The organism is Microbulbifer mixtoriginis (SeqCode), from assembly GCF_052466715.1.
In genome coordinates, this window is record NZ_CP174288.1 from 3,766,885 (window position 1) to 3,823,316 (window position 56,432).

General features: G+C 51.7%; 61 protein-coding genes (1 of these 61 running past the window's edge). 21 read left to right on the forward strand and 40 right to left on the reverse strand.

The features are described 5' to 3' along the window. The 4 genes from ACJJH9_RS16695 to ACJJH9_RS16710 all read left to right on the forward strand — a co-directional run. Positions 1–199, forward strand: partial view of a M13 family metallopeptidase gene (locus ACJJH9_RS16695; protein ID WP_444923420.1) — the end only. 1,871 nt of this gene lie to the left of the window's left edge; only the last 199 of its 2,070 coding nucleotides appear in the window; its start codon lies off the left edge, out of view; the stop codon is at positions 197–199. A 210-nt stretch (positions 200–409) separates the two neighbouring features. Then, entirely contained in the window at positions 410–2,296 is a 1,887-nt protein-coding gene (locus tag ACJJH9_RS16700; protein ID WP_444923421.1) for an MFS transporter, read from the forward strand. A gap of 270 nt (positions 2,297–2,566) precedes the next feature. Then, positions 2,567–4,357: an MFS transporter gene (locus tag ACJJH9_RS16705; RefSeq protein WP_444923422.1), complete on the forward strand. Its 1,791-nt coding sequence runs from the start codon at positions 2,567–2,569 to the stop codon at positions 4,355–4,357. Positions 4,358–4,608: 251 nt separating this feature from the next. After that, positions 4,609–6,441, forward strand: coding sequence for an MFS transporter (locus tag ACJJH9_RS16710; RefSeq protein ID WP_444923423.1), 1,833 nt, complete (start codon positions 4,609–4,611; stop codon positions 6,439–6,441). Positions 6,442–6,679: 238 nt separating this feature from the next. Here the strand turns inward: ACJJH9_RS16710 and ACJJH9_RS16715 are convergent, their stop codons facing one another. Beyond that, positions 6,680–8,611, reverse strand: coding sequence for a cytochrome c/FTR1 family iron permease (locus tag ACJJH9_RS16715; RefSeq protein ID WP_444923424.1), 1,932 nt, complete (start codon positions 8,609–8,611; stop codon positions 6,680–6,682). Positions 8,612–8,789: 178 nt separating this feature from the next. Here ACJJH9_RS16715 and ACJJH9_RS16720 point away from each other — a divergent pair, with 178 nt between their 5' ends. The 11 genes from ACJJH9_RS16720 (at position 8,790) to ACJJH9_RS16770 (ending at position 20,777) form a co-directional block, all read left to right on the forward strand. Beyond that, a complete protein-coding gene (locus ACJJH9_RS16720) occupies positions 8,790–9,269 on the forward strand; it encodes a glutathione peroxidase (RefSeq protein WP_252084543.1) in 480 nt (159 codons plus the stop codon). 2 nt (positions 9,270–9,271) lie between these two features. Beyond that, entirely contained in the window at positions 9,272–9,781 is a 510-nt protein-coding gene (locus ACJJH9_RS16725) for a MarR family winged helix-turn-helix transcriptional regulator (RefSeq protein ID WP_444923425.1), read from the forward strand. Positions 9,782–10,178: 397 nt separating this feature from the next. Next, positions 10,179–11,714, forward strand: coding sequence for a 2-isopropylmalate synthase (locus ACJJH9_RS16730; protein WP_444903851.1), 1,536 nt, complete (start codon positions 10,179–10,181; stop codon positions 11,712–11,714). Next, positions 11,715–12,488, forward strand: coding sequence for a uracil-DNA glycosylase family protein (locus ACJJH9_RS16735; RefSeq protein WP_444923426.1), 774 nt, complete (start codon positions 11,715–11,717; stop codon positions 12,486–12,488). It abuts the gene before it with no gap. Further along, complete coding sequence (rimI, locus tag ACJJH9_RS16740; RefSeq protein ID WP_444888004.1) at positions 12,485–12,958, forward strand: ribosomal protein S18-alanine N-acetyltransferase; 474 nt, start codon at positions 12,485–12,487, stop codon at positions 12,956–12,958. The genes ACJJH9_RS16735 and rimI overlap by 4 nt, the downstream gene beginning before the upstream one ends. Positions 12,959–13,111: 153 nt before the next feature. Continuing rightward, positions 13,112–14,494: an MATE family efflux transporter gene (locus ACJJH9_RS16745; protein ID WP_252084538.1), complete on the forward strand. Its 1,383-nt coding sequence runs from the start codon at positions 13,112–13,114 to the stop codon at positions 14,492–14,494. Between the two features lie 230 nt (positions 14,495–14,724). Further along, on the forward strand, positions 14,725–16,062 hold the full coding sequence (locus tag ACJJH9_RS16750) for a YHYH protein (RefSeq protein ID WP_444923427.1): 1,338 nt from the start codon (positions 14,725–14,727) through the stop codon (positions 16,060–16,062). Positions 16,063–16,482: 420 nt separating this feature from the next. Further along, complete coding sequence (locus ACJJH9_RS16755; protein ID WP_444923428.1) at positions 16,483–17,844, forward strand: YHYH protein; 1,362 nt, start codon at positions 16,483–16,485, stop codon at positions 17,842–17,844. 29 nt (positions 17,845–17,873) lie between these two features. Further along, positions 17,874–18,434, forward strand: a complete 561-nt coding sequence (locus ACJJH9_RS16760; RefSeq protein ID WP_444923429.1) for a hypothetical protein — start codon at positions 17,874–17,876, stop codon at positions 18,432–18,434. Positions 18,435–18,657: 223 nt separating this feature from the next. Further along, complete coding sequence (locus tag ACJJH9_RS16765) at positions 18,658–20,100, forward strand: ATP-binding protein (RefSeq protein ID WP_444923430.1); 1,443 nt, start codon at positions 18,658–18,660, stop codon at positions 20,098–20,100. A 5-nt stretch (positions 20,101–20,105) separates the two neighbouring features. Next, complete coding sequence (locus ACJJH9_RS16770) at positions 20,106–20,777, forward strand: response regulator (protein WP_444887998.1); 672 nt, start codon at positions 20,106–20,108, stop codon at positions 20,775–20,777. An 83-nt stretch (positions 20,778–20,860) separates the two neighbouring features. Here ACJJH9_RS16770 and ACJJH9_RS16775 read toward each other — a convergent pair whose 3' ends face one another. Next, positions 20,861–22,624, reverse strand: coding sequence for an aminopeptidase P family protein (locus ACJJH9_RS16775; RefSeq protein WP_444923431.1), 1,764 nt, complete (start codon positions 22,622–22,624; stop codon positions 20,861–20,863). Between the two features lie 550 nt (positions 22,625–23,174). On the opposite strand from ACJJH9_RS16775, the gene ACJJH9_RS16780 reads away from it, so the two are divergent. The 3 genes from ACJJH9_RS16780 (at position 23,175) to ACJJH9_RS16790 (ending at position 25,785) form a co-directional block, all read left to right on the forward strand. Continuing rightward, on the forward strand, positions 23,175–24,389 hold the full coding sequence (locus tag ACJJH9_RS16780) for a tyrosine-type recombinase/integrase (RefSeq protein WP_444923432.1): 1,215 nt from the start codon (positions 23,175–23,177) through the stop codon (positions 24,387–24,389). Positions 24,390–24,442: 53 nt separating this feature from the next. Beyond that, entirely contained in the window at positions 24,443–24,799 is a 357-nt protein-coding gene (locus ACJJH9_RS16785) for a hypothetical protein (protein WP_444923433.1), read from the forward strand. A gap of 68 nt (positions 24,800–24,867) precedes the next feature. Further along, the gene (locus ACJJH9_RS16790) at positions 24,868–25,785 is read left to right on the forward strand and encodes an endonuclease/exonuclease/phosphatase family protein (RefSeq protein ID WP_444923434.1); all 918 of its coding nucleotides are present in this window, start codon (positions 24,868–24,870) and stop codon (positions 25,783–25,785) included. 39 nt (positions 25,786–25,824) lie between these two features. Here the strand turns inward: ACJJH9_RS16790 and ACJJH9_RS16795 are convergent, their stop codons facing one another. The 3 genes from ACJJH9_RS16795 to ACJJH9_RS16805 all read right to left on the reverse strand — a co-directional run bounded on the left by ACJJH9_RS16795 (position 25,825) and on the right by ACJJH9_RS16805 (position 27,914). Then, on the reverse strand, positions 25,825–27,078 hold the full coding sequence (locus ACJJH9_RS16795) for a Y-family DNA polymerase (protein ID WP_444923435.1): 1,254 nt from the start codon (positions 27,076–27,078) through the stop codon (positions 25,825–25,827). Beyond that, positions 27,079–27,468: a LexA family protein gene (locus ACJJH9_RS16800; protein ID WP_444923436.1), complete on the reverse strand. Its 390-nt coding sequence runs from the start codon at positions 27,466–27,468 to the stop codon at positions 27,079–27,081. A 227-nt stretch (positions 27,469–27,695) separates the two neighbouring features. Beyond that, positions 27,696–27,914, reverse strand: coding sequence for a DUF433 domain-containing protein (locus ACJJH9_RS16805; protein WP_444923437.1), 219 nt, complete (start codon positions 27,912–27,914; stop codon positions 27,696–27,698). A gap of 168 nt (positions 27,915–28,082) precedes the next feature. Here ACJJH9_RS16805 and ACJJH9_RS16810 point away from each other — a divergent pair, with 168 nt between their 5' ends. After that, positions 28,083–28,679 (forward strand): AHH domain-containing protein, encoded by a 597-nt coding sequence (locus ACJJH9_RS16810; protein ID WP_444923438.1) that lies wholly within the window; start codon positions 28,083–28,085, stop codon positions 28,677–28,679. An 11-nt stretch (positions 28,680–28,690) separates the two neighbouring features. Then, entirely contained in the window at positions 28,691–29,233 is a 543-nt protein-coding gene (locus ACJJH9_RS16815) for a hypothetical protein (RefSeq protein WP_444923439.1), read from the forward strand. Positions 29,234–29,325: 92 nt separating this feature from the next. Here ACJJH9_RS16815 and ACJJH9_RS16820 read toward each other — a convergent pair whose 3' ends face one another. Together ACJJH9_RS16820 and ACJJH9_RS16825 are read right to left on the reverse strand one after the other, a co-directional pair. Continuing rightward, positions 29,326–29,775 (reverse strand): hypothetical protein, encoded by a 450-nt coding sequence (locus tag ACJJH9_RS16820; RefSeq protein ID WP_444923440.1) that lies wholly within the window; start codon positions 29,773–29,775, stop codon positions 29,326–29,328. A 111-nt stretch (positions 29,776–29,886) separates the two neighbouring features. Beyond that, positions 29,887–30,354 carry a GmrSD restriction endonuclease domain-containing protein gene (locus tag ACJJH9_RS16825; RefSeq protein WP_444923441.1) on the reverse strand — a complete coding sequence of 156 codons (468 nt, stop codon included), beginning with the start codon at positions 30,352–30,354 and terminating at the stop codon, positions 29,887–29,889. A 215-nt stretch (positions 30,355–30,569) separates the two neighbouring features. On the opposite strand from ACJJH9_RS16825, the gene ACJJH9_RS16830 reads away from it, so the two are divergent. Beyond that, on the forward strand, positions 30,570–31,010 hold the full coding sequence (locus tag ACJJH9_RS16830; protein ID WP_444923442.1) for a hypothetical protein: 441 nt from the start codon (positions 30,570–30,572) through the stop codon (positions 31,008–31,010). Positions 31,011–31,383: 373 nt separating this feature from the next. On the opposite strand, the gene ACJJH9_RS16835 is transcribed toward ACJJH9_RS16830, so the two are convergent. From ACJJH9_RS16835 to ACJJH9_RS16995, 33 genes are all read right to left on the reverse strand, one after another. Further along, entirely contained in the window at positions 31,384–31,824 is a 441-nt protein-coding gene (locus tag ACJJH9_RS16835; RefSeq protein WP_444923443.1) for a DUF2793 domain-containing protein, read from the reverse strand. A 16-nt stretch (positions 31,825–31,840) separates the two neighbouring features. Next, positions 31,841–33,394, reverse strand: coding sequence for a phage tail protein (locus ACJJH9_RS16840; RefSeq protein WP_444923444.1), 1,554 nt, complete (start codon positions 33,392–33,394; stop codon positions 31,841–31,843). Between the two features lie 18 nt (positions 33,395–33,412). Continuing rightward, positions 33,413–33,997, reverse strand: coding sequence for a hypothetical protein (locus ACJJH9_RS16845; protein WP_444923445.1), 585 nt, complete (start codon positions 33,995–33,997; stop codon positions 33,413–33,415). Next, positions 33,997–34,962 carry a hypothetical protein gene (locus ACJJH9_RS16850; RefSeq protein ID WP_444923446.1) on the reverse strand — a complete coding sequence of 322 codons (966 nt, stop codon included), beginning with the start codon at positions 34,960–34,962 and terminating at the stop codon, positions 33,997–33,999. The genes ACJJH9_RS16845 and ACJJH9_RS16850 overlap by 1 nt, the downstream gene beginning before the upstream one ends. Next, positions 34,955–35,878 carry a hypothetical protein gene (locus ACJJH9_RS16855; RefSeq protein ID WP_444923447.1) on the reverse strand — a complete coding sequence of 308 codons (924 nt, stop codon included), beginning with the start codon at positions 35,876–35,878 and terminating at the stop codon, positions 34,955–34,957. Before ACJJH9_RS16855 ends, ACJJH9_RS16850 begins: the two co-directional genes overlap by 8 nt. Further along, on the reverse strand, positions 35,866–36,309 hold the full coding sequence (locus ACJJH9_RS16860) for an NlpC/P60 family protein (RefSeq protein WP_444923448.1): 444 nt from the start codon (positions 36,307–36,309) through the stop codon (positions 35,866–35,868). Before ACJJH9_RS16860 ends, ACJJH9_RS16855 begins: the two co-directional genes overlap by 13 nt. Continuing rightward, positions 36,309–37,244 (reverse strand): phage/gene transfer agent baseplate hub protein, encoded by a 936-nt coding sequence (locus tag ACJJH9_RS16865; protein ID WP_444923449.1) that lies wholly within the window; start codon positions 37,242–37,244, stop codon positions 36,309–36,311. The genes ACJJH9_RS16860 and ACJJH9_RS16865 overlap by 1 nt, the downstream gene beginning before the upstream one ends. Beyond that, positions 37,241–37,834: a DUF2460 domain-containing protein gene (locus ACJJH9_RS16870; protein ID WP_444923450.1), complete on the reverse strand. Its 594-nt coding sequence runs from the start codon at positions 37,832–37,834 to the stop codon at positions 37,241–37,243. The genes ACJJH9_RS16865 and ACJJH9_RS16870 overlap by 4 nt, the downstream gene beginning before the upstream one ends. Further along, entirely contained in the window at positions 37,834–40,080 is a 2,247-nt protein-coding gene (locus ACJJH9_RS16875; RefSeq protein ID WP_444923451.1) for a phage tail length tape measure family protein, read from the reverse strand. Before ACJJH9_RS16875 ends, ACJJH9_RS16870 begins: the two co-directional genes overlap by 1 nt. A gap of 16 nt (positions 40,081–40,096) precedes the next feature. Continuing rightward, positions 40,097–40,360 (reverse strand): phage tail assembly protein T, encoded by a 264-nt coding sequence (locus tag ACJJH9_RS16880; protein WP_444923452.1) that lies wholly within the window; start codon positions 40,358–40,360, stop codon positions 40,097–40,099. 20 nt (positions 40,361–40,380) lie between these two features. Next, positions 40,381–40,740 carry a phage tail assembly chaperone family protein, TAC gene (locus tag ACJJH9_RS16885; protein ID WP_444923453.1) on the reverse strand — a complete coding sequence of 120 codons (360 nt, stop codon included), beginning with the start codon at positions 40,738–40,740 and terminating at the stop codon, positions 40,381–40,383. Positions 40,741–40,750: 10 nt separating this feature from the next. After that, the gene (locus ACJJH9_RS16890) at positions 40,751–41,224 is read right to left on the reverse strand and encodes a phage tail tube protein (RefSeq protein ID WP_152453178.1); all 474 of its coding nucleotides are present in this window, start codon (positions 41,222–41,224) and stop codon (positions 40,751–40,753) included. A 50-nt stretch (positions 41,225–41,274) separates the two neighbouring features. Continuing rightward, entirely contained in the window at positions 41,275–41,667 is a 393-nt protein-coding gene (gene gpU / locus ACJJH9_RS16895) for a phage tail terminator protein (RefSeq protein ID WP_444923454.1), read from the reverse strand. A gap of 143 nt (positions 41,668–41,810) precedes the next feature. Further along, complete coding sequence (locus ACJJH9_RS16900) at positions 41,811–42,356, reverse strand: hypothetical protein (protein ID WP_444923455.1); 546 nt, start codon at positions 42,354–42,356, stop codon at positions 41,811–41,813. A gap of 103 nt (positions 42,357–42,459) precedes the next feature. Beyond that, positions 42,460–42,885: a hypothetical protein gene (locus tag ACJJH9_RS16905; RefSeq protein ID WP_444923456.1), complete on the reverse strand. Its 426-nt coding sequence runs from the start codon at positions 42,883–42,885 to the stop codon at positions 42,460–42,462. 517 nt (positions 42,886–43,402) lie between these two features. Continuing rightward, positions 43,403–43,732 (reverse strand): hypothetical protein, encoded by a 330-nt coding sequence (locus ACJJH9_RS16910; RefSeq protein ID WP_444923457.1) that lies wholly within the window; start codon positions 43,730–43,732, stop codon positions 43,403–43,405. 120 nt (positions 43,733–43,852) lie between these two features. Continuing rightward, positions 43,853–44,239, reverse strand: a complete 387-nt coding sequence (locus ACJJH9_RS16915) for a hypothetical protein (RefSeq protein ID WP_444900507.1) — start codon at positions 44,237–44,239, stop codon at positions 43,853–43,855. 344 nt (positions 44,240–44,583) lie between these two features. Then, positions 44,584–44,880 (reverse strand): head-tail joining protein, encoded by a 297-nt coding sequence (locus tag ACJJH9_RS16920; RefSeq protein WP_444923458.1) that lies wholly within the window; start codon positions 44,878–44,880, stop codon positions 44,584–44,586. Positions 44,881–44,887: 7 nt separating this feature from the next. Then, positions 44,888–45,259: a capsid cement protein gene (locus tag ACJJH9_RS16925; RefSeq protein WP_444923459.1), complete on the reverse strand. Its 372-nt coding sequence runs from the start codon at positions 45,257–45,259 to the stop codon at positions 44,888–44,890. A gap of 87 nt (positions 45,260–45,346) precedes the next feature. Continuing rightward, positions 45,347–47,401 carry a ClpP-like prohead protease/major capsid protein fusion protein gene (locus ACJJH9_RS16930; RefSeq protein ID WP_444923460.1) on the reverse strand — a complete coding sequence of 685 codons (2,055 nt, stop codon included), beginning with the start codon at positions 47,399–47,401 and terminating at the stop codon, positions 45,347–45,349. 9 nt (positions 47,402–47,410) lie between these two features. Then, positions 47,411–48,892 carry a phage portal protein gene (locus ACJJH9_RS16935; RefSeq protein ID WP_444923461.1) on the reverse strand — a complete coding sequence of 494 codons (1,482 nt, stop codon included), beginning with the start codon at positions 48,890–48,892 and terminating at the stop codon, positions 47,411–47,413. Then, positions 48,892–49,107, reverse strand: coding sequence for a DUF6148 family protein (locus ACJJH9_RS16940; RefSeq protein WP_444923462.1), 216 nt, complete (start codon positions 49,105–49,107; stop codon positions 48,892–48,894). Before ACJJH9_RS16940 ends, ACJJH9_RS16935 begins: the two co-directional genes overlap by 1 nt. After that, the gene (locus ACJJH9_RS16945) at positions 49,108–51,132 is read right to left on the reverse strand and encodes a terminase gpA endonuclease subunit (RefSeq protein WP_444923463.1); all 2,025 of its coding nucleotides are present in this window, start codon (positions 51,130–51,132) and stop codon (positions 49,108–49,110) included. Next, positions 51,077–51,598, reverse strand: a complete 522-nt coding sequence (locus tag ACJJH9_RS16950; RefSeq protein WP_444923464.1) for a hypothetical protein — start codon at positions 51,596–51,598, stop codon at positions 51,077–51,079. The genes ACJJH9_RS16945 and ACJJH9_RS16950 overlap by 56 nt, the downstream gene beginning before the upstream one ends. An 86-nt stretch (positions 51,599–51,684) precedes the next feature. Continuing rightward, positions 51,685–52,422, reverse strand: a complete 738-nt coding sequence (locus ACJJH9_RS16955) for a hypothetical protein (RefSeq protein WP_444923465.1) — start codon at positions 52,420–52,422, stop codon at positions 51,685–51,687. Continuing rightward, positions 52,412–52,642 carry a holin gene (locus ACJJH9_RS16960; RefSeq protein ID WP_252084501.1) on the reverse strand — a complete coding sequence of 77 codons (231 nt, stop codon included), beginning with the start codon at positions 52,640–52,642 and terminating at the stop codon, positions 52,412–52,414. The genes ACJJH9_RS16955 and ACJJH9_RS16960 overlap by 11 nt, the downstream gene beginning before the upstream one ends. Then, positions 52,639–52,995, reverse strand: a complete 357-nt coding sequence (locus tag ACJJH9_RS16965) for a hypothetical protein (protein ID WP_252084500.1) — start codon at positions 52,993–52,995, stop codon at positions 52,639–52,641. Before ACJJH9_RS16965 ends, ACJJH9_RS16960 begins: the two co-directional genes overlap by 4 nt. Then, the gene (locus ACJJH9_RS16970) at positions 52,995–53,387 is read right to left on the reverse strand and encodes a DUF5675 family protein (protein ID WP_444923466.1); all 393 of its coding nucleotides are present in this window, start codon (positions 53,385–53,387) and stop codon (positions 52,995–52,997) included. The genes ACJJH9_RS16965 and ACJJH9_RS16970 overlap by 1 nt, the downstream gene beginning before the upstream one ends. A 158-nt stretch (positions 53,388–53,545) precedes the next feature. Next, positions 53,546–53,932: a hypothetical protein gene (locus ACJJH9_RS16975; RefSeq protein WP_444923467.1), complete on the reverse strand. Its 387-nt coding sequence runs from the start codon at positions 53,930–53,932 to the stop codon at positions 53,546–53,548. A 46-nt stretch (positions 53,933–53,978) separates the two neighbouring features. After that, on the reverse strand, positions 53,979–54,224 hold the full coding sequence (locus tag ACJJH9_RS16980) for a hypothetical protein (RefSeq protein WP_444923468.1): 246 nt from the start codon (positions 54,222–54,224) through the stop codon (positions 53,979–53,981). A 136-nt stretch (positions 54,225–54,360) separates the two neighbouring features. After that, positions 54,361–54,726: a hypothetical protein gene (locus ACJJH9_RS16985; RefSeq protein WP_444923469.1), complete on the reverse strand. Its 366-nt coding sequence runs from the start codon at positions 54,724–54,726 to the stop codon at positions 54,361–54,363. After that, entirely contained in the window at positions 54,677–55,585 is a 909-nt protein-coding gene (locus ACJJH9_RS16990) for an LvrA C-terminal domain-related protein (RefSeq protein ID WP_444923470.1), read from the reverse strand. The genes ACJJH9_RS16985 and ACJJH9_RS16990 overlap by 50 nt, the downstream gene beginning before the upstream one ends. Before the next feature lie 217 nt (positions 55,586–55,802). Next, entirely contained in the window at positions 55,803–56,093 is a 291-nt protein-coding gene (locus ACJJH9_RS16995) for a hypothetical protein (protein ID WP_444923471.1), read from the reverse strand. Between the last annotated feature and the right edge of the window lie 339 nt (positions 56,094–56,432).

The window sequence follows — 56,432 nt, forward strand, 5'->3', positions numbered from 1 at the left end:
TATGGGCTGGGCACAGGTTTGGCGTAGCAAGATCCGCGATGAAGCTCTGAGCGGCCGTATGAAGGTGGATACCCATTCTCCTGCGGAGTACCGAGTGAAAGGGGTCCTCCCCAATATCGAAGCTTTCTACGAAGCTTTTGATATTAAAGAAGGTGACGGTATGTACCTGCCGAAAGAGGAGCGCGTGAAGATCTGGTAATCGCTGGCAATAATCCTGCCATCTGTTACCGGCTTTCCGCTCTACCGGCCGCCCCGGCGGCCGGTTTCTCTCAATATTTTCCTCGAAGCTTCCCTCTCTCCTAAAATTTCCTCATTCTTGTACCATCCATTTCATCAACACTACAGGATGGACAAATCTTTGCCGCAATAGCTTAAGATGGATGGCGTGCTTTCATAAGAGATACCACCAATGGCCCATCGCACCCAGTTCCAACTGCTTGCCAGCCGCCGCTTTCTGCCCTTCTTTATCACCCAGTTTTTAGGTGCCTTTAACGATAACGTATATAAAAATGCGTTGATCGTGATGATCGCCTTTCGCTTGGTGGAAAGCGAAGCCAATGCTCTAATTAATATCGCCGCCGGCCTGTTTATACTGCCGTTTTTCCTATTTTCCGCCTCTGCAGGTCAGTTGGCGGACAAATTTGATAAGAGCCGCTTAATTAGACTGATCAAGCTGGGAGAGATCGTTATTGGCTCCCTCGGTATAGGTGCGCTTTATAGTGGCAGTAATCTGCTCTGCCTTGCCGTTTTGTTCCTGCTCGGAGTGCAGTCCGCCTTCTTTGGCCCGGTGAAGTACGCCATCCTGCCACAATCCTTGAAACGCTCTGAACTGGTCGGTGGTAACGCACTGGTAGAGATGGGTACTTTTGTTGGTATCCTCGCCGGCACCATTGTGGGCGGCCTACTCGCCGGGCTGACCGGGCAAGGGGAACACGGTCTCTTCTACCTCAGCCTGATTATTATGGGGGCCGCGATATTCGGCTACTTGGCAAGCCGCTGGATTCCTCAAAGTCCAGCGCCCTCGCCAAATTTGCATATCAACCCAAACCCCATCACCCAAACCAACAAAATCCTGCGCACTACTGCCAAAACCCCATCAATTTTCTATGCCATTATCGGCATCTCCTGGTTTTGGCTATTGGGCGCGGCTTATCTGACGCAGATACCCAGTTTTACGAATAATGTACTGGGGGGAGATGAATCCCTTGTCACCCTATTGTTGTGTGCCTTTACCGTCGGTATTGCCCTGGGCTCCATGCTGTGCGAGCGCTTATCCAACGGCCATATCGAATTGGGCCTAGTACCACTGGGTGCCGCCGGCCTCACCATTGCCGGAATCGCCCTTTCCAGTGCCGGGGGGGGCTTTCAGGAACTGCAAGAGCCCACCTTAAGCGCTTTCTTCAACAGCGATGGCGCCCTCACTATTCTTACCTGCATCGTATTGTTAGGTATTTTTGGTGGCCTCTACATTGTGCCTCTCTACGCTATGATGCAAGACCGATCGCCTCGAGAAATTCGCGCACAGATTATCTCGGTCAACAATATTCTTAACGCGCTGTTTATGGTTGTTTCAGCGCTGCTGGGTATTTTGTTCCTGAATATCCTAGGAGCCACGATTCCACAGTTTTTCCTGGTCATCGCCCTGATGAACGCCGCCGTGGCTATCTTTGTATTCACCAAGGTTCCCGAATTCGCGATGCGTCTACTTATCTGGATGCTCTCCCACACAATGTATCGGGTAAAGCATCAAGGGTTAGAGCAGATTCCCGCAGAGGGACCAGCCCTGATCGTGTGTAACCATGTGAGTTATGTGGATGCCCTACTGTTAGCCGGCGCCGTACGCCGCCCAATACGCTTTATCATGTATAAGCCGATTTACGAAATCCCGGTGCTGCACTTTATCTTCCGCACTGGGCGCGCCATTCCCATCTGCTCCAAGTCACGGGATCCTGCAGGCTATGATCAGGCATTCAAGGATATTGAGCAGGGTTTGCAAGATGGTGACCTGCTATGTATTTTCCCAGAGGGACAACTCACTAAAGACGGAGAGATGCAACCGTTTAAAGCCGGCATTGAAAAAATCCTTGCGCGCACCCCTGTGCCAGTAATCCCCATGGCCCTACGCGGACTTTGGGGCAGCTTCTTCAGTCATAAAGGTGGACACGCCTTCACCACCCTGCCAAAGCGCTTCTGGTCCAAAGTCAGTGTCGTGGCAGGCGCTCCGATTAAAGCGCCTGAAGCCAAGGTAGAGGCATTACACAATGAGGTACTGGAGTTGCGCGGGGAATTAAAATAGATCAACACATATTTTGGGGCTGGGATAACACCAGCCCTGTCATCAAGACCCTTACGCGCCAGGATATTTGACCAGACCAAGGCTACTGTAGTCTTACTGCTGTCCTATGCTTAACCAAACTTCCTTCAATGTAACCCCATCTTCAGAACCTTATAAAGCACGATGACCGAATACGGGTCTAACAAGGAATATTCGCAGCATCACTCAACAAATATGAATCCCTGACTGATAACCAATCAGATATAGGCTGTCTCATGTAAGGAAGTGGCAATGGCTCGACAGAATCAGTTTCAGCTATTGGGAAAACGCCGCTTCCTCCCCCTATTCCTTACCCTGATCACTGTCTATTTCAACAACAATATCTTCAGAAATGCTCTCTTAGTTATTCTCGCTTTCCAGCTGGCAAAAAACGAAGCCAATACTCTGATCAATCTGGCAACCGCACTTTATCTTTTACCTTTTTTCCTGTTTTCTATCACAGCGGGGCAATTGGCAGATAGGTTCGATAAAAGCAAATTTATTAGGCTGATTAAGCTGCTAGAAATCCCCATTGTACTTCTGGGGGCTGTTGCGCTGTATGCCAACAGTAAGATGCTAAGCTTCTTAGTTTTATTCCTATTAGCAACCCACGAGACTTTCTACGGCCCTGCCCGCTATGCAGTTATGCCCCAACACCTGAAACGAAAAGAACTGATGGGTGCTAATGGGTTGGCACAAATGGCAATTTTTGCTGGCAGCCTTAGCGGTGCAATCGTAGGCGCTCTACTCGCAGATTTTATCAAGCCGGGACAACATGGGGTTTTATATCTTAGCCTTGTCATGTCTGGTATCGCAGTTTTCGGTTATTTAAGCAGCCGCGCAATACCTCCAGCACCACCATTGTCACCCCGCTTAAAAGTGAATTGGAATCCAGTAAAGCAAACTCTGAAAATTTTACAGCAAACAATGAAGAACCCTTCGGTTTTTTATTCCATCATCGCCTGTTCTTGGTTTTGGCTAATCAGCACAACTTTTATTGCACAAATTCCCAGTTTCACCAAAAACACACTGGGCGCCAGCGAACCCGTGGTTACCCTGATGATTTGCTGCTTAACAATTGGTATTTCGCTTGGATCCCTTATGTGCAATACCTTATCTCGAGGCCGCATTACACTTGGCATAGTACCCATCGGTGGGCTTGGAATAACTCTGGGCGGGCTTGGTCTGGGTTTTAGCGCACTAGGTTTTCATACTATATCTGGAGCTTCCATATCTGAATTTATGATGAGCGACAACGCAGTTTCAATTTTGCTGTATACAGTATTGGTGGGTTTCTCCGGGGGGATCTTTATCGTGCCACTCTACACCATCATTCAAGACCGGGCAGAAAAGCAAATACGCGGACAAATTCTTGCACTGAACAATATGTCTTACGCCCTATTCGTTGTCATAATCTCAATAGTCAATATTATATTGCTAGATGCAGCAAAGATATCTATCACCCAACTTATAATATTCCTTGCAATTTTAAATCTCCTTGCATTAATTTTTATCTGTTTCAAATTACCCGAGCTGTTAGTGCACCTAACCACCTGGGCCTATACAAATATCGTGGCTCGAGTGCAAGGAGAAAACTTGAAACTGATACCGGAACAAGGAGCCACTCTCATCATCTGCACGTCCATGAATTACCGGACACCTCTAATCCTATATGAGATAATACCACGCCCCATTCGTTTTATCTTACCGCAGTCATTATTCAATCATAAATTAATACGCTTTGCCCTTAGCAATGGGGGCACACAACCTATAATTTACAACTCAGAAAAAACAGAAAAGAATATCAACCTTCTCAACGAAATAGAAAACGCAACAAAAAAAGAGGAACTTTTGTGTCTATTTATAGACAAGCAAGATCATTCAAGTACAACCATGAAAAGAAGAAAACAGTTATGGGGCATATTTATGAATCAGAACACTCCCATTACTCAAGCCCTATTACAGATCAAGAAGACAAAAAGCCAGTTAAGCAGAAGAACATTATTAACCTTAAAAAACATTTACAAAGAAGACGATATTTAAAAAGAAAACCTACAAAGACAGCCTCACCATTTAAGGATAAAGACCTCAGAAACCACAACTACTCTTTTACAATAACAATCAACACTATAAAACCAGATTCCATCTACTAGTTGGCAGCAGTTCCTTCTACTCTCCAAGCATCCACTGATTCAGCTTTACCCTATGCTATTAGTTACTCACTTTTGCACTGATACAATGGTTTAGTCACTGGATTTGTTCTAGGGAAGCAACCCAACTAAAGAAAGGCGCCAATGGCCCAGCAAAACCAATTCACCCTTTTTACCAAGCGCCGCTTCCTGCCACTGTTTCTCTCACTGATCAGCGCTGCCTTCAACGATAACATTTTCAAAAATGCACTCCTGGTGATGCTGGCATTTCGTCTGGCGGAGTCCGAGGCTAATGCCTTAATCAATCTCGCAACGGGCTTTTATATACTGCCGTATTTTCTCTTTTCGGTAACGGCCGGCCAGCTAGCGGATAAATATGACAAGAGCCGAATTATTAGGATATTGAAGTTAGCAGAAATATTTTTTGTCTTGCTGGGAGCCTATAGCCTTATTTATAACAACCAGATCCTGAACTTTATTGTGTTGTTTTTAATGGCAACACACACTGCTATATTCAGCCCTGTGCAGTATGCCCTACTACCCCAACACCTCAAGCGCAGCGAGTTGATGGGAGGCAATGGATTGGCACAGATGGCTTCCTTTGCCGGGGTGTTAGTCGGGACTATTGCCGGTACCCTACTCGCCGGTTACACAAAACCGGGCCAACCGGGACTGGAGGAATTGGGAGCCATCATGGTTGTGATAGCCGTCTTAGGCTATCTTGCCAGCCGAATGATCCCACAAGCACCTCCCCCGACCCCAGACTTGCGCATCGACTGGAATCCCGTATCCCAAGCTTGGCGTATAATGCGGCTAACGGTTAAGAATCCATCAGTTTTTTACGCTATTCTCGCCTGTTCCTGGTTCTGGCTGGTCAGTTCAGCCTATCTGGCACAGGTGCCCAGCCTCACCAAAAATGTACTAGGCGCGAGCGAGCCAGTTATTACCATTATTCTGTGCTGCCTATCCATTGGTGTGGCGGCGGGCTCCCTGATGTGCGAAGCACTCTCCAGAGGGCGCATCACATTTGGCATAGTACCTATCGGCGCCTTGGGGATCACTCTAGGTGGGCTGGGCCTCGGTATAACCACTGCACAGTTTGACACCTTGTCCGGGGCATCTATCAGCGAATACCTGCAAAGTGATGGCGCTTATGCCGTACTCATATATACCGCTTTACTGGGTATATTTGGCGGTATCTTCATTGTACCGCTTTATACAATCATGCAGGACAGGACCGACTACGCTGTGCGTGCGCAAGTCCTATCCCTAAACAATGTTTTAAACGCCCTATTTATTGTACTGATCTCGCTGCTTAGTATTTTTTTTCTCGATGTACTGAAAATTACAATTCCGCAGCTATTTATCCTGATGGCTCTGGTGAACTGTACAGTAATGGCTTTATTGTTTTTCAAACAACCAGAATTTATTGTGCACTTGCTTGTGTGGCTCTCCTCGCATCTATTCGCCCGTACCTCCTACGGAGAACTCAAACACATTCCCGCCACAGGAGCTGCATTGCTAGTCTGCAGCCCAGCAGCCCGGCTGGCGCCCCAACTGCTTATGGATACTCTGCTGAGGCCGATTCGCTTTATTCTGCCCCAGGGATTTAATCAATTTCCTTTGCTGCGATTTATTTTTAACAATTACAGTCTTGCGCCCATTTTTTACGACGCGACAAGAGATAAAGAGAAGTTCACAGCGGAAATACGTCGAGCTGTAGGGAATGGTGAATTAATCTGCTTCTTTCCCGTTAAAGATCACTGTGACAGTGAATTTGCAGATGCTCCAAAACAACTAAAGGAGGTCTTAACGCATACAGCCACCCCCATATTCCCCCTTACTCTGAAGGGATTGCACGATGAGGTTTCAGGCAGCCCCAATCATAAAAAAAAGAGCTTTTTCCCCAAAGTACATATCAGCGTAGGGCAGCCTATTGCAGCGAAGGATATAAACAAATCAGCCTTAGGTGAGTAACTCAGCAAAAGTATTACTTAATTCATCGATTTAACCAGCAGTCACTAACCACCAGTAAAAAATGTGCCTTATTCGAACCCCAAATTCAGAGTTTAATCTCGCTCAAGTCCAGCAACAGCTGCGAACTCCACACCCAAATAGGGTAATTGGCATATTCAGATTCTAAGTGGGGCTTCTTTAGCAAAAAAATACCCGCTTCTAGGAGCGGGTATTTTCAATACTTTCAGGCTGTGTTTTATTAAGCAACCTTAGCTGGAGCCTCAGTAGAAGCACTCCCCTTTCTCATCAGCCAAAGCGCTCCGATAAGCACCAAGGCTTGCAAGCCAATCCCCTGCCAAGTTGGGTAAATACCCAGCCAGTCGAAGCTAAACTGCAACGGCAGCGGTGAAATACCAATCCAGGCCGCCTCCTGCAACGCGGCAACCGCCTTGCCTGCAAGTACGAATGACAGTGCCAGCAATACATAAGTGGTCACGCTGAAGAATTTACCGATCGGCAGGCTCACCGAGTAACGCACTAGGGCAAAACCAATTACCGCCAGTAAAACTACACCAGCGCCAATCCCTGTCCACAAAGTGCCATAATGACCTGCAGAAGTCTGCGCCAGTAGAGATTGATAGAACAGGATGGTCTCGAAGATCTCACGGTAAACTGCGATAAATGCCAGCCCTGTAATACCCCAAAGGGCACCGGTACTCAGGCTACGGTTGATGCTTTCACGGATATATTTCTGCCACTCGTCCGCTTGTGTTTTACTGTGCATCCAGAAGCCCACATAGAAGAGCACTACCGCGGCCAGCAAGGCGGCCACGCCCTCCATCACCTCACGACCGGCGCCACTAATGGTGATCAGTGTTTGCGCCGCAATCCAGGTGGCAAAGCCGGCGGCAAAGGCACCGACCCAGCCCACATGCACAAATTTGAGGGCATCGCGACGGCCAGTTTTTACCAGGATGGTAGTCAGAGCAATCACCACCAATAGCGCCTCCAACCCTTCACGCAGAAGAATCACCAGACTGGCAATAAATAGAGCAGCACCAGACAGGTTGCCCTCCTGCATTAGCGACTCCGCTTGAGCTAGTTGCTGCAGGATTGTCTCAATCTGCGCCCGAACCTGTTGGGGGTCGCTATCGGCATGAAGTTGCGCGCGCAATCCCAGCAATTCACGTTCAGTGGCCAAGCGCAGGTCTGCATCCAGAGAGTTCAGGGAGTTTTCCGCCATCTCAAAACCATCAAGATAGGCGCTGATAGCCAGTGTGCGAGCTTTGGCGAAGTCGCCCTGTTGATAAGCCAGCAGAGACGCCTGTAACTGTGTGCGCGCCACATCAATGGGAGAGCCGCCTACCGAAGCTTCTGCGGTAAATAGCACACTCGGATCAGCGCGTAGTGCCGCCACCGTCTGCGAGGAGATTTCCGGACGATCATTGCGCAGCACCTGTGGGCTATACATCACCATATCTTGCAAGCTAGGTTTCATTTCCGCAGCCGGGTCGCTTTCACCGGCAAATGCCAAGCCACCCACGTAAAAAGCGAGAGACCAGCGCTGCTGCTCGGTGAGGTTAGCAAATGCAGTCATGGCGGTGCCATCAATACCATTGCTGATCGCATCGTAAAGCCCCAACAGAGAACGATTAACAGCGCGCTCGCGCTCGTGGAAATTGGTCGGCGCAGGCTCCAGATTCGCCGCCAAGGGGCCGTCGCCGTGGCCCTCCACACCGTGACACGCAATACACTGGGCCTGATAGAGCGCGAGAGTCTCTTCAGTACTGACTAATCCACTTGGCAGTGATAATGCCGGAGCAATAGCTAGCAACCCCTGGCGCAAACTGGCTGTGTGTACCTGTACTTCATCAATATCCGCTTTGCGCTGGATCGCCGCCTGTAAGGCCTGGGCCTCTGCGCGAATAACACTGGCCTCGGTGGAATCTTTTAGCTGCTGCCCACGGTCGATCAGCAGACCGGCGAACTCCTCCATTTCAGCATATTCGTCGGCATTGATGATCTTGCCTCCGGCCACAGCCTCCGGGTAATCAACGCCAATATACTCCGCCATTTGCATCAACTGGCGCAGTTCCTGCTCTGAGAGCCCCCCCTGCTGGGCCTGGGCGGGGATAATCGAAATGGCCAGCAACGCTAAAAACAAGCGAGCCAGATAGTGGGAAAGGCGCATGGAGTGTCCTTTTCAGTTGCTACAAACACTATTCGTTATGGATCGCACAATATTATTGATAATCATTCTCATAATAAACCCCATGCTTAAACTCACCTATATTCATTGAGTTGAAAAAGCCTTGCTTTTTAAGTTTTGCACAATTAGATTGTGCAAAACTTAAAAAGCGGAGCACACCATGACAGACCTGTACTCAATCCCCGTAAAGACCGCCAGCGGCGAAACCACTTCCCTTGAGAACTACAAGGGCAAACTGATCCTTGTGGTAAACACTGCCAGCAAGTGTGGATTCACCAAGCAGTACAAAGGACTCGAAGCCCTCTACGATCAATATAAAGACCGCGGCCTAACCGTGCTTGGCTTCCCCTGTAACCAGTTCGGCAAACAGGAACCCGGCAGTGACGATGAAATCCAAGAGTTCTGTGAACTGAATTTTGGCGTCAGCTTTCCCGTTTACGCCAAACTCGATGTCAATGGCCCCACGGCTCACCCACTGTTTGTGGAGCTGAAGAAAAGAGCACCGGGCCTCCTTGGCACCGAAGGCATCAAGTGGAACTTCACCAAATTTCTGATCAGTAAGGATGGCAAGGAAATTAAACGCTACGCCCCAAAAGACACCCCTGAGTCCCTGCAGGAAGAAATCGAACGGATGTTGTAACTGTGATTTGCGACGAAGATTCCGAGCTGGCTCTCAACCGCCAGCTCTGTTTTGCCCTCTACGCTGCCTCCAGGGCTATGACGAAAGCCTATCAGCCCATGCTGCAAGACCTGGGTATCACCTACCCCCAGTACCTTGTATTGATGGTGCTCTGGGAGTGGGCACGTGAAGATGAAAACTGCGAAGTCGAAAAAGACGGAAAGGATAATGAGAGAAGCCTCGGCGCTCTTGGACAGCGCTTGATGCTCGATTCCGGCACCCTCACCCCCCTCTTGAAGCGCATGCAAGAACATGGACTGGTAGAGAGAAAACGCGCTCCATGGGATGAACGGGTCACCCTAGTGGCGGCCACCAGTGCTGGTCTGGCATTAAAGCCCCGGGCTAAGCAATGGGTGCAGCAAAACATCCAAAACTCAGCCATTACTCGTACTGAGGTGGAACAGCTTCACAGTGACCTCTGGCAATTTCTAAACAAGCTGGAAGGCAGTAATCCCATAGGGGCTGCAAAGTAGAAACAATATTTTCCTCATCGCCCCCGGGAACCTTCATCCTTGGGGCAAACACCCCAAGAGAGAAAACAAACCAACAAATAGCATAATTATTAGGACGTGATTTCCCATAAAAAACGATTTGAATGAATATTTAGGATGAGTATTGACCTCAAGCTTAAATAACCTCCATAATATGCGAAATCCAGTCCGCTGCCGGTATCGCCACACATGAAGACTGACAACTGTACTTTTCAGCCTCGCCATTTCGCCCTAGCTTCCTCGCTACGACTGCCCTTGCGCGGCATATAATTTTTCTCCCCCCCACCCTCAACAGAATTCCCAACTTTATTTGGACGTTGCGTAGACAGCGGCGAAGCCCCTTGTTTAGCCTCGAAACAAATAAGGAGAAAAAACAGAAATGAGCACCAAAAAAGATAAGTTAGTCATTTTTGATACCACTCTGCGCGATGGAGAGCAGAGTCCCGGCGCCTCTATGACCAAAGAGGAGAAGGTGCGCATAGCCCGTATGCTGGAACGCATGCGTGTAGATGTGATTGAAGCTGGCTTCGCCATTGCCAGCCCCGGAGATTTTGAAGCTGTTCAGGCGGTTGCCGAAGCCGTGAGCGAGTCTCGTATCTGCAGCCTCGCTCGCGCCGTCAACGCCGATATAGTGCGCGCCGGAGAGGCCCTGAAAAAAGCCAACGCCTCGCGTATTCACACATTTATCGCCACCTCCCCAATTCATATGCAATACAAGCTGCAGATGGATCCGGAGGATGTGCTGCAGCAAGCGGTGAAAGCCGTAAAGACCGCGCGCCAGTTTACCGACGATGTTGAATTCTCTCTGGAGGATGGCAGTCGCTCTGAACCGGAGTTTATGTATCGCATTATCGAGGCGGTGATCGCCGCCGGTGCCGGCACTATCAATATCCCCGATACTGTCGGTTATGGTGAACCGGGCGAGTACGGTGCCATGTTCCGCCGGGTTATCGAGAGTGTCCCCAACTCCGACAAAGCCATCTTTTCTACCCACTGTCACAACGACCTGGGTCTGGCAGTGGCCAACTCCCTGTCGGCCGTTATGAACGGCGTACGCCAGGTAGAGTGCACCATCAACGGCTTGGGTGAGCGCGCCGGTAACGCCTCTCTGGAAGAAATCGTGATGGCGGTACAGACCCGCCAGGATCTCTACCCGGTACACACCGGCATCGACACCAGCCATATTGTGCCCACCTCACGCATGGTCTCGTCGGTAACCGGCTTCCCGGTACAACCCAACAAGGCCATTGTCGGTGCCAACGCCTTCGCCCATGAGTCCGGCATCCATCAGGACGGGGTACTCAAACACCGCGAAACCTACGAAATCATGCGTGCCGAAGATGTGGGTTGGGGGCAAAACCGCCTGGTGCTCGGTAAACATTCCGGCAGGGCCGCGGTACGTGCCCGCTATGAGGAGCTGGGCATCGCCTTTAGCGATGGCGAAGAGTTCCAACTGGTATTCCAGCGCTTTAAGGAACTGGCCGATAAGAAGCACGAAATTTTCGACGAGGACCTGCACTCTCTGGTGGCCCTGCGCGAGGAACCCGCCGAGCGCTTCAAGCTGCTCGACCTGGACGTACGCACTAAAATCGGCAGTGCGCCACAAGCCTTTATCGAACTATCCATCGATGGTGTGCCCCACCAGACTGAGGCTCAAGGCGGCGGACCGGTAGATGCCACTTTCAAAGCTATCGAGCATATCGTAGATAGTGGTGCAGATTTAAAACTGTATTCCGTCAACGCCGTCACTCAGGGAACAGATTCCCAGGGCTCTGTCACCGTGCGATTGGAAAGAGATGGCCGTTTGGTCAATGGTGTTGGCGCCGATACCGATATTTTGATTGCCTCGGCACAAGCCTACATGGATGCGTTAAACTTGCTCGCCATCAGTGAGAGTAAGAAACAGGGCGTGTAAGTGAACGAGCTGCAGCGAGCGGAATATCTATCGGCACTGGGTATAGCCAGCTATGTGCCGCGCTTTGTATTACCGCTCGCTCCCGAGCCCCGCCAGGCCAAGCTGCCGCCGGCGGAGCCGGATACCGCTACTGACCAGCCGCTGCCGTTAGCTAGCAACCCCCTGCCGCAGTCTGCGGCACAGATTGTCGACGCACCGGCAACCAAAGAGCGTGATACTGTCGCGGCGGAGATCAACGCACTAACTAGCGCGACAAAAGCACAGGCTCCGGCAAAACCTACTATTGCCATACCGGTGGCGGCGCCGAGCCAGCAAGTGAAACCCTTTGTACTCAACTGCTGGCGTCTCGGCGAAACCCTGCTGGCAGTAGACAGCCACGAGCCCGGTGCCGCACTGCCACTAGAGTCTCTGTTCGGCAATATCGTTCGAGCGCTTAACTGGCACAAGCTACCGCGCCAGCAAGAGCGTCTGCATTGGCCAATGGCAGAAAACCGCTTCGGCCCGGCAGCAGACGCGTCGGAGGCCCGCGATACCTTTTCCAGTTGGCTGGAGGCCTCCTGCTCGCGCTATCCAGTGCGGTCGATCTGGTTGATGGGGCAAGAGGCACAGGAATTCTGTACACCTCAGCCTCTGGAAAGCGATATCAACAACTGGGATGGTATACGCATCCTGCCCATGCCCAGTCTGTCGCAACTGCTACAACAGCCGCAACGCAAGCGCGAACTCTGGCAGCTGCTGCGCAAAGCCTATCCCGCAGAGACCCGCGCTCAATGATGTTGTCCAACACCAAATTGGATTTACGCCTCGCCGAGGAGACTGACTGTGCCGCTCTGGCCAATCTGGCGCTCAGTGCCCACAGCCACCCCTGGAGTGAGACACAATATCTGCAGAGCCTAAAAGCCGGGCACCAGTGCTGGCTACTCAACAGCGGCAGTGAGACTGTCGCCTGCTGTGTAATCAGCCAGCTGTTTGACGAAGCGGAAATTCTCGATGTGGCCGTGGTACCCCAGTGGCGCCGGCATGGCTTGGCGGAAACGCTGTTGCGCCGCCTTATCGACGAGCGACACAAAGATATCCGGCGGCTATTGCTGGAGGTGCGGGCCTCCAATCTCGCCGCGCAGTCACTCTATCGCAAACTGGGTTTTTCTGAGGATGGCTTGCGCAAGAATTACTATCCCGCGGAAAACGGCAAACGCGAGAATGCTGTACTCATGAGCCTCGCCCTGGCAGAGCCGCAACCGTAGCTTAAAACAGTCAGCGGGCGTTTTTGGCCCAAATTTCTCGCCGTGCCATCCCACGCAGTTTTCCGCAGGGGATGCTGCCGAACCATATCTTCATTGCCTGAGCAGTATCAGAAAATCTGCCCAAACAACCGATTTGTTGGAAAGAGTTATCGAATGTCGCTATCTAAAAGCAGTCCCTCACTCCTAGAAGGCTCGGTTTCCGGCCACCTGCAGAGGCTGGCTCTGCCCATGGTGTGGGGTATCCTCGCGGTAATGTCCTTCAATATCGTGGATACCTATTTTGTCTCACAGCTGGGCAGTGCCCCTCTAGCGGCTATGAGCTTCACCTTCCCGGTTGTAATGGTCATCAACAGTTTCTCCATTGGTCTCGGCGCCGGCACCTCCTCCGCGGTAGCCCGTGCCTACGGTGCCGGAGATGTAGGGAATGTGCGCAGATTAGTAACAGACGCCTCAGTATTGGCGCTCCTCATTTCTCTGCTGATTACTGTCGCCGGCTTGTTGAGCATTCGCCCCCTGTTTTCCCTGCTCGGTGCCAGCGAAGAGCTGATGCCACTGATCGAGGACTACATGGTGCCCTGGTACATCGGCACTATCTTCGTGATAGTCCCCACCATTGCCCTTTCGGCTCTGCGCGCTATCGGCAACAGCGCGCTGACCGGTCGAATCATGGTGGGGGTGGCCCTGTTCAATGTGATCCTCGATCCTATTCTGATTTTCGGCCTGCTAGGGTTTCCCCGGCTGGAATTACAGGGTGCAGCGATCGCCACTGTCATCGTGCGCGCCATCAGTTTCTTCTTCGCCTTCTATTATTTGATCCGCCGGGAAAATCTTGTGGCCGCGCCCCAATGGCACTTCGGTACCCTAGTCGAATCCTGGCGCAAAGTCCTCGCCGTGGGGCTGCCGGCGGTACTCACCAATGTCATTATCCCCATGGCCGGCGGTGTTGTAGTAGCACTGGTGGCCGTACACGGCGACGAGGCCGTGGCCGGACTCGGCGTGGCCCTGCGTATCGAGCCGGTCGCCCTGATTATTTTTTATGCACTTTCTGCAGTCGTCGGCCCCTTTATGGGACAAAACGCCGGGGCCGGCAACACCGACCGGCTGCGGGAAACCGTCAGTGTACTGGCGCGCTTCTGCCTGATACTGGGGACGGGGTTGGCGGTGCTGCTTTATTTGATCGGCGAGCCAGTAGTGCGCTTGTTCAGCGACTCCCCAGAAGTTATCGCCGTGGCTGTCGCCTACCTGAGCCTGGTGCCGTTTAGCTATGCCGGTTACGGTTTTGTAATGTCGGCCAATGCCGCCTTCAACGGCCTGGGTCGGCCATTGCCTGCAACCATGATCTCGTTCCTGCGGGTACTCGGTATCTATCTCCCCCTAGCGTGGGTCGGCAACTATTTCTGGGGCATGACCGGATTGTTTGCCGCTACCGCCGCATCCAACCTGTTGCTCGGCGCCCTATCCTGGTGGTGGCTGCGCCACGATACCAGCAAGCGCAGTGCGGAAGTCGACACAACAGAACCCCTATCGGCCAGTTAATTTCAGTTCAGGAAAACACAAGCGACAGCCTCATTGCGCAACTCTCCCGTCCATGAGGCTGCCTCTTGTTCAACTTTACAGCGCTGTATTTCACTCTGTCGCCTTCATAATGAATTATCCGCCACACTAGTGAGCTTGCATATTACTTCCCACTTTGCACGTTAGTTTCAGCCGTGGCCGAACCCAGAGTCCGGTCACGCCTACTTACTCCGCAGCAAGGACGGTGATTTATGCAAGAAAAGGAAAGTGCATCGCTTCGCTGGCAACTGTGGCGCAACACAGTCCTGTCAGCTCTACTCTCGACCCTGGTTTCAACAAGCCTAATGGGCTGCGATCAGGACGACCCCGATACCCCTCCAAAAGATGATTCCGGAGATAATGGCGGCGGTAACAACGGGAACCACGAGCCCTGGATTCTGAACACCACTGGCGTCCGCGCACCCTATATCTACGAAAGCGATAGCAACGAACAGGTATTGGTGAACATCCAGAGTGTGGAGTCAGTCATGGTGGACGGCAAAGATTACACTCTGGTAACGGCGACAGGTATCCCCGATTACGAAACCGAAATCACCGACAATCTATACGGTTGGCTGATCAATCGCCCCAAGGCCGCCACTGATTTCGTCAGCGGTAGCCCCATTGTACAGGTTGGCGATGTCGTCAGCTTTGGCCAGGATATCGGCTACCGCAGTAACACGCAGAGTTGTGCTACGAGAGCAGGATACGGCTACTGGCCTCCCGGTCCCGTGTGCCCTGAGAACGTCTCTCACCAAGGCTACTTCCCACTGGCACCAGAAATGTCCGATGAAAGCTGTGAAAGCGGGCTTGGAGCACAGGGCTACTGGGTCAACGGCACTTCCATCTATCAGTGGAGCGATGGCCAGGTAGTGGATGGCACTTGGCACACCTTGGCACCGGTGGCAGAAAAGTACGATGTAGATATTTGCGGAGGCCATGCGGCTAGGGGGGATTACCATCACCATTTTTACAGCGGCTGCCTGGCGGATTTGGTTGGGGACTCAGGCGGTGCTCACTCCCCGATTTACGGCTTTACCGCCGATGGCTATCCCATCTACGGCCCCTGGGAAGCCGATGGAGAACTGGCCATAAGCAGCTGGGCCATTCGCAATTACGACGACCCCAGCGCACCGAGTGGTTGCGGCATAGCCGGGGAGCGCAGCTGCTTGTTGATCGATGAATACGATTTCACTAAAGGCACTGAAGTACTAAACAATAGAGGCCCCAGTACCAGTGATATTTTCACTTCTCTATCGGGCAATACGTTTATTACCAGGTCTGGTTTTTTCTATGAGGATTATTATTGGGACAGCGTCCTTACTGCGCTCGGCGGTGCCCATCTGGATCAATACAACGGTCACAGCGATAGTGAACGCGGTTACCACTATCACCTCACCGTGACCCAGGCCGAAGACGGGCAGCTTATTCCAGCCTTTCCCTATACCTTCGGACCGCGCTTCTACGGCAAGCTGGATAGCCAGACGATCGTCAGTGTCTGTTCCGATGTGGTCGGGGGCGGTACTCCGCCGAGACCCCCACCAAGGTAAGCCGAAACACCTTAAGGTTTTGCATTTATTTTTAAGCGCTGCTGCAATTAAACCGCGCTGCGGGATTCCCCCACAGCGCGGTTGGCAATCTCACCCCCACAACTGTCACTACGCTTGAAGACTATTCCCCAAGGCAAACTTTGCAAAATTTAACAGTGTCGATCTCTGCCAGAGAGCGACATCATATTTTTTCATCGCGTTAAAAAATCGGCAAAGGGGGAATGAATGACTTCCCCATACCCATTGGGGAGAAAGGTTTTTGCAGACATAGCCGCTTTCACGCAATGGTCTGTTTTAGTGCAATAGTGAAAGGCATTTCTCATCGGGAAAACCAGCTGCGCAAGCCCCCATATTGTCCATATTTTGTCCTCTTTTCTTCAGTACTTTCAGGTGGCTTCTCCCTAGATGTCAGGGCTACCCATGAAAAGAATAGAAATGCTCCTCCCGGACCAGCGCTCGCTTTTATCCTGCGCCATCGCCCTTACACTGATCACCGGTGCCTTACAGGGATGCGGTGGCGGAGGGAGTTCTTCCTCTGATACAGAAATCAGCAGCGAGGGCAGTGATTCCTCAACCGGCAGCAACAGCGGTGATGACCGCAATGGGGACGAAGACACTGGGGGAAGCGACAGCAGTACGGAAGACACTGGGGTCTGGGTCGTCAATACCACCGGAGAGCGCGCGCCCTATATCTACGAGAACAACAGTAATGAGCAAGTTCTGGTCAATGTGCAGAGTGTTGAATCTGTTACTGTAAGCGGCAAGGAATACACCCGGGTATCCGCAAGCGGAATTCCCGACTACGAAATTCTGATCACCGAAAATATCCTCAGTGCCCTGCTCACCCGCCCCAAGGTTAACAGTGATTTCCTAAACGGCAGCCCCAATGTGCAAGTGGGTGACTTCATCAGTTTTGGTCAGGATATCGGTTATCGCAGCAACGCCTCCTGTGGTGCCGAAGCAGGCTATGGCTTCTGGCCCCCCGGCCCCGTCTGCCCGGAGAATGTCTCGCATCAGGGCTACATCCCCAAATCCCCGGAAGCTGCAACAGAAGACTGTGAAACTAGCCTTGGCGTGCAGGGCTACTGGGTAAATGGCACCTCTATCTATCAGTGGAGCGACGGCCAGTCTGTCAACAACACCTGGCACACCCTAGCCCCTCTGGCCGAAGTCTATGATGTGGATGTCTGTGGTGGTCATGCCGCCAACGGTGATTACCATCATCATTTCTACAGCGACTGCCTGGCAAATCTGGTGGGGGATGTAGGTGATGCCCACTCACCAATTTATGGTTATACCGCCGACGGCTACCCGATTTACGGGCCCTGGGAAGGCGACGGACAATTGGCAACAAGCAGCTGGGCAATACGCGACTACGACGATCCCAGCTCAGAAACCGGTTGTGGCGTCGCCGGCGAGCGCTCATGCCTATTGGTTGACGAATACGACACTAGCAAGGGCGTTGCAAATACCAACAATACCGGCCCATCCACCAACGGCAGTTATACCTCCCTATCCGGTAACGAATTCGATACTACCGCCGGCTTTTTTTACGAGGACTATTACTGGGATCCTGAACTGACAGCCCAGAGTGGTGCATACCTGGACCAGCACAACGGCCATACAGATGAAGAACGCGGCTACCATTATCACTTGACTGTCACACTTAGCGATGACGCCCAATTGGTGCCCGCATTCCCTTTCACTTTTGGACCACGCTTTTACGGAAAACTGGATGAGCAAACCATTGTAAACCGGTGTTCTTCAACCATTGGGCGCTGACATCGAGCATCATTAAAGGCGAACTTTCTATGAAAATAATCGGGTATTTTCTTATTGGCTCCCTCTTCGGGCTGATGGTATCAGGCAGCCCCGCACTGGCCGCCCAAGCCAACCCCCACGCCGGCCACAACGGCGATCAACATCCGGTAATAGAGATACCCGTGCATATAGCCGTACCGAGAATTGAACTGGACATCAGCAGAGATAGCCTGTCCGGTTTCAATTTACATATCGGCTACGACCGCTTCGAACTGGAATCCCCCCGCTACGCCAACAATAAGCCACAGCGTTTCCTCGAAGGGCACGCACACCTCTACATCAATGGGGAAAAAATACAGCGTCTCTACGCCGCCGACGTGCATCTGCCAGAAAAACTGCTGAAGCCTGGCTTCAACCAAATCACAGTGACTCTCAATGCGCACGACCACAGTACCTGGAGTCGCGGGGGCAAGCGGGTTTTGGCAACACTATTTATTCAGCGCGACAGAGATAACTTTGTCCTGCACCATTTTTCCACATCGCCTTTATCTCAGGGTGAAAGGAGGGAAGAGAGTAAGAAGCCACAAGATTTAGCGCACATTAGCCAGTAAGCCGCTGGAGGTTTTCCCGCTGTATTTATTCAGCACGATTTTTCGCAAAGTACCTGAATTGCTTTGAATTCTTGGTCATAAACAGCAAGTAATTGGTCACTGAGATTGCCTCCCCTTTTGCTGTAAGTGTACGCTTGGAGAATCATCCGAACGGGCAAAGCCCAAAATGGTGGAACGGGAGAGTCCGCTATACCCACTGTCCGTAGGAAGGACTGCAAGAAAGATGTCGTTAAATATTCGCAACAAACTCAGCCTGGCTTTTTTACTCACCACGGCGATTACTGTCGGTGGTATGTTTGTTTTTTTCCAGTGGAGTTTCAGCCACGGTTTTCAGGCTTATATGCGTGCACAAGAGTTGCGCGATGTGGAAGGACTGGTCCAGGCACTGGAAAGCTTTTACCGTCGTAAGGGCAGCTGGAAATCTCTAGAAGCGAATGGCTCCGAGTGGATTGACCTGCACAGACAAACAATCTTTCGTCGCTTCGACCGCTTACCGCCACCCCCACCACCTGATGGCAGGCCACCGCGAGGCATGTTCGGGCCAGGCCATCGCCCGCCTATGGGTAACCGCTTGGGGCCGCGCCTAAGCCTTTTTGACAGTGAAAAGCGACTCGTGATTGGTCGACCAGCACCGGAAAAAGAATTGCTCTATCAGCCAATTAAAGTAGCAGATAAAACTGTTGGCTACCTCACTATCAATCCACCGCCCGAGCTCTCCAATAATTATGAACAGGGTTTTATCCAGGAGTTATCCCGCACTTTTGCGCTGATCTCCATCGCCACTTTTCTCGTTGCCCTAGCCATTGCCCTACCCCTGGCCTGGCAGCTGGTACGCCCTATCCAACGCCTGGCCGAAGCCACCCACCGCCTCACTTCGGGAGATTATAAAACCCGAATTGATATCGAGCGGCGCGACGAACTTGGCCAGCTGAGTGCGGACTTCAACCGCTTGGCGGCAACCCTGGAGGCCAACGAACACGCGCGCAATCGCTGGATGGCCGATATCTCCCATGAGCTGCGCACTCCACTGGCAGTACTCAAAGGGCAAATTGAAGCCCTGCAGGATGGTGTACGCACCGCCACACCGGAAAATCTCAATATTTTGCACGATAAAATTCGCCAGCTCAGCCGCTTGATAAACGACCTCTATGAGCTTTCGCTATCCGATGCCGGGGCCTTGAACTATTGCAAATCCGATCTCTCACTGGGCCCATTGCTGACCAGGGTAGTTAAGGATTTTCACAGTGCCTTTGCTGAGAAAAATATCGATTTGCAATTGCAGTGTGAGTTGGCCGAAAACAAACTAATTTACGCTGATGAGGCACGCCTACAACAATTGTTTGGCAACCTCCTCACCAATAGCTTGCGTTATACCGATAGCGGTGGCCAACTTAAAATACATGCCCGCGCAGAAGCGCAAACGGCTATTATCACCTTTGCTGATTCCTCTCCGGGAGTCACCAGTGCAGATATGCCTCACCTTTTCGATCGTCTCTATCGCACCGAAGTCTCGCGCAGCCGAGAAACCGGGGGGGCGGGCCTGGGGCTGTCGATTTGCCAGAATATTGTCCAAGCCCACGAGGGCAGTATTTCCGCTGGCCCGTCTCGTTTGGGCGGCCTGGAAATTAGTATTTATCTCCCTCTCAGCGAGAAGATCAAATGGTAGGAATAATGGGCGCAAGGATTTTAATTGTCGAAGATGAAATAGAACTGGCCAACTTGCTGCTGGATTACCTTGAAGCAGCTGGCTATCAGGCCGATATACTCACCAATGGCAATGAGGTCATCCCCCATGTCGAGGCCCAACCCCCAGACCTGATTTTGCTCGATCTGATGTTACCGGGGAAAGGCGGACTGGAGATCTGCACGGCAATCCGCCGCTACAGCAACGTACCGATTATTATGCTGACCGCCAGAATTGAAGAGGCTGACCGCTTGCGCGGCTTGGAAATTGGAGCGGACGACTATGTGTGTAAACCCTATAGCCCCAGGGAAATCGTGGCGCGGGTCAAAGCCGTTCTGCGTCGTACGCACAGTTCCGAGCAACAAAAACTCGGGGAGATCCAGCTGCAGCGCAACACCGGTCAACTGTTGATCGGGGGCCAGGACGTGGGCTTAACGGCCCTGGAGTTCCATCTCTTCGAGCTTCTCTACAGTGAGCCGGGCCGTATTTTTTCCCGAGAACAAATCATGGATCGTATTTATTCCGACTACCGGGTAATCAGCGATCGAACTATCGATAGCCACATAAAAAAAGTGCGCAAGAAAATTGCGGCCTTGCTGCCGGATAAAGAATTAATCCATTCAGTTTACGGTGCGGGATACAAATTTGAGGTGCAGTAATTATTACAGTGTAAACGCGTAGTACTCTGTATTTTGATAGAGCCGCAAAAGAGATGCTGGGAGCTGAGCTCCCAGCGATCAAATTACAAAGCCTCGGTGGCTTTCTGTAACCAGGAAGCCGTTTTTTCATTCACCAGAGGCGTAATGATCTTCCGCACACGCTGGTGGTAACAGTTCAACCATTGCAGCTCTTGCGCGGTGAGAAGTGTAGTATCAATCAGACTCCGATCGATCGGCGCCAGCGTTAATTCCTCAAACTGCAAAAAACCTTGGTAATCCACACTCTCTTTTACAAACACCAGATTTTCAATACGAATACCGTATTGACCGGTGAGATAAAAACCCGGTTCATTGGAGAGAATCATACCGGGCTGTAACGGGGTATTGGTAACCGCTTTGCCGATACGCTGTGGCCCTTCGTGCACACTTAGGAAACTACCAACACCATGACCTGTTCCGTGGGCGTAATCCAAGCCGGCATCCCATAGAGATCTACGTGCAATCGCATCGATCTGCTCTCCACAGGTACCCTGCGGAAAGCGTAGGGTAGCGATGGCAATATGTCCTTTGAGCACACGGGTAAAGTGCTCTCGTGCAAGTGCAGGAATTTCTCCCAGGGCCACTGTACGAGTCACATCCGTGGTGCCATCGGGATATTGAGCGCCCGAGTCGCACAGGAAAATTCCCTCAGGAGCCATCGGCAAGCTCGACTCCTCGCTCACCCGGTAGTGCACTATGGCACCATTGGGACCATAGCCCGAAATAGTTTCAAAGCTATTGCCGCGAAAGCCTTCGCGCTGCTGACGCTTGCTGTAAAGCAGCTTCACCGCAGCCAGCTCATCCAAACCTTCTGCCACTGCAGTGGGCAGTTCGGCTAGGAATTCACACAGCGCTGCACCATCGCGCTCATGCGCTGCCCTGGAGCCCGCCAGCTCTACGGAATTTTTACACGCCTTGGCCTGGGTCACAGGGTCACGCTCCAATAGCAATTGCAAATCCAGAGCGCGTAGCTGCTGCAGAGTCCAACAGTTACTAATTGTGGGGTCTACCCAAATCCTGTTCACGTGGCGGCGGCGCAGACCTTCAAACAACCGGCCCTTCTCGGTTACCACCATCACTTCCCGATTAAGGTGCTCCAAAAGCCCCTCACCAACTGCCGGTTCGGCCAGATACAAAATTGCGCAGCCATCTCTGAAGAGCACTCCACTGGATAGTGCTACAGGTAAATGGGGAATGTCGTCTCCACGAATATTGAACAGCCAGGCACAGCTCTCGGGATTTGCCAGCCACAGAGCATCTACACGCTTTTCGGCGAGAAGAGTGGCGATGCGCTGGCGCTTTTCACTGGAGTGCTCACCAGTAAACACATAGGGGTGGGGGCAGGCTTGGCCACAGGGAGATGCTGGCCGGTCGAGCCAAATCGTATCAATGGGATTCTGTTCCAAGGGCTTTAGGGCAATATCTCGTTCACCCAAATACTCTTTCAACAGCGCTAACCCCGGGTCCGTATGCAGGCGAGGATCAAAGCCCAGAGACTGACCCGAGCGCAGCTGATCACCCACCCAACGGGCAATAACCTCGCTATTTAGATCCTCCAGGGCTATGGGCAGGTCTCCCAATTGCTGCTGGCCTTGCAGGGTATAGCGACCATCTACAAAAAGAGCAGCTTTATCCAGGCCAATCACCGCCATGCCCGCAGATCCAGTAAAGCCAGTAATCCAGGCCAAACGCTCATCTGCTGCGGGCACATATTCATTCTGATACTCATCGGCGCGGGGAACCAGGAAAGCCTCCACGCCCTGTCGCCGCAACTCCTCCCGCACTCGCTGTAATCGTTCCTGACTCATACTTCCCCCATGGTTTTCCAGCACCCGAGCCACTTCTGCAGCCCCATGCTTAGTCACTGTTCTTTGTGATGACCTTGACTCGACTGAAAAGTCGAATTTATTCAAAAAGATGTTCTGGAGTGCCAGCAGTGCTGGCAGCTCCGCCTATTGACACTGCCGAAATGGTTTTTATGCCCCAATTTCAGAGACCAATTTCGCAGTATACCCCACCCTTGTATCAGCGCCGGCGTGTATAATGCAGACCTGTTTTTATTCCGAATATCGAGTGATCGAATCTTAAAATATGGGCCAGAGTTCTTCCCTGGCGGGCTACGCCGGCCGCCGCACCTTCGCTATCATTTCCCACCCCAATAAATCCCCCGCCGTCACAGCCTGACAACCTATGACAGAAAACCAGTAAAACCCGCACAAAACACTACTTTTCAAGCATTAGACCCGCGACAGCCCAAGCCACTTAAAACCAACCCCAGCCGCAAAAAATGTGTACATAGGCGTGTACACAAATCGCCTTTTTGTTAGCCTTAAAAAATATGTACACATGGAGGTTGTTATGGCGTTGTCGGATGCCTGGCTGAAGGCTAATTCAGGAAAGAAAATAGAGAAGCGATTTGAAAAGGCTGACCGGGACGGCCTTAGTGTGCGCGTTACACCCCAGGGGAAAATCACTTTCCAGCTCCGCTACCGCTACGACGGCAAGGCGGCCCGTGTGGATCTCGGTTCCTACCCTTTAATGACTCTGAAGAACGCCCGAAGCGAAGGGCTGCGCCTGAAAGGAAAGCTGGAACAGGGCTATGACCCCAGAGTGGTTAAGCAGCTAGAAAAGCAGGCGATCCTAAACGCGGATTCTTTAGAGGAGCTTTTCCTGCAGTGGTATCACTCCTACTGTAAGGAAAACAAAAAGGGCCACCATGAAATCCTGCGCTCTTTTCAGTTGTACGTGTTCCCAGCCGTTGGCCACCTCCCCGCCGAAGAAGTCACCCTGCACGAGTGGCTGGCCCTGCTGGAGAAGCGGGCACAGGCCACCCCCGGTATTGCCGACCGCATCCTGACCAATGCCAAGCAAATGCTGAAGTGGGGTGTGCGACGCAGGCTGATCACTAGCAACCCGATTGCCAATATCAACGCTACGGAAGATCTGCGCATCAAGAAAGGCACCGGCACCCGCTCCCTAAGCCCTGACGAAATCGGCATGATGTGGCAGGCCCTGGAGCACTCGCGCATGGCACCAAAGAATAAGATCTTCCTTAAGCTGTGCCTCTTCTATGGCTGCCGCAATGGTGAGTTGCGCGTAAGCGAGAAAAAGCACTTCGATTTCGAGAAGCGCATTTGGACAGTACCACCCGCTAATCACAAGATGGGCAAATCAACCAAGAAACCCCTGCTGCGCCCCATCACCCCCGAGATTGAACCCCTACTGAAAGAGGCTTTTCTGCTGAGCGGTGAAAGCAAGCACCTGTTCAACAATAGCGGCAGCAATAAGCCCATGGGCCAGGGGGCGCCACTGGCACTGCCCTACAACCTGATGCAGTGGTTGCGCCGGCACAGAGACTACGAGATGAAACACTGGTCGGTGCACGACTTGCGCAAGACGGCAAGAACAAACTTTTCCGAACTGACAGAGCCCCATATTGCTGAAATAATGCTGGGGCATAAATTGCCAGGCCAGTGGCAAGTCTATGACCACTATGACTATCTAAAAGAGCAAACGGAAGCCTATACAAAGTGGTGGGCAAAGCTCACTGGATTTACAAATCCTTCACCCTAAAGACAAGAGTAAAGGAATAGAGCTTTCATAGCTGTAATCAAAAGGAAGAATTAATGTTTAAAATCAACATCATCAAAATTTTATTTGCCATTTCAATTTTCTCAGCCTGCAATATATCTTACGCCGCCGAAGATTGGTCAGAGGGTGATTGGACCAAGATTAACTCTATGATGGGAGGCGCCTCAGGGAAAATTTACATCTACACAGACGGAACTGAACATAATCCAATTGGATGCGAAATTAACTATCGCTATGTTTTATCGATGGAACACCCCGGCTTTAATCCACTCTATGGATTACTCATTACTGCATATAACAATGGCGATCAAGTTAAAATGCATGTAAGCAATGAGTTTTGCGAGACAGGCTCACCGAAAATATTATATGTAAGCATAAAACCCAACTCCTAAATAGAAACGCCAACGCTGAAACCCCATCACTTTGTAACTTTCGCATTTCAATTCAAGCTGGGCAGGGCATGAAAAAAACCTCATTGAGAAATAAGTTATTCTTATTAACACTTATCTTTTTTACATTTAGCGCCAAAGCCGCACTTGGAGACCAAAAAAAAATAAAAATAATGTCTTACAATATACTCTGTGAGAATTGCCCACTATACAAGAAACAAGTATCACACTGGCATATTCGGCGAAATCTAATCTACTCTATTATCGAAGAAAAAGATCCAGACATAATTGGCCTACAAGAAGTCAAGGGATCACAATACAACGATATTTTTTCTCGCTTTAAACCTGAATATGAAATTGTAGAAGCTGAAGCAGATAAAGATTTTTATAATTTAATCCTATACAAAAAAAGAAGATTCACAAAGGATGAAACCAACTCTGGCAGCGAGCTTTTCCCAAAATCAAACAAAAATGGCGCAGCCATAAAAAATCAAATGTGGGTGACGTTAATTGACAACGATGACGAAAACAAAAATAAATTTACTTTTGTAAACACTCACTTTTGCCATGTTGACCCAGACATTCGCCTTGCCTCAGCGGCAAAAATCATGGAAAAACATGAAAGCAGAACAAACCCTACAATCATAGTTGGTGACCTAAACTCAAAACCGAACAGCCTCCCAATAAAAGAAATAACAGATAAAACAAGATTCACCAACTTACAATGCGAAACCACTAACTCCTGCAGCTCATCACATGTCAGCTTATCCTCTACTCACATCAAAAGCTCTGAATTAAAAATTGATTGGCTACTTGGAGACCACACTATTATTAGGTCTTCACCCTATATCGCAGGTGATTCACAAAGTGGCTATGAGAGTAGCTTTCTAATTCCGACGAACGATCGGATATTATCTCTGAAGAACGCATATAAAACATATCCATCTGATCACTTTGCGATTGGCGTTGATGTAATCTTGCCCGACTAAAATTTTGTATTTCAAGTTTCGACAAGGCTCTCCCAAAAACTAAGTCACCACCCTAGGCAAATCCCCCCAGCGAGTGGTATAGGCAGGCGATGTAAACGCCTGCCGCATCTTCCATTTCTTCTGGATTCCTTCAGCCCCTAGAAACAGAGTCCCACGGCCAAACTTTTTATTGATCCGGTCCATCGCCTGCATGGTCTGCCCTGCCCTGAGTGATTGCCCTGGGGTGAACAAATCACCCTGCCCCAGCGCGCGGGGGATAATCTCGATTAGCCCAACGCCCGCTTTCATAAAGCGGCAGCCGGGGCGGTATAAATCCGCAATGGCTTCTCTCACTAGCCGCACGATTACCCGTGTGTCATCGGTGGGATATGGGGTCTGCACTACGGTGCTGCGGCTGTAGTAGTTGGGCTCATGGGGTGAGGTGTGCAGGAATAGATGGATCGACTTAACCAGCGATTTCTGCGCGCGCAGTTTCTCTGCGGCCCTGCTGGCGTAGAGGGTCGCGGCCTGCAGTATCGGCGCTAGCTCGGTGAGCTTTTCGCCAAAGGAGCGGGTGCAATAGATCTGTTTTTTCGCCGGGGGCTCTTCCTCCAGGCCCAGACAGGGAATCCCGTTCAATTCTTCAATAGTGCGCTCAATATTCACATTGATACGGCGGCGCAAAATTTTTGGGTTGGCCTGCGCCAGGTCATAGGCGGTCTCTATACCGAAATCCGCCAGGCGCTTGGTGAGACGCCGGCCTATACCCCACACATCATTCACGGCGGTGCGGCGCTGCATCCACTGCCACTTCTCAGGCGTATCCAACGCACAGACACCATCACACTTGGGGATTTTCTTGGCCGCGCGGTTGGCGAGCTTGGCCAGTGTCTTACTGGGGGCGATACCCACACCGACAGGCATACGGATATTGCGCCAGAGCGTGTTGCGGATCTTGCGGCCGTAGTCCTGCCAATCCTCTTGCAGCCCGTGCAGATCCAAAAACATCTCATCAATGCTGTAGACCTCCACATTGGGGCCGAACTCGCGCAGGGTGGTCATTACCCGGTGGGAGATATCGCCATACAGTGGGTAATTGCTGGAGAAGATGGCCACCCGGTGCGCACGCAGCAGGTGCTGGACCTTAAAGAAGGGCTCCAAGTCGCCGATGCCCAACAGCTTCGCCTCCTTGGAGCGCGCCACCACAAAGCCATCGTTATTGGAGAGCACCACCACCGGGCGCCCGCGCAGATCCGGTCGGAATATCTGCTCGCAGCTGGCGTAGCAGCTATTACAATCCACCAATACCAGCATTTAGCGCGGCCGGTGGTAACGCACCGAAGCCTTTACCACCCCCCCCACAATCAATTCCTGCCCTTCCCAAATGGGGATTGGGGCATAGTCATCATTGGCAGAGAGCAGCCGCCCCTGCTGCTGGTCCAGCACCTTGCAAGTGAGCTGACCGTCCAGGGCCACCACCACCACATCGCCATGGGTGGGCTTTAGCGAGCGATCGACAATCAATAAATCCTTGTCGAAGATGCCAAGCCCCATCATGGAATCCCCATTCGCCCGCGCCATAAAGGTCGCCGCCGGCTTGGAGATCAGGTGCTCATCCAGGCTAAGGGCCGCCTCCTTGTGGTCATCGGCGGGAGAGGGAAAGCCACAGGCTATGCCGTGGCCGTAGAGTGGGGAAAGCTTCATTCTGGAAACCCTAAATACTGTATATATATACAGTTTATTGCTAGAGGGCAGCAATCGGCAAGGGCAATGGATGACTATGAGGCCGGTACCACTCTCAGCAACGGCCTCAATAGCAGGCCTCTAGCATGGTTTTTACCCGACTCTACCCATAACTGCCGCAGGAGTTTCGCCGGCACACTCACCGGGTGATTGAGAGCAGTTAACAGCTTTGGAAGAATCGACGCTAGTTAGCCCCCATCTCCCTTCGGAAGGTGATCGGCAGCATATCCGATTGCTGCGCGTATTTTGGTTTCATCCAGGTTGGGGAAGTCTTCAATGATTTCGCTAGTGGTCATACCAGCACTGAGCACCTGCAAAATATCTACCACGGCTATTCTGGTGCCTTTCACACAAGCTTTCCCACCGCGCTTTTCCATATCCACCTCAATATACGGCTGATAGTCCATTCAGCACCTCCACAGGTTATTGGGATTTTTCAGCAGGCAATAACCACTCCAAAATCAAATTATTTCTATTTGAGTTGATTAATCTTCCCTATCTTGATTTACAGCATACTCTGCAGCCCATTCCCTTTTGTATACTTCGCAACTGCTTTACAAGGAGGAATGCGTCAAATGGGACATTATGAACAACCAAAGCCGTACTACCTTAAAGACCGCCGCGAGATCGCTATAGATAGGTTCGCCTCTAAGGACAATATCTCCAAGGCGGACTATATGGCCCTACAAGTTGTCGAGCAGGTGGAAGAAACCCTCGACAAGTACCGCCAAGAAGCAACCACCATGCCTAGAAAGGAATTGAGGGATGAAGAGCACGACTCCGCCCGGCTAGGCCAATTTCTGGAAAAAAATGGCAAGCCTCATCCCGGCGGAAATTGCGATGCCCATGCTATCGTTTCAGGAGCACACCCAAAGGCCACTCGGCAACGAGGTATCTTAGCGAGAGCGAAGGTCCGCATAGACGATATAAGAAATGGCACCTGGCTTCCAAGGAGAACTGCGGACACTCCACACCCTAAAATGCCAAGCGCTGTACCTCACTCGCGCATACATAGGAATGGTTATTACCAGTGGCTTAATCTTGAGTTTGATACCCTAGACTTAAATAATCTTACGGCTGAGAGTGTAGAAAAGCTTCTTAAAGGGATAGAGTACGACTTGAAGTTCTCCAGCTTCCCAAGCTTTGTTATGTTGCCTGCCGATAAACTCTAAGCATTGAAAATATGAATATCTATCAAGTATCTGAAGACGACAATAACTACATGACGGTCTACTTCGACCCAGATGAGGTTGAAGAGAAGCGCGGGGACGATGATTTTATCATTTTCACACAACCACAGTCCTACGCCTGTGACTGGGTACCTTTAGAGTTGAGTATTAAAGCCTGTGACTCTCCCCCCAATATTCCCACGCTATCGCGGTGGCAAAACTATCTCGTGCTGCACGAAGCAGCCTATAAAGCTCTCGAAGGCATGCTAGGTCCTTATGGGGAGTTTCTCCCCTGCACTTATCAAGGGACCAAGTTTTATCTGTTTAATCCCCTAACTATCGCTGAAGATCTCAATGCGGTAGTGCCGGGCTCTGTTACAAGAGAGGGCAACCTGATCTCAGGGATTGAATTTGACGAAGAAAAACTGAAAGAAGTACCGGTATTCAGAAGCAAAGAGTCCAATATAACCATTTACTGCACTGAAGCTTTCAAAAATATCGTGGAATCAGAAAAGCTCGAAGGGCTAAGATTTAGCACCAATCTGACACACTATTAGCAGCCAAAAAAAGCCATCCACTCAATTAAGTTCAATTAGTGGGTGGCTTTTATATTATAGACAACATCATTATTTATCCCACCAAACATCTATCACTGGCCACCAACTTTCATAAGCGCCTGAAAGTCCGCCCCAGACTTTGCCCCATAGAGAATTATCATAGAAAAAACAAACATAACGATAAACACTACTATAACTGCTTCAAAAAATATCCATTTATCCTTTTCCCATACATGGTATATTTTTCTCTTAAACAGGTCAGCCCCCCCAAACTGCTTCTCGAGCATTTTAAATTCGAAAGCTATTTCAGGCTTTGACTCGGCAATGCTTTTTATAAGTAAAGATGTGTTAGCCCAGAATGCTAGGAAAAAAATTCCCACAAAAATCCAAAACATGAATGTGATTGCCACTCCCTCACCTGTAACTTCAGAGAAATCCAACCTTTGCCCAGATATTACAATTAGAGAAAAAATGATTATTTGAGGTGTCATATTTCTCAGAAAATCTAAAAAATCTTTTCTGCCACCCTTTAAAATATGCATCCCCCCTCCTTAATATCTACTTGAATAGTCGAGCCACTAATGGGTAAAAATCAATTAACATGTAGGCTTAATTATTATTTGAATTACAGGTCAGCAGCTTACCGCAACTAGCTACATCAGCCTATACTTACCGGCTACCGCCTCAAACTGCCGCTTATAGATGGCACGAGCGGGCTGATATGGAGGCAACCACTCATCAGGGCCTTTGTCGCCTTTACTTTGATTGTGACCATCATCCACCAGCCACAGGTTGGCCGGCTCTTCGGCAAAGGCACGACGCTGCTCACGGGTCCAGTTGGCACCACCGTGCTTATGCGCCCATGAAAGAGGCCCTATATGCTCAACATCCAGATCGGAGGCATTTTTGAAAAACTGGCCGGTATAGGGGGCCATCCATAAGCCCGACACCAAAGTGCAAGCCTTTTCATAGCTAAAGGTTACTGGAGCCAGGGAGAGGCGAATCAGCAATTCCTGGCGCGTGTTCTGGCAGTCGCCATCGGCATCAGACCAGCGAGGGAGCCACTGCTGGCGGTCGTAGGCTTGGGACGTGGTTTCAGGGCAAGTAAAGAAAGTAAACACATATACAGCTTAAACATTAAAAAGGTTGCTCTGGCCCCAATTATTGCCAAACCATTGAAACTACAATGTATTTAATCGCTCAGTATGGATAGTAATGGGGATCTTGAAATTTATATGCAGCATTCAGTAATATGCCGTTATAGTCAGTAATTGCTCTCAGCATTTACAGCTCGTATCTTAACTCTACAATAAAAAGCAAATTTAGGGAGTGGTATATGCCAGGAGAAACTTTTCTGCAAGGTTATGCTTGTGCATGGCAGTGGATATTTGATGACGTCGGTTCAAAAACATGGAAGATAATTTACAATCCAGCCAGTGAAGAAACGCCAGAGTGTATAACCTGCTTTACCCATGATCGAACTGATCATGGGAAACTGCAGCCTCAAGTGGACCATTTTTTTAACCACACATTTATGGGTCGAAATGGTGAAGCAGAATATGGTACTGGACACGGAAACTTTCACCGCTGGGTAGGAGAGGCGTCACAAGATGCAGATATTCACCCACATGATCACTGGGTTATTGACAGATATAATGATATAAGAGCAGAGGAGCTGATGAAATTATTTTTGACACAATTACTCAGTTTGAACTTTATCAGTGGCCCCGAACATACGCGATGCTCGACTAATTTTGAAGAATTCATACGTGATTAACTGATGCACTTCAAGGTTGAATACAAGTAATGATTATCGAGTCTGTTTCGTTGTCACTACTTTATTTGAAGATTCACATCAACTGGCTATCATGCCACTTTCCCGTTTTTTATCTTTATCAATACTTCGGACAGTTTCAGCCCAGTAATTCCGGAGGCTGCTGCCCTGTAAGGTAATTATTGGCAGCCTAAGATTATTTTAGACTTGCGATAAAAAAGCCCTCCGGGGCTCAATTCTTATAGATTCTGGGCTCTAGCCCTCTAAAACTATCCAAAGTTTTTCTAACGTTTAAACAGTTATAATTTTTTACTTAACCCGGCATAAAGCCGCCGGGTTATTTTCCTGACCTGCAAAGAGTAAACTATCTACATTATCAAACCACCTGATTATCCCAAAAAACCCCATTCAACGCCCCTAACATCTGCCCCACCACCCCAGCCAAATCGCTGCTTGTGCTACCCATAATCACCGGCAGCGTCGCCGGGCGGTTGGCAATCTTCCAGCCGCTATTGTCTTTCACATACAGCAAGCCATCCGCTTTATTCAGGGCCACTTTTGCCGGGAAGAATTGCCAGTAGCCTGGGTCTGCCACATAGCGGGCGAGCTGGCCGTCTTTGCCGGACCAGTCGCCAGTGCCGGTGGCGACCAGGTAGCGATCGCCATCGCTGGCGCTTGCTGGTGGATCGTTTTGTATATTGAGCACTTCCAGCTGTAGCAGTGCGTCTGTTGTGTCCAGGGCTTGGTTGAGGCTGGCGGCGAGGTCTAGGGTGCCCTCTTGTGCGTAGGGGATGCCGTTATTGGGGGTAGTGCTCATCGAGTTTGTTTCCTGCTTATACGCTGATTTGTGCCGTTGGGCCTGGGCCGGTGATGCTGTTTAGCTGGCTGACTGTGATCGTCGCGGCGCCTGGGTCTGCGATGGTAAGTGTGGTTGCTGTGGTGTCTGTGCTCTGGCCGTTGACCGTTACCCGGTAGCCACTGAAGTATTGCGACTGGTCGTAGGCAGCGCGGCCACCCAGGCGCCCTACTCCGAGCCAGTGAATTACCAACTGGCCACCGATGCGACGTGCGCTGAGATTGGCCGGTGCTGGTTCGGTATGGCTGGTGCCGTTAAAAGTGCCGCTGGTTACAGTTTCTTTGCCGCTGCCAATACTGGTGGCGCGGAAGGTGAGCGTCTGGCCGAGGTTGTAGCGCTCGGTGGCAATAAAGTTGAGAGTATTGCGTTCCAGTAATACAAAGCGCGTGCCCGCCGGGTGGTTGGCCGGTGTGGAACCTAGGCGCCCGCGCAGGAAATAACCGATTTCCCACAAGCCGGGGCTAATTTCTTCCGCCTCGCCAAAGCTGACAATTTCATTGCCGATCAGCGCCCTATTCTGGCGGTTGAGCATGTCGGCCATTGTGCGGTTTTCCAGCGCGTCGCCGCTATCGTAGAGGCGTAATTGCACGCGGCTGTGCGTATCGGGGACTTCCGGCTTGTGGCTGCCCAGTGCACTGGTTAGCTCGCCCATAACCGCCTCGATATCGGTGCTGTCTGACTCGATATAGTTCTGCCCACCATCGAGGGACAGGGCCACTGTGGCACCGCCCCAGGCGCTATTACTGCCGGCAATGGCGACGTAGTAGCCGAGCTGTAAATCATCACCGCTGGCCAGTATGGGCGCGTCGATAAATTCGATAAAAGTGGATCCAGGCACTAACGGCACCGGGGCCGGTGGTGCCATGGGAGCTACGCCGAAGGCTTGGCTCTGATAGGCGCTTTTGCGGTCGTGAATCAGTTTGTACTTCTGCTCGCCGTTATCCAGGGAAACTTCATCGATACGGCAGCGGTCGCCGCGATAAATCACCACGTCGCCAGGGGTGAGTTTTAGATAACTATCCGGCAGGGTAATTTCAAAATCGCCGCGCTGCTCTTCGATCATCACCTTGTGCATAATCACGGCGATCTGTGCAGCCTGGTCGGTCTCCAGTACCAGCGGGGTTTCGATATTTTTTTCCCCCTCGCCACGAGTGTCGATGCTGCGATCACTGGTCTGCTTGCAGGTATCGATACCGCCTTCAGCATCGTAATAGTTCAGGTTTAAAACCCGCACAATTTCCTCGGGGGAGCGTCGGGTTTTCTCGTCATAGCTATCGCCGATCAAATCGTTTTCATCGATGGTCATAACCGGCTCGGTGCCTCGCGGGGTAAACACCAACGAATCGCCCCGGTTGACCGGATCAAAAAAGAACGCCTTGGCCAGCTCCTGAATATGTTCAAACGCGGGGGCCTCGTTGCTGATCTGCATACCCGAGACATAACCCTCCAATAGAGTGGTATCGAATTTGCCAAACGGCAGGCCGGCGCGCTCGCAGATCTCCGCGACCACGGCATAGAGGGGATAAGGCATAGGAAGTTATTCGGGTTTTTATTCAGGATTTTGCAGCAGAAACTGCAAGCGGAAATTGCGGCTCATACCGATTTTCACCAGGCCGGGGCTGTTCACATTATTGGCCAGCAGATACTCATTGCCATAGCGGTCGCGCTGGCGGCGGTGATACAGATTGCCGTTTTTTAAGTAGGCAAAAATCACATCGCTAACCTGCTGCTGCAGAGGGCGCTTTTCATCCAGGGAAACCCTGGGGGTAATAATCCCCGGCCAGATGGTAGTCACCTGCTGGGCCTGGCTGGAGTCGTACCAGTAGAGTTTGGCGGTACCGCTCTCGACGTAGGCAATCACCGGGCGCATATTCTGGTCGAAGACCAGGCTCACCTCGGTGATATTGGCTCCGGTAATTACCGTGCTGGCCGCTACCTGCTGGGCATCCAGCACGATGGCTTTGCCATCGTTTAATATCCGCGCGCGCCAGGTCTGGTAATCCAGGCCGCGATTGGTGTCCTGAATGGCGATGCCGCCGCGCTCGTAGTCGATAATATGCCGCACCGGCAGGGCGGCGCCGCCGATAAAGGGCGCTGGCACCGCTAGACTGGATAATTGATTGTCCGGCAACATCAGGCGCGGCCCCAGCTGTGGGTCACCGCGATTTTTAAAATACGGTCGGCATCTTTGGGAATGGTGCTGCCATCCACCTGGCTGGTGAACTGGATCTGCCAGGCAGAGAAACCCAACGGCAGGGCCAGTGAGCGGATACCCCCAGCCAGATTCCAGATACTGGTACCGGCGGTAAAAACCAGCGTGGCTTGGTAAGCGTTGGCCACATAGGCTTCTGCGCTGACATTGTCCCAGCTTTGAATTGTTTCACTATTGCCGCTGGGTATGTCATCCACTGCCCCTATAGGGCCACTGTAAGCATGCATATTGCTGGCGCTACTAAACGACACATAACGCGCGGACTTATCAAAACTCCAACCATATTGGAAACCATTGGGCTGCACCAGATCGATATTGGCCGCGCGCGCTACATAGTTGTAAACCACACCTTCCAATTCAATCGTGCCGACTAAATCCGATAGCGGCGGATAGATGCGCAACTCATAGGTGACGCTGAGGATTTCATCATCCAATACAGTCAAGGCTGTGGGGTTACCCTGGGCATCCTTGACCAGGGCACGGCAAAACAGGCTGTTATTGTCGCTACTGTCACCAAGGCCCAACTCTGCAATATTGCCGGCGGCGGCACCTTCGGCAAACTCGAAGTGTACCCGCATCCACACATAAGGGGTGCCACTGCTCTCGACGCCATGGGTGGTTTCCACTCGGTTACTGGTATTGGCCAGTGGCAACACCAGTGCCGTCTGTGTCTCACCAGGCGCGGTACCGCCTGACCCCACATGGCAGTTATCGGTGATCTGGCTCAGAGAGCTATCGGCCAGCTTGTTCAGGCCCTGATTCAAAATCAGATTTTTAAACCAGTGGCCAGCGCCATTTTTATTTACGGGAATTCGCGATCCACGGGCACCGCGCTTGGATACCTCCAGGCGGAAGTGGCCGCTCATGGTGTTGCACAGATTAATCATTGCTTATCTCCATTGAACCGGTGACCGCGACCAGGGCGGAACTCAACGCCTCAGTTTCGCTGTAGGGAATGAGCGGCATACGCATAGAGCCGCTGACCGAAACCAGGGACGACCGCAGCGCTTCCTGTTCTTGCGTACTCGGTGGAATTTTTAGGGAGCCGCTGACTGAGACCAGCGCAGAGTGCAGTGCCTCGATTTCGTTATGAGCCACTCGAGCAACCCGCATGGTGCCGCTGAGGCGGACCAGGGCGGAGCCCAGCCCCACGGCCGGTGGCCTAGCTTCGATATTCTTGAAACGGGCAGCGGCAGAGCTAAAGGCCGGTGTCAGAGCCTCCTGGGTCTCGATGGCGTAAGGCTTGCTGGTCAGCACAAAACCCTCGGAGCGCTCTACCTCAAACGCATACTGCGGAATCGCGCCGCCGGTGCTGGTGAGGTTTTCGTTATCGATCACCAGGTAACAGGTGCCGCGGTGGGCGGGTACGTTATTGATACCAAAGGCGGCCTGCAGTACTGCCGAGGGCATCTGTTTAAAGCCACCGAGGAAAAACTCGGCTAGCTGTAAAAACGCCTGGTTATTATCGATCTGCGTGGGGTCAGCGCTGTCGCGGTCATAAACTAATTCGTTATTGCGCCAGACTTTGCAGATGCCAGTAATCGGCCCTTCACAAATGCGGATCGCATAAGTGCGATACACCTCTTCGTTAACGACTTCAGTTTTACCGCCGCCCTTACCGCTTTTTTGTTTCTGTTTTTTCTTAACAATTTTCGGCGGCGTGGTGGCGATAATATTGCCGATCACCGGTTTTACCCGGCCAAAAATAATCTGGCGCGGCACCCCCGCTTTGCTAGTCTGCAGCTGGATCTTGTCGAACTTGCGGCCCTGAATCGTAGTGGTGCCGAATATCAAAGCGCCCATGGCGAGTACACCTCCACCAGTAGCCGGCGCCAGCGCGCATCCAATACATGCTCTCTGCAATCCTGATCGGCGTGGGCATGGATTAAGGAGAAATCAGCGGAGCTTCCAAGCGGGTAATCGCCAAGAAAACCCACATGGCTGGGATCGCTGCGCTGCGGACTTTTAAAAACGGCGATATCACCAGGCTGCCATAAATCCTCGGCAATAGGATCACCGAAACGCGCGCGCATTTTGCGGCGCACGCCGTCTTTCCAGGGTTCGCGGCCGTAGTGTTTTTCATCTTCGATATTCAGCCCGGCGGCGTGCAGGCTGAGTACGATTAACCCCACACAATCCACCGCCCAGGCGGTGCGGCCCCGGTGCCGCCAGCGCACGCCAGCAGCCACCAGACCGCGGGCAAAGGCCAGTGTGTCGATTCGTTGTTGTTGCATTAGTGTTGCTGCTGGCTGGAATTAAACGAGGAGCCACCGCCGGTACTGCCGGGCACACCGGCACCCGGGGTATCGCTGGCCTGGCCGATGGGAATTAAATTTTCGCCTTTAAAATCCAGGTGATTGCCGTACACATCGCGGCAGACAGAAAAGGTCTTATCGCAGTCCGGGCGGATCTCCAGTTGATCCCCCACGGCTACCGCAAACGGCAGCGGTTCGATTTGGGTGATTTGCCCGGTAGCGGTATCCACCGCCTCCACCTGATACAGGCGCGAGGAGACGTTATTGCCACTAACCCATCTCACCCGCCAGCGCTTGGCGGCGGTGGACAGGCTGGCAATATTGTCCACCACATAGGTGACCTTGGGCTCATCAGAATTAACGGCGGTAACCGTGGCCGACTGCCACAGGGGCTCCGCATTGACGCCGCAGCCGGTTTGCGAATTGGCATAGGTGCCGAAAATCGCCCTGCAGGTGATGGAATCCACATGGCCGATAGACTGACGCAGGCGCATGGCGTAGCTCAGTAATTCCGGCATAAATACCGTATTGCGCGCGGTGCGCACCTCGCCCACATCACCGCCATCGAGCAGCAACGCACCCATGGAGAGATCGCGGTAATTGACCAGAACCATGGCCCATTCCGCCCCGTCCAACTCACCGCGCTCAGCCATCTCGACGGTAATGCCGGGCACGTCGGTGCTATATAGCGAATAGCCCTCGGCATTGTCCACATCAAAACTGGTATCACTGGCAATAATGCTGGAATCAAAACCGTTCTGGGCGTAATAAATCAGACCTTCGAATTCGATATCACGGTCCAGGGTGGTGGCACCGAACTGGCGGCCATCGGCCAAAGTGATTTTTAATAAGCGGCACAACGTGGTGACGCCACTATTCAGATGGGCCTGCAGTGCTGGGGGAATATTTCTCACAGACGAATCTCCAGCAGCTCCACATTGCCATTCAGTACCGGCATTCGCTGGTGGCGATTGTCGATACTGAAGCCGATCTCATCGTCCTCAAAGCGCACCGGTACATCGAATTCCCCGCTCCAAGTAATTTCCGCACCGTTATCGGCGCTGAGCTGCACAAGGCCCGTGGTGTAGTCGATGCTGTGAGCCACCGGATTACCATCGGCAAAAATGGTTACCCGGCCGATCACCGGCTTCGCTATTTTGCGCTGATAGGAAAAGGCCCCGAACACATATTTTTTTACCAGCTGGTAGCTCTCGCTATTGCCAGTACCGAAACCAATCACCTCTTGTTCCGCTTCAAAATCGCTGGCGTCTTTAAAACGAAAACCAATCAGGGCACCCATGCAGGCATGATGGGCGGCGACCACGATTTGATGGTCTGCATAATCCAGGTTTTTAAACAGCACCGAGTAACGGCCCAGCGGGCGCTCCCATTCGGCATTGCGGCGCTCTACCCCGCTGCGCAATGCTTTAATTTCGGTTTTATAGCGGTGGCCGTATTCGGAGCCGTAGGCCACTTTTTCCAGCAGGCGACTTTCGCTAAACATTAAGAGCCGAGCCTCCTGCGGTTAATCCGTTGTTTGCGTTCGCTCTCACGGGCGAGCTGTGTGGCAGTGCGGTTATTCACCGTGCCATCGACGCGAATATTCTGTGTCATGGAAACCGGGCGGCTGTAATCCCCTGCACCGCCACCGCGGTGCATATCCGCCTGAATCATGGCCAGGGTACGGTCCAGTTTTGCGCTGGTTTCAGAGGTGGTCACCCGCTCGCCTTTTTGCAGCAGCCAGGTGCCGTCTTCCGGTACGGCGTCAATACCGTCGTGGGCCATACCGGTAATTTTTGCCGCTGCCAGACCGCCGGTAACATAGACCGCACCCGCCGCCGCAGCGCCCAGCACCGGGCCCACATAGGGAATCGAAGCCATGGCTTTATAAGCGCCCATAGCGGCGTCCTGGGTATTGGCAATTACGCTCTGTAGGGCATTGCGTTTTTTCTCATCCAGCAGGGCCCCGCCGATGGAAAGCGCCGCGCGCATATAGGCCGCCTCTTCGCCTTCCATGCCCGAGTAATAATCTGAAGCCACCTGCATCAATAAACTGTAACCATCCAGCTGCTGCTGGCGGCGCAGGTCTTCATTGGCCTGGGTGATTTCGGTGAGGCGCTCTTCGTACTGCTGCCGCAGGGATAATTCCTCTTCATCCCAGGTGGCATTCAGGTCGGCGCGCTCACTGCGGAATTGCTCCAGCATTTGCAGCTGAGTGGAATACCAGTCTTCCAGTTCAGTGCGTGCTGTTTCGATATCCTCACCACTGCCGAGGCCACCCAGGGTTGGGCCGTCTTCGGTGGCGGCGTCGGCAATACGGCCGAGAGTACTGGCCCGCTGCTCTTCGGTGAGGCCGGCCATGGCATCGATGATGGCCAGGCGCTCGCGCATTTGGTCAGTCAGTACTTCTTCGTCGGTGCGCAGATCTCTTAAAAGACCGGCATAGGCTTCCTGATTGCGCTGCAGGACCTCGGCTTCTTCCTTGGCAATTTTAAATTCGGTGCCGAGTTCCTCGATCACTTCATTAAAAATCAGCCAGTGATCTACGGGCGGGAGTAACTCATCCTCCGGGCTCGCGTCAGTAGTCAGGCTGGTATTTTCAACTAACCCGGCGGGGGCCGGTGATGAGTTACCGGCAATTTTTGTACGCGGTTTGTAATAGGTATCGATCGCGGACTCCAACCGCGCCAGCTCCGCTTTTAATTCCTCATCATTCCAATATTCCACCACGCCTTTAGGGCCGAAGAAGCGCAGACGCTGACCGAAATCATCGCCATCGAGCACATCGCGAATACGTTGGGCGTCCCGCTCCAGGCGCACAATATCGTCGGCATGGATGCCCACGGTAATTGCCGCGAATTCCTCGGCCAGGTATTGAACCGTGTTCACCGTATCGGTGACCACTTTGGAAACTGCGGTGAAGCCTTTGATCAAACCATTGGTAAGCGCAGCGGCGGCCTTTTTGGTGGCCGGATCTTGCAATAGTTTGGTCAACTCCTGCAGGGCCGCTTTCCCCTCATTGAGCCCGCCCTCGGATTCGAGCAGATCGCCAAAGGCGTTCTGGGCCTGCTTTAATGCCCCACCAAAAGTATCTGCAGCCGCCTCGGCAGCACCACCGAATTGCTTTTCCAGCTCTTCAAGGATCAGCCCTTGCGCCTCAGCAGTGCGACCGGATTCCACCAGGGCTTCAATAGTGCTTTTCTGCGCGTCGGTAAACTGAATACCGGTACGGCTCAGAGCTGAAATTCCCTTTATTGGATCATTCAGGGCCTTGCCCAGCTGTACTGCTGAGGAACGCAGATCTGTGCCCATAGCCACAGACATATCCAGAATCGCCGGGGTAGCCCTTTTAAATACCTCACCGTGGATATTGGTAAAGGTGAGCAGCAGCGCTTCCATTTCCATCACGGCTTCATCACCAAAAGTGGTGAGCTGCTGCATGGTGCCGGCCAGGTTTTGCAATTCCTCCGAGGAAAGCCCGGCGACACCCTCGGTGGATTTAAGCCGCGCTTCCAGCTGACGTAAGGCATTTTCCTGACGGATAGTGGCCTCAATAATCTCCTTGGTGCCCACTGCCGCACCAATCGCGGCAAAGGCAGCCCCAATAGCCCGTGCGGCGGTTTGGCTGCTCTTTTTAATTTCCCGCATACGTTTATTCGTATGGCGGGTGGCCTTATCCAGCCCCTTTTCAAAACCGCCAACCTTGGCGATTAAGTCCAGCGTTAATGTGCCCAGGCTTTTTTTAGACATAGCTATCCACTGGCCCCTAGTGCCAGCTCTTCATCGCCTCTTGCAGCGATAGCTCTGGCTCTTCCTCATGGGGCATAAAGTCGGTGATTTTTACAGGATTGCCTTTGCCACGGTGAGCATTGGCGTAGAGGGTGGCGAGTAGCGCCGAGGATCTTTCGGTACGCATCCCCGGATGCAGGGAACCGCGTTTTTTGCGGTAGAGTGCCCAGCGCTGGACCTCTTCATAGCTGAGCCGTTGCTGGGCCTCGGCGATGGTGCAGCCGCCGATGCCGTTCAGCACCAGCTCATGCCAGAGTTCGTCTAGCTCGCTGAGCTGGGTGTCTTTCCCAGGTTATTGACCGCGCCGATTTCCAGTAGCAGGGCCTGGGTCAGATTCGCATTGAGCGGGCCGCGCTCTGGGTCTGCCTCGCCGGTAATATCCTTAGCGGTAAATACTGGCTTGCCCTCAGCATCGACAATACAGGCAGCGATCCGCCCGGCGATCATATCCCCCTCACCACGCAACGCCGCCACATCACTGACGGCGCTGTGATAAGAGAGGCGGCGCACATAAACGGTTGCCGATAATTCCTGCTCACCCTGCTTCCAGGTAATTGAGCGCTCAACCGGTGCGCCGGAAAAAGCCCCCTGCTGCTGCAGGGATTCGATGGATAATTCCATAATTGCTCTCTTAGGTTGAAGACTTAACCGTCCAGGCGGAACCACCGCTGCGCTGGATCGACATTTCACCGGTGACCAAACTGTTCTGCTGGAAATCAAAGGGGAAGTCGGCCACATAGCCCTCAAAGGTGAACCAGGTGCGGGTGGTCGGCAGGGTCCACTCGCCGGTGGTTACCGTGGGTGCCTCGGTGCCATCACTCCAACCCACCGCCCATTTCATATTGTCCACCGTGTCATCCTGGGACAGCTCATGCAGGCGCTTATGGACCGCATTTCTCGGATCAATTTTAAGACCCACCGACGCCTGCCCCGGTGTACGCAAGCCCCGCTTGAATTTTTTATCCAAATCCTCCAAGGAGGTGTCATCGAGCTGATCCGCCGGGTTGCCACCGGGGTTAAAAGAATTCAGCCCGGTCACTTTCTTCACAGAGTCATCTGCCGGGTCGATAAAATAGATATTGGTGCCCTGAGCCAATTGAGACATAGGGGTTCTCCGTTGCTTTAATGGAAATAAAAGTCAGACGCAGAGGTGCGTCATTCAGTAGAATATTGGGCGGCATAGGTCAGGCGTACTTCGCCTAGGGGGTGATCCTGATCCAGGGCGAAATCGGTCTGTGATAGCGCGAAGAGTTCACAGGTACCGCCCAAGGTTCGATCCTGCAGGACGCTCTCAACGTCCTCAGAGGCCTGATCCAGCAGTTCATAGATATCCCCCCGGCTGTGCACCACCACCGCTACCACAAGATCCAGCTGGCGGGTAGTGCCCGAAAGTTCCTGTTCTGTTTGTTCTGTGGCAAAGCCTACAAGGATAGCCGGCAGCTTTTCCGGCTCGATGCCTTCGGTGGTTCCGGCGGAGGGGAAGTTATAGCCGGATAGGGTTTTTAGCTTGCTTAATACAGCATCGCGGATGGTGATGCGTTGGGTCATTGGGATTGCTCCAGGAATTTTGGGCACAAAAAAACCCGCTGGTGCGGGTTTGGGTATTTATTTGTAGCTCAATGAGATCTACAAACAAAGTGCAGTTTTTATAGATCTAACGGCCACCACAAGTACGCAGTTTGTAACGACTATTACTCCTTTCTGTTAGCTTGCGAACCAATAAAGCCAACACTCGATTCAGCTAGCTGTCTATATGGGCAGCGCCCGAACGGGCTAGCTTCTGTTATATTACATTTTTCACTATTTGAAGATTTAAACAATTCCACTACAAGTTCATAGGGCGGAAGCACATCGATTGTTTTTTTCTCTGGGGGCTTCGAATTTTTATCTCCTGCATTTCTGACCCATACGACCGAAAGTTCTTCATATTCTTTTTTCGGTTTCCATATTATGTAAGTTTCTCCTGTCGCTTCGTTTATTTTGCAACTAGAGAATTGCGATCCAAAACTAGGGATTCCATTTAACAGTTGTTTAACCCCACATACATACCAACTTGTTTCAACGTTATATTTGTCTATGTTGTAACTAAGCTCAATTTTGTAGGTTCCAGAGGTATTGATGGCCTCGTAAGATTTAATTTCAATGGTATTCAAATTTATCGGAGTGCTTGATGGCTTAATCAGACCTCCATTACAAGCAGTTAAGATGATACAAATCAGAACCATGAAAAACTTCACTATTTCTCCTTAGTAAACTAACGCCTACAGCTGAGGCAAACCGGAGCGAAGCGTAGGTTTGTCCTGCTGGCTGTACTTGTTAGGCCATATTTGTAGGTTGCGTTCAGTCTGTTCGCATGCATTCTTGCTTCCACGGGGAATAAACGACTTCACTGAAATCAGCGAAGCCACCGTACGTTTCCATTTCGTATCTTGGCTTACTAAAGTCTATGTCTAAGACATGCACAGGATGCCACACAGTATCTATTTTCTCGTAATCACCATTCAGCCAAGAAACGACAATGCGCAATCCGTCCCCGGAATTCCAAATTGGCTGCAAAACTGAGCCTGACGGCATAAACCATTCTGGGCCGGATATTTTCTTGTAAATAACTGATTGGTTGTCTGCCGAAAAGGTAAAAGTGAATATTGTTCTGTCTTGTTTGAAAGCTTCGCCTTCTTTAACGGTGTACCGCTCACATTGCAGTGTTTTGTCTGCAAAGACATTTGTTGCTACAAGCAGTAATACAGTCATGATAAGAGTTCTCATTGCTTGTTCCTTTTTGGCCTAACGCCCACATAAAAGGCGGAGCGTCAGCGACGTCCAGCGCAACGTAGTGGAGCGGTTTTTGATGTGTTTGTTAAATGCTTTCACCATGGAATACCCTTGGAATTACCATAAAGGGTAACACTAAGCATTACGATAAAGGGCAACAAGGTTATAGCCTTTATGATATTTTGTATATGTGACCATTTAAACACTAAAAAGCCTAAATAGGGCAGCCAAATTAGTGCTGAAAATACTACCGTATACGCAATGATATGCAGCCCCTCCTTCCAGGCAGGACCTATTTGCAATACATATATCCGCAGCCCATCACATGCAAGCCAAGTTGGTAGACACATTAACAATGACAACGCGACAACAGTTTTTTCAGTAGTGTTGATGTGGCTTCTCCATTTGGCATTTAACGCCTCGCTCAGCGGCAAATTACAGCATGCTAGCGTATCGTTAAAGCACGCTGTAATTTGTCCGACTGCAGCGATTTGTTATGTTCACACACTCACTATTTATCAGCGTATATCATAATGTAATTAACTATTTCGATATTCGCTGAATTGCAACTTCCTGTTGTATCAATCGTTATTTTCTTTCCCGCCATAAGAGCTGCAAGTGCAACACTCTGTTGTACCTCGTTTACAATTGCGAACCTATCAATTTGGTCAGTGCTAGAGCATGGCGAGTTAGTTATATCATTTTTGACATGGATAGTATTATAGGGATCACTAATCCCTTCTCCTTGTATCTTGTCAATATCTAAGTCTGTGTATGTTGTTGCAGCAGCAGTTGATACAAAACAGATTGAGGAAATTAATAGGCTAAACGTCTTTTTCATTTATTACTCCTTAGGTTGCCAAATCGTAAAACATAACGCCGCAAGCAACGGCCGTAATGTAGCAGCGAAGCTGCGAAATGGAGGTCCAGCCCACGCAGTGGGCGGTGTTGCCTTGCTTTGTTAAGCATTTTCCTCGTACCTAACCTTGGTAAAGCCGGCAGCATTTAGAATGCTGAATAACTGGGAAAATATAGCTTCTTCACGTGATAGCTTATTTTTGCCAAGGATACCCTCAATAAATGATCTCTTCTTAGAGACCATAACCCTCCACTCGCCGAGGTTGGATAAGCCGTTTTCGGGAATTCCGCCAACCCCCAGATAGTAGCCACTGCAATCTATTTCCCAACCCCAGTCTTCCTGGTAGATATCAGACACCTTGATGCCGCTACCTTCGAGATGAGGTTTCAGCCAATTGGCAAAGTCTTCACCAAAGCAGCCTGGATTAATAAAGTGGTCATGCTCTTCAGTGAGGTTAAACTGGTCAGTTTCGAAAAATATCGTATCCATGACTTAGTGCTTAACAGTTAATTCAAAAGAAGCTTCTTTATATCACCCTGCTCTATATTTCTAAGCCCCACTTCCTTCGAAGATGAAAAAAACTTAGTAAATCAATAAGCTATCTACACTTGGCGCAAATGTACAAAAAAAGATATAAAGCAGCGTCTTTATAATTCTGTATTTTCTCTGCTTTATATCACTTTTGGAACCCTTTAAGTATCAATGGGTTACAGAGTTTCACCTAGAAATAGGAGCAGCTGCTGCTGATCTTTGTTATAAAATGCACAGCTGTACAATTTTCGACCGCTCTTAACACACCCAAAGGTCTTAATCCAATAACTCGACTTTTTGGGCTACCCATCCACCTGCACCCGCCAAACCACCCCATCATCCGACAACCGCTTGCGCACCTTATACGCCACTCCACCCAGCGTAATCACCGACTCGGAGTTGTAAGCCCCCACTTCACTCACCAGCAGGCTCAACTCAATACGCGCTACCCGCACGCGCTCCTCATCCTCGAATGCGTCGATCTCTTGATCTTTTATCACGCGGCAATCAATTGGCTCAGCACCGCTACCATCGGTATAGGTAGCGGCCTTGCCCCATTTGCGGAACGCGCGCTCTGCGGCTCTTTGGTCCAGGTCCATAAGTCACCTAGGCCTTCACGGTGCCCGGTACGCCGGTAAACTTGACGGCAAAACTGGTAACGCCATTCCCGGCGGCCTCTGCGGCGAAGGCGGTGGAGCCGGTGATATCGCCAGTGGCTGCGGTTGCTGCATTACTATCGAATGAGCTGGAGGCAACCACCCAGGTGAGGGTTTCGCCCTGATTGATCTCTGCGGCGGATACCTTGGGCACGGTGAATACGCCATCAATGGCAATCACGCCGGATGCGCCCACAGCGATATCATCCATCGCCACACCCAGGACCGCATCTGCGATTACCACCTGGCCGGAAGTAATCGCTGCGCTGGTGTTGTTGGTGAAATCCAGCATGCGCCCATCTTGTACAAAATTCGTAGCCATAATCTTTCTCTCAGTGGGTAAAGCAGTAGAAATAAAAAAGGCCGCGGATTGCGGCCCTTTCCGGTTTAATTTCAGTTGGAATTGAGATTAGGTTTTGGGTGTTTTCACCATGCCTTTTGCATCCCAGGCTTTGGCGGCGGCATCCAGTCGCACTTTGAATTCCACCCCGTCTACGCTCCAGCCATTTTGCTCTTCTAACACTGGGGCCTGCTGGCCATCCAGATAGAGCACTTCGATGGTGTCATGCGCTACCGGGTCGGCATTGAGGTACCAGCCGTTGTGTCCGCTAAGGCGCGCATCAGAGAGCACTTCGGCAATATTGCGCACGCTGTTCGGTGTGGTGTTGTTTTTGGTGGATTCGCCCACTTCGAATTCGGATTCCAGGGCAACCTTTGCGCTACCCTCATCGGCAATATCACACAGCAGGAACTTGGGCCGGATATTGAGCACTGCGCTGCCATCCTTTTGATTACCCATCAGTACCCGTGCGGCATCGATGCTGGCGGTGTTGATACCGGCGGTGCTGGCCAAGTTGCCATGATCGGCGTGGAACAGGGCTTTACCGTCTGCCATTTCGGGATTATTGAGCAGGATGCTGAACACCAAGTCTCCTACTGTGCGCACGGCGGCGAGGCCCATCTTTTGCGGGATTCGGGTGAAGGCCCCCAGGTCATCATTAATAATCGCCTGACGGGTAATGGAGAAGAGTTCCCCGTAAGTGGCCAATGCGGCGGTTTCGGCGCGCTCCCCGATACTCACATATTTAAATTCTGCCCCAGGTGCTACTTGGCGCAGTGATGGGAAGCTGCCCAGGTCAGTGCGGGTGGTGAGCTTAAAGTCACTGAGGTTGCCGACACTGGTAAAGCGCGGGAAGATCTCCTGTGCTTCTTCATAGCCTTTGAGCATGGATTTATTGGCGATATTGCCGAGCACCGTTGCGAAGTCACCGGAGCTATGGGTAAAGGCTGCGGCGACCACACCCATCCGATCCAGCCCGGACAAGCTTTGGCCGTGGGCCTGCATGAGGATGCGGGCAATCTCCATCATGGTGTAGCCGCTGAGTTCATTTCCCTCTGTGCGCTTTTCACCGAGGGCACGTACAGCAATAGCATTTTCCGCATCGGCCTTGAGGCGTTTAATGCCCTCACCTTCTTGCACCACCACGCTGTAGCTTTGCACGGGGGTTGGGGTTTGGCTGCCGAGGGCTTCGAGCAGTTTGTCTTTGGCTTTTTCGGCGGTGCAGTCCATATCATTGAGACATTCCTGCATCACAACACTGTGCGCTTCGAAGCCTTTAAATACGGCCGTGATATCGTCTTTGCGCTTTTTCTCATCGGCTGCAAATTGCGCTTTGGCATCGGCGGCAATCTGCGCTTTCATTTCTGGGGTAACCTCGGGCGCAGCGGTTGCAGCTGGCGTGGTGGAGGTGGTTTTAGGCATGGCTTGCGCTTCCTTGGTTTGGGTTTGGGGTTGGGTTGGATTGCCTGCAACCGCAGACGGGAATCTAAATTCAGCGGGCCCCTGCATGACCAATGCGTTAATGGCTTGCGGGGTGTTTTTAAATTGGTTTAAGTGATCAGCACTGAAGCTGGCAGCCATCTCGATGGCTGCAGTGGTATCGGTGGCGAAGCCTGCTTCTACCGCTTCGGCGCCGGTATACCAAGTTTCGTCATCCATCACTTGGCTGATTTCCTCATCCGACATTCCGGTACGGGAGGAATACAGGCTTTTCATGGTAGTTTTGACTTTGGCCAGCAGGCTCTTGGTTTTTTCCAGGGCACGCTCGTCACCGCGAACACCGGCACTGGGGTTGTGCACCATGTAATAGGCGTTCTCGGCGATATGGACGGTATCCCCGGCGAGGGCAATCACGCTGCCCATACTGGCTGCGATCCCTTCAATCCAGGTTTCCACTTCGGCTTTATGGTCTTTGAGCAGGTTGTAAATGGCGGTGCCGTCGAATACATCACCACCGGGGCAGTTGATATGCAGATTAATCTTGCTGACATCCCCAAGCGCTTTGAGATCGCGGGCAAAGTCTTTTGCCGTTACCCCCCAATAACCGATGGTGTCATACAAATAAATATCAGCTTCACTGGTATTGGCGGCAGCGGTCATGCTGTACCAGGATTTATTCGGCATGGCTGCCTCCTATTCAGATTCTGTTTCTTGCGCGGGTACGGCTTCGCGTTTGCTTGGAGTGGTAATGTCGTTTTGTTTGAGCTTTCGCTGCCAGGCAGCAGTTTGCTTAATCACATCGTCCGGCCTTTTGCCACGGCGGCGGATGGTCTGCTGTGGGCTGGCCAGCACATTTTCCAGCAGGGTTTCATCGGCGCTGGCTTCATGGACCGGGTTAATCCAGGGCATCACCGGGGTAATAAAATCGACGTGCATCAGCGTGGATGGATCGACATCACTCGGCACTTTGAAGGCATCCGCCAGTAAAGCCATTTGCACCCAGCGGCGGGTGGCCGGCTCTACAATCTCTTCGCAGAATTCCAGGCTGAGGGTTTCGTAGTTTCCCCACTGCTCCACCAGTTCCTGGCGCTGCGAACTATAAGTCCCGTTGTAGTTTTTGCTGATGCTGCTAAAGCTGGCCATGGTGCCGGCAGCAGTCATACGGTGCATGGTTTCTAAAAATGGCGTTAGCAAGCCGCTTGGGCGATTGCTTTGGATGGTGCCGACAGATTCCCCAGGGCGTAAATCGTCGTAGATAGCACCGGCACGGATATCCAGGGTGCGATTTCCTTCATCATCAACTTCGTTCTGCGAGTAATCTTCTGGACTGCCCTTTTGAATAAAACCCACCATGGCCGAGGCAATCTTGGCGGCAACGCGCTCGTTTTCTTCATAGTCTTTAATATCGGTAAGGCGATTCATTACCGCAGCAAAGATGGAAACCCCACGGGTTTGGTGCAGGCGGCGTACAAATTTCAGGTGCTCGATATTGTCGGCACTGTGAAACCTGCGCCTCATGCGCCAGTTCAATGAGGCTCCGGGGTGTTCGTCGTACAACCAAAAGCCTGCAGGTTCACCCCAGGCGGATTTTTGAATGCCTTGCACAATGCGCTTGCTGGGATCGTTGTAATCCACCGGCAGGAAATCTGGTTCCAGGCATTCGATGGTGTAAGGCACGGGAGTGCGGTGCTTTAATCCGGGCACGCTGCCCTGTAGGTGGCGCATTAAAGTTTCACCATCGCGCAGCCAGGTGTTGCATAAAAGCCGCTGGGCTTTGCCCCAGCTAAATTGCCGGGTGCATTCCGGGCGCCGCGCCCATTCCTTGTGGGCGTCATTCATTTGGCTGGCAAGACCGTCATGGATATCGCCATCCCAGGTTTTGGGTTGGAATTCCACATCGATGCCGCGTGGGCCGACGATGTTGTTCACCAGGGTTGTGAGAATACCAAAGGCAAAATCGTGGTTTTGCTCCAGGTGCCGGGCTTGGCCGCGCAGGGTTTCCACACTGCCTTCCAACACTAAATCACCGCTGCGGTTATCACCGGGGTTTTTGCGCAGGCGACTGGGGCGCGCGGCTTCATAGGCGGCGGCGATCTCCAGCGCGCGACGGGCTTGTACACGGCGCAGGGCAGCCTCGGGTGCAAAAAACCCGATAACAGAATCCAGTTTGTTCATTAGAAAAAATTCGCGTAGGCGGGCCCGCGGCGTTTGCCGGCGGCCTTTAAGGTTTCTGCGGTTGCGCGGCGCTCCCATTCCTGACGGCCCGCGCGGATCTCTTGCAGGTTCTCGGCGGTAAATTGGCGGCCGTTAATGACCGTGGTTTTTCCGGCGAGCACGTCTATCTCGGCCTCGATATAGAGGTCGACCATCTCTTGTGCGGTTTTAGACATTTAACTATCCAGTAGGGAGCCAGCTGGCTGCGCAGGCTGCCTTGGTTTTTTCGGGGCTGGTTTGGGTTGTTCGGAGGCTTGTTGAGGTTCGCTAAATAGCGTGCGCTGGCCCAGGCGCGATTCGATGGTGGACCATTTTTTCTCGTTGTATTTGTGCATGCCCATGGCGTGGGCGGCGTGCAGGGCGTAGACCTCAGTATCGGTGCCCTCATTGGGCCTGCCTGGGCGCTGCTGCCAGGTTTCCCGGCCTTTATTTTTCTTGCTGGGGGCTTTGACTTCGGCAGTCACCTGCTCCCAGTAGTCCTGGCGCACATGTTTGCAGCTGTGCATATAGGCGCTGGTGCCGAGCAGACGCTTGGCCATTAGGTCTTTGGCTTTGTGGGTGCCAACGATATAAACCTTTACGCCGTAACGGTCGGCTTTGGTGCGGCGCTTGGGGTTGTTAAAATCTACCTGCCGGGGCTGGTTAAAGATTTCCTTGGTGCCGAAGTCGTTACTGTCACCTTTAATCGCCATCACCAGCACGCCGCGATATTTTTTATCGCGGGTTCGCACCCAGTGATACACCGCGTTGCTGGTGCCGCCATCGCCGGAATCAATACTGACTGCCGCTGCGCGGATCTCGCCGAAGCGTTCGTGCTCAAAGCTTTGGAACACCAGCTTATCCAGGGCATCCCAGCAATCGTCGCGCTTATCGGCGGTATCGCCATCGATCTCGCCCCAGTACATCTGCCAGGATTCTTCATTGCGGCCAAAGGCGCGGATGCTGATTGCCAGGCGGTCGTGCTGTACATCGATGCCGACCGTTACCAGCAGGCCACCGGCAGGGCACACTAATTCCGGGTAATCCTCAGCGGCCTCTTGCAGCTTTTCATGGTCCAGCAGGCGGCTGGCGGCGTACTGGTAGGGCCGGCCCAGCTTGTTGTTCTGGAAAACAATGCGCGCGGATTCATCACCGCTTTTGGCTTCGTGTTCGGCTTCGAGAAAATCCCGCACCACATCGGCAAGGCCGGTGCCGGGGATACACACATACAGCTCCGATAGCTCCATAAAGGTTTCTATCGGTTCAATTTCGCCCTCGGCAAAATCCTCACCGCATTGGGTTTTGACCCAGCCGGCAAAGTCATCGCCATTCTCCCGCGCGGTTTTGCAGGTCTGCAGAATATTGGCCTGGCGGCGGTAGTCATCCCAGGCACTGCCACAGTGCGGGCAGCTATACACCGCGCTTTCAGGCTGGTGCAGGCCGAATACCGGGTGCGGCGTGCCGCCCTCTTTCTCCAACCAGCTGACATTTTCCCAATCCAGTACATGGGACTCGCCGCAGTCGTGGCAGGTCACCGGCAGCACGCGCATGGTGCCGAGCTTGGTGTAGTGCTCTACCTGAGAAAGGTCGGCAACGGCCGGTGTGCCACCGATAATTAATTTCTTATTGCGCATGCGCTTGAGGCGTTCACGCAGGTGGCGAATGGAATCGCCCTGATCGCCGACATCTTTGTTGGTATCGTCCGGCTCCTCCACATAGCCCCGGCGGGCCGTGGTGGATTTCACATTGGAAATCGAGTTGGAGCCAATGGTGCGAATCTCACCACCGGGGAATTTCTTGCGTGTTGAGCGGCTGCCGCCTTTGCGGCTGGTGGTGACATCAATCACCCGATTTACCGCTGGTGAGCCTTCGATAATCGGCACCAGCTTTTCATCCATAAACAGCCGGCCTTTTTCATCCTTGGGAAACAACATCAGGATGCGGGCCGGGTCGGTGACGGCGACCTTGCAGATATCAGTGGCCAGCAAAACCGTCCAGCCGATCTGCGCAGCTTTCTGCATTACCACCATCCAGGACACCGGACTATCCAGTGCGTGCATGACGCCCCAGAAATAGGGCACATAATCGTTGCGATAATAGCCGGCGTTATCGCTATCCTCCGAGGGCAGTTTGATATTGTCCGGCAACCACTCAATCAGCGGGATTTTAGGCTGCGGTATCCAGGCCTGGCGCACCTCCTCCACCAGCCTCTTCAGATTCAATCTCGTAACTGCCAATAGCTTTGAGGGCAGCGTCAATGTTTGGCTGTAGGGGTTCTCGATCGACGGTAATGGCATGCTGACTTTCGATAGCAATAACGATGCTTTCCACCGCTCCTATAAATTCATTCTTTCCAATGGTGGACCACTCCACCATCGCTTTACGCACAGACTCAATATCCAGAATTAATTGGTCTTGCCGATACAGCTCACGCATTTTTAATTGCGCATTCGCCTCTGACTCAACTGCCTGAGCCATATCGCGACGGTTGCGGGCCTCATTCGCCTGGCGGCCAGCGGCCTCGGTTCGCAGTCGCTCGCAGTATTCATGAAGCCAAACTTTGTAACTGGCACCTACGGTAAAAACCTCTGCCTTGTAGTGTTTGGCAATAGCAGGTTGCGAAGCGCCAACTAGGCGAGCAAAGCCCGACTGAGAGGCCTGATCATCAAGAGAGATATCACCAGCCAAGGTATAACCCCCTATGAAATTTTAGATATCTGTTAAAAAAGCGGGGTCCGAATCACCCGTGTGTTGGCCCCCTCAGGAGGACCCGTTCAACGTTGTTTGGCCGTTGCAATTGCTCGATCCATTGCTTTATCTAGTTCAATTGGAAGGTGCCGCCGCGCTATACCTTCGGCAATACGAAAGAAAGGAAAACGCTTGCGGTATTCTGGTTTCTTTTTCACGAAGATAAGAATGGGCCTAACGGATCGGCGACGCTTGTACCCTACTCTCTGCCACACTCCTAAGGTGCCTTCAATCTTCCCTACAAAGTATCCCTTTGTGATGCCCCGCTTGGCCTTACTGCGCTTACTGTTAGTTGCGTTCTGCGCTGGATCACGGCTGGCCCGCACTTGTGACAGGATCTTGCTATAAGTGCCGCCCGAGATATTGCCGTGTTTATTCAACCTAGCCCCTTCACCATGCATTGCATACATTCCTGCAGGTAGTAAGCCCGCATGGCGCAACGCCCGCTCGAACCTCTTCACATTGCGGTCAATACCAAGTATGGCTGGCGCTAAGTATTTACTGGGCGGCGTCCCCTTGGTTGCCTCATCACGAATAAAGACTTTGGCAATTCCTGAGCGCTTCGTGGCTTTCTTTACCAATACAGAGTTCAGCGTTAACTTTGCCGGGTTTGAAAATACCCGCCCCATCGCTGAGCGCTCTTCTCCCCGTATACGAAAGGCCACGTTATTTAGGGCAACAGAACTGGCATAAGGTAATTGCTTTTTTAATTCAGCAGATGCTCGATCAAACTTTGAAGTATCCAGCTTTACACTAACGTCCATCGTCCCCGTCCTGCTGCCTTTCCTGCAGCTTCAAGCGCTTATGGTTGTAATACCAATTCACAATGAACCCACTCAAAGCAATCAAGAAACCACCCACCGCCAACAGCTCTTGCGCTGCATATCCACCGACTACCGCTGTACCCGCAGCAACCGTAGTGGTTGCACTGGCGATCTTCTGAACCATGGCTTCCCTCGCTGCCTCTTGAGCTACAGTGTTCACCGCTTAACCTCACTCACCCACGACTTCACGAAATAGAAACCGATGATGATGCTGTAAGGCTGCACAACCACATCAACCAGCAAGCCCTTTAGGTCTGCTACAAAAGGCGCTTTGAAAGCCATTGCCGCCGCAATAAATAAAACCAGCAGCGCCCAAACCAAGGTCACCAGAAAGGCAATTAATCGCCTTGCCCGGTTCTGAGGCTGCGTGGCTTCCAGGTATTTGAGATACCAGCGGGATTTTTCCTCATTGGTAAACCACACCGCATCCACGGTATTTACAGTGGCATCCAGCACTTTGCCCGCAGACTCTGGACCAGCAAATAAACCCTTAACTCCAGACCAAATACCCATCACGGATACTCCGGCACATAGTGCGTAATTGTTAGATCAAACTCAGGAGGCAACAGCTCTCGCAACTGCTGCATTGCCTTGCGGGATTGCATCACCCACCAGCCACCGGGAGCCAGGCCAGAACCAATACCAATACAGCCCTGTACATCCGCCGAATAATTAGCGGTGTGGATTAATATTTTTGTACGGCCAGGGACTTCCTTTAGCTCCCACACATTGGGGAACCTAGGTGAGTTATAGGGATTACAGGAATAAACCCCTTCAGGAATACAGCTCTCGAACGGACGATTCCCCAACCACGGGCGCTCTACCGTATAAAACACAAAGTCGCGCACTCTCAGCCGCCCCAATGTGGCATCAAGCCCATAGGCGAATCGCGTTAATTCAAACATGAGGTATTAGCTCCCGGATTTCGGGCACAAAAAAACCGGCTCAAGGGGCCGGTTTAGAAAGGTATTCTGTTCGCCGAATCACAAAACTCGGCAGCGTTGCAGATATTAGTGTGCGCACGTGCGCACTGTCAACAGCCATCTACTGAATTAAAAAACAGTTATGCAGCATCACGCGCCAAATAAAATGCCTCAATCGTCCCCTCAATAACTCGGCACATATTTACCACCCAGGTTTTACCTTGGCCGAGCTTTTTACACACATCAGGCATTTCCCACCGGTAATAATATCTCAACCAAAAAACCAGCCCCTCCAATTCAGCCTTTTCCTTATCTCGGCGCCGAGTAATTGTATTCAAATAGGCCAGCACCACCGCATCCATTCTATCCGCCCTACCCCAATCAATTACCGCAGGGATACCTTGCCCCTCACAAACCATACCCTTGTGAAATGCCGCCATACGAGGCCAAGACACAGAATCCCCTGCCCTCTCAGGATATGCCCTAGCCCATTCCCACAGGAGTTCACGAATACCTAATTCTGACATTACGAATACCCTCTTCTCGACCAACTAACTCACCCACCAATCCCTATCACGCTGCCGCCCGTAAATTTTCGGCATTTTCCCTAAAAACCTTCCTCGCCACATGCAAATTATCCCGGTGGAAAGTCCCCAGATAATCCTCATCCATCTGCCGGATTTTATTTTGAGTCACCACCGTATGAGCAAACACCAGATCCACATGGCGTGGGTTATCCGTGCGAAATACCGCTAAGGGTCTACTCGCAACGGTAGTCATAATTCGCTCTTGGGCTTCTGTCAGAGTCACAACGGTCATACTTCACGCTCCATGATGATTTGTAATTACCAGTTAAAATCTTCCAGCATCTCGGCCCAGGTAGTTGGCCCGCTGGTAGGCTCCTCGCAAGGGATATATTCCCCCTCCAAAACCTCCTCCTCTGCGCTTTCTCCACTCACTGGAACAACCCCCGCATTTTTGCTAGCTCGCTCTCCCCACACCGGCGGGCCCGCTCCTGAGCGCTATCGTCAGGCAATGCCAAAGGTTTAAACCGGTTGTGCGCCGCACTGCCTGGGGACGGCTGGCAAAGCCCAAGAAACTCCGCATAGTTCGGCGGCCAGCTAGACTCCCCTCGCCGCGCAGCCTCGATATTGCGGTGCTCGATGTTTTCCATCCCCCTCGCCCAATCCTTGTCAGACAAACCCTGTGTCTTTCGCGCCCACAGCATAAAATCCTCACCGTAAACCCCATTGCGCTCCCCCTGCTCCGAGTCATACAACGCGCGCTGGGAAGTCCACTTGTGGCCATACAGCTGCGCCATGCGTTTCCACAGCGCCAACAGCAGCCTCTCGTGCCGAGGCTCTAGCGAAGGCCGTGTTGATCTGCTGCTGTTGCTGCTGGAGCCGGTTGCCAGCGCCTGAATTACGGTTTTCATTGCCCACTCCCTGTTGGTGACTCACTGGAGGCCTGAATTCCTCCTGCCAATGTTTTCCACGGCCAAAGAACCGCTTGGCCTGCATAACGTATTCAGTCCCGATCTTTCCGGTTTGCTCGCAGAAGGAGCGATAGCGATCCAGCCCTGATTGAATTTCTTCAGGCTGGTGCTGTTTGCGTTGCTTGCGATACGCCTTCAGGGCCTCACCCCTTGGATTACCGCCAGCGCGTTTTGGGTAGGATTTCCACAGCTGGTCAAATTCAGATTCAATCGGATCAACTTCCGAAAAATCCGGATTTGTTCCAATAGTATTATTCTCTACTGTATTACTCAGTAATGTATTACTCCCCTTCGTGGATCCCGAATACCCCCCTTCGTGGATCCCGAATACCCCCTTCGTGGATCCCGAATACCCCCTTCGGGATTCCGAATACCCCTCCGATGGCCTCCCAAACACCCCCTCGCGAACAAAAATATTCCGCTCCACCACCCGATTCCCATCGCGCTTCTGACCAACAGTCACATACCCTTTGCGCTTCAACTCTGAAATAATTTCAGAGACTCGGGAAACAGATAACGAGAAGAAATTGGCAAAAGCCTTGTTAGATTTATAACAACCGCGAACGGGATCCGCAGAAAGGCTTTTAATCTCCACCAGCATGACCTTTTCATGCATCGTCAAATTCTCGTCCAACCAAAGGCTGGCCGGGATCCAAATCCCCTCAAAAGCACGTTCTTCAGACACAATGAACCCTCCAGCAGAAACACTAGAATCAGCAAATTAAATTACTAAATATTTTTAAATTAAGATAATTAAGGTGAACCTATTCCGATTCAGACCACCCTTACATGGATTAATAAACCGGACAGCCCCGGCCGCCTCACCACTACCCAGGTGACGGGTACTCACGGTATGCTGTAAGTGCCAACAAACAGCCATACAAGGAGTAGTTATGTCTTTGCTAAGTAACCAATCCATCCCAATTCCCTGCCCTGAGTGCGGCCGCAAACATTCGCAGCGCATCTCCCGGCTCAACAATCAGACAAAGATTAAATGTACTTGTGGAGCAAGCATCAAAGTGGATGCTTCGAACCTCAAAAAGGAGATCGCCGGAGTTGATAAGGCAATGAAGGATCTTCAGCGGAGTTTCAATAAAACTTTCAAATTCTAATAAAGCTGTTTTAATGCCTTGCAGGCAATCCAGAGCGGAACTTGGATCTACCTGCAAGGTTATAACTTGACTCCTCGCCATCTCTCCCTCCCCTGTATAAAACCCCATATATCGCAATGAATTAATCCCAACCCTCATTCCCCGCAAAATGGCAGAACAATAAAATGGGGATTTGACAATGGTCACTAGTCTAGTTTCACCGAGTAGCCCGCCGGGACTATCCAGGCACTTGCCCACTTTTTATTATCCGCGAACCAAAGCGACGCCGAGCTAAATGTATCCGACCGTAACTCATATCGAGTAACCGGCTCGTAGTTACCAACTAAATTGAAATATATTGTTCAGGTGATATCAGCCGGCGTCCGGTCACCTATTGAGTAACTTGCCGCTGAGACTTCAAACCCAAAGCACTTACAAGCT

Excerpts from the sequence above, each read along its gene's own strand:
- ACJJH9_RS16700 (WP_444923421.1), top strand. The coding sequence starts at position 410 with ATGGCCCATCGCACCCAGTTCCAACTGCTTGCCAGCCGCCGCTTTCTG.
- ACJJH9_RS16705 (WP_444923422.1), top strand. The coding sequence starts at position 2,567 with ATGGCTCGACAGAATCAGTTTCAGCTATTGGGAAAACGCCGCTTCCTC.
- ACJJH9_RS16710 (WP_444923423.1), top strand. The coding sequence starts at position 4,609 with ATGGCCCAGCAAAACCAATTCACCCTTTTTACCAAGCGCCGCTTCCTG.
- ACJJH9_RS16715 (WP_444923424.1), bottom strand. The coding sequence starts at position 8,611 with ATGCGCCTTTCCCACTATCTGGCTCGCTTGTTTTTAGCGTTGCTGGCC.
- ACJJH9_RS16720 (WP_252084543.1), top strand. The coding sequence starts at position 8,790 with ATGACAGACCTGTACTCAATCCCCGTAAAGACCGCCAGCGGCGAAACC.
- ACJJH9_RS16730 (WP_444903851.1), top strand. The coding sequence starts at position 10,179 with ATGAGCACCAAAAAAGATAAGTTAGTCATTTTTGATACCACTCTGCGC.
- rimI (WP_444888004.1), top strand. The coding sequence starts at position 12,485 with ATGATGTTGTCCAACACCAAATTGGATTTACGCCTCGCCGAGGAGACT.
- ACJJH9_RS16745 (WP_252084538.1), top strand. The coding sequence starts at position 13,112 with ATGTCGCTATCTAAAAGCAGTCCCTCACTCCTAGAAGGCTCGGTTTCC.
- ACJJH9_RS16750 (WP_444923427.1), top strand. The coding sequence starts at position 14,725 with ATGCAAGAAAAGGAAAGTGCATCGCTTCGCTGGCAACTGTGGCGCAAC.
- ACJJH9_RS16755 (WP_444923428.1), top strand. The coding sequence starts at position 16,483 with ATGAAAAGAATAGAAATGCTCCTCCCGGACCAGCGCTCGCTTTTATCC.
- ACJJH9_RS16760 (WP_444923429.1), top strand. The coding sequence starts at position 17,874 with ATGAAAATAATCGGGTATTTTCTTATTGGCTCCCTCTTCGGGCTGATG.
- ACJJH9_RS16765 (WP_444923430.1), top strand. The coding sequence starts at position 18,658 with ATGTCGTTAAATATTCGCAACAAACTCAGCCTGGCTTTTTTACTCACC.
- ACJJH9_RS16770 (WP_444887998.1), top strand. The coding sequence starts at position 20,106 with ATGGGCGCAAGGATTTTAATTGTCGAAGATGAAATAGAACTGGCCAAC.
- ACJJH9_RS16775 (WP_444923431.1), bottom strand. The coding sequence starts at position 22,624 with ATGAGTCAGGAACGATTACAGCGAGTGCGGGAGGAGTTGCGGCGACAG.
- ACJJH9_RS16780 (WP_444923432.1), top strand. The coding sequence starts at position 23,175 with ATGGCGTTGTCGGATGCCTGGCTGAAGGCTAATTCAGGAAAGAAAATA.
- ACJJH9_RS16785 (WP_444923433.1), top strand. The coding sequence starts at position 24,443 with ATGTTTAAAATCAACATCATCAAAATTTTATTTGCCATTTCAATTTTC.
- ACJJH9_RS16790 (WP_444923434.1), top strand. The coding sequence starts at position 24,868 with ATGAAAAAAACCTCATTGAGAAATAAGTTATTCTTATTAACACTTATC.
- ACJJH9_RS16795 (WP_444923435.1), bottom strand. The coding sequence starts at position 27,078 with ATGCTGGTATTGGTGGATTGTAATAGCTGCTACGCCAGCTGCGAGCAG.
- ACJJH9_RS16800 (WP_444923436.1), bottom strand. The coding sequence starts at position 27,468 with ATGAAGCTTTCCCCACTCTACGGCCACGGCATAGCCTGTGGCTTTCCC.
- ACJJH9_RS16805 (WP_444923437.1), bottom strand. The coding sequence starts at position 27,914 with ATGGACTATCAGCCGTATATTGAGGTGGATATGGAAAAGCGCGGTGGG.
- ACJJH9_RS16810 (WP_444923438.1), top strand. The coding sequence starts at position 28,083 with ATGGGACATTATGAACAACCAAAGCCGTACTACCTTAAAGACCGCCGC.
- ACJJH9_RS16815 (WP_444923439.1), top strand. The coding sequence starts at position 28,691 with ATGAATATCTATCAAGTATCTGAAGACGACAATAACTACATGACGGTC.
- ACJJH9_RS16820 (WP_444923440.1), bottom strand. The coding sequence starts at position 29,775 with ATGCATATTTTAAAGGGTGGCAGAAAAGATTTTTTAGATTTTCTGAGA.
- ACJJH9_RS16830 (WP_444923442.1), top strand. The coding sequence starts at position 30,570 with ATGCCAGGAGAAACTTTTCTGCAAGGTTATGCTTGTGCATGGCAGTGG.
- ACJJH9_RS16835 (WP_444923443.1), bottom strand. The coding sequence starts at position 31,824 with ATGAGCACTACCCCCAATAACGGCATCCCCTACGCACAAGAGGGCACC.
- ACJJH9_RS16840 (WP_444923444.1), bottom strand. The coding sequence starts at position 33,394 with ATGCCTTATCCCCTCTATGCCGTGGTCGCGGAGATCTGCGAGCGCGCC.
- ACJJH9_RS16845 (WP_444923445.1), bottom strand. The coding sequence starts at position 33,997 with ATGTTGCCGGACAATCAATTATCCAGTCTAGCGGTGCCAGCGCCCTTT.
- ACJJH9_RS16850 (WP_444923446.1), bottom strand. The coding sequence starts at position 34,962 with ATGATTAATCTGTGCAACACCATGAGCGGCCACTTCCGCCTGGAGGTA.
- ACJJH9_RS16855 (WP_444923447.1), bottom strand. The coding sequence starts at position 35,878 with ATGGGCGCTTTGATATTCGGCACCACTACGATTCAGGGCCGCAAGTTC.
- ACJJH9_RS16860 (WP_444923448.1), bottom strand. The coding sequence starts at position 36,309 with ATGCAACAACAACGAATCGACACACTGGCCTTTGCCCGCGGTCTGGTG.
- ACJJH9_RS16870 (WP_444923450.1), bottom strand. The coding sequence starts at position 37,834 with ATGTTTAGCGAAAGTCGCCTGCTGGAAAAAGTGGCCTACGGCTCCGAA.
- ACJJH9_RS16875 (WP_444923451.1), bottom strand. The coding sequence starts at position 40,080 with ATGTCTAAAAAAAGCCTGGGCACATTAACGCTGGACTTAATCGCCAAG.
- ACJJH9_RS16885 (WP_444923453.1), bottom strand. The coding sequence starts at position 40,740 with ATGGAATTATCCATCGAATCCCTGCAGCAGCAGGGGGCTTTTTCCGGC.
- ACJJH9_RS16890 (WP_152453178.1), bottom strand. The coding sequence starts at position 41,224 with ATGTCTCAATTGGCTCAGGGCACCAATATCTATTTTATCGACCCGGCA.
- gpU (WP_444923454.1), bottom strand. The coding sequence starts at position 41,667 with ATGACCCAACGCATCACCATCCGCGATGCTGTATTAAGCAAGCTAAAA.
- ACJJH9_RS16905 (WP_444923456.1), bottom strand. The coding sequence starts at position 42,885 with ATGAGAACTCTTATCATGACTGTATTACTGCTTGTAGCAACAAATGTC.
- ACJJH9_RS16910 (WP_444923457.1), bottom strand. The coding sequence starts at position 43,732 with ATGAAAAAGACGTTTAGCCTATTAATTTCCTCAATCTGTTTTGTATCA.
- ACJJH9_RS16915 (WP_444900507.1), bottom strand. The coding sequence starts at position 44,239 with ATGGATACGATATTTTTCGAAACTGACCAGTTTAACCTCACTGAAGAG.
- ACJJH9_RS16920 (WP_444923458.1), bottom strand. The coding sequence starts at position 44,880 with ATGGACCTGGACCAAAGAGCCGCAGAGCGCGCGTTCCGCAAATGGGGC.
- ACJJH9_RS16925 (WP_444923459.1), bottom strand. The coding sequence starts at position 45,259 with ATGGCTACGAATTTTGTACAAGATGGGCGCATGCTGGATTTCACCAAC.
- ACJJH9_RS16930 (WP_444923460.1), bottom strand. The coding sequence starts at position 47,401 with ATGCCGAATAAATCCTGGTACAGCATGACCGCTGCCGCCAATACCAGT.
- ACJJH9_RS16935 (WP_444923461.1), bottom strand. The coding sequence starts at position 48,892 with ATGAACAAACTGGATTCTGTTATCGGGTTTTTTGCACCCGAGGCTGCC.
- ACJJH9_RS16940 (WP_444923462.1), bottom strand. The coding sequence starts at position 49,107 with ATGTCTAAAACCGCACAAGAGATGGTCGACCTCTATATCGAGGCCGAG.
- ACJJH9_RS16955 (WP_444923465.1), bottom strand. The coding sequence starts at position 52,422 with ATGGACGTTAGTGTAAAGCTGGATACTTCAAAGTTTGATCGAGCATCT.
- ACJJH9_RS16965 (WP_252084500.1), bottom strand. The coding sequence starts at position 52,995 with ATGGGTATTTGGTCTGGAGTTAAGGGTTTATTTGCTGGTCCAGAGTCT.
- ACJJH9_RS16970 (WP_444923466.1), bottom strand. The coding sequence starts at position 53,387 with ATGTTTGAATTAACGCGATTCGCCTATGGGCTTGATGCCACATTGGGG.
- ACJJH9_RS16975 (WP_444923467.1), bottom strand. The coding sequence starts at position 53,932 with ATGTCAGAATTAGGTATTCGTGAACTCCTGTGGGAATGGGCTAGGGCA.
- ACJJH9_RS16980 (WP_444923468.1), bottom strand. The coding sequence starts at position 54,224 with ATGACCGTTGTGACTCTGACAGAAGCCCAAGAGCGAATTATGACTACC.
- ACJJH9_RS16985 (WP_444923469.1), bottom strand. The coding sequence starts at position 54,726 with ATGGCGCAGCTGTATGGCCACAAGTGGACTTCCCAGCGCGCGTTGTAT.
- ACJJH9_RS16995 (WP_444923471.1), bottom strand. The coding sequence starts at position 56,093 with ATGGCGAGGAGTCAAGTTATAACCTTGCAGGTAGATCCAAGTTCCGCT.